The 57671-nt window shown below is 26.2% G+C and carries 51 protein-coding genes, 1 tRNA gene and 2 riboswitches (1 of these 54 running past the window's edge); of the genes, 38 read left to right on the top strand and 14 right to left on the bottom strand.

Features of this window, described 5'->3' with window-relative positions; all coding sequences use genetic code 11:
• From RGC78_RS10065 to RGC78_RS10045, 5 genes are all read left to right on the top strand, one after another.
• A protein-coding gene (locus tag RGC78_RS10065; RefSeq protein WP_012425812.1) for a metal-sensitive transcriptional regulator crosses the window boundary here: on the top strand, positions 1-144 show its 3' portion. 129 nt of this gene lie to the left of the window's left edge; the window shows 144 of its 273 coding nt (coding positions 130-273); the start codon falls outside the window, past its left edge; the stop codon is at positions 142-144.
• A gap of 544 nt (positions 145-688) precedes the next feature.
• Positions 689-1396, top strand: coding sequence for a response regulator transcription factor (locus tag RGC78_RS10060; RefSeq protein WP_252212315.1), 708 nt, complete (start codon positions 689-691; stop codon positions 1394-1396).
• Positions 1380-3566 carry a sensor histidine kinase gene (locus RGC78_RS10055; protein ID WP_309556563.1) on the top strand — a complete coding sequence of 729 codons (2187 nt, stop codon included), beginning with the start codon at positions 1380-1382 and terminating at the stop codon, positions 3564-3566. The genes RGC78_RS10060 and RGC78_RS10055 overlap by 17 nt, the downstream gene beginning before the upstream one ends.
• A 500-nt stretch (positions 3567-4066) precedes the next feature.
• Positions 4067-4218: riboswitch (SAM riboswitch) on the top strand.
• A 176-nt stretch (positions 4219-4394) separates the two neighbouring features.
• A complete protein-coding gene (locus RGC78_RS10050) occupies positions 4395-5702 on the top strand; it encodes a Na+/H+ antiporter NhaC family protein (protein ID WP_252212313.1) in 1308 nt (435 codons plus the stop codon).
• Between the two features lie 187 nt (positions 5703-5889).
• Positions 5890-7335, top strand: coding sequence for a lipase family alpha/beta hydrolase (locus RGC78_RS10045; RefSeq protein ID WP_309556562.1), 1446 nt, complete (start codon positions 5890-5892; stop codon positions 7333-7335).
• A 52-nt stretch (positions 7336-7387) separates the two neighbouring features.
• Here RGC78_RS10045 and RGC78_RS10040 read toward each other — a convergent pair whose 3' ends face one another.
• Entirely contained in the window at positions 7388-7984 is a 597-nt protein-coding gene (locus RGC78_RS10040) for a CHAP domain-containing protein (protein ID WP_252212311.1), read from the bottom strand.
• Between the two features lie 558 nt (positions 7985-8542).
• Positions 8543-8617 (bottom strand) — tRNA-Cys (locus RGC78_RS10035).
• A 302-nt stretch (positions 8618-8919) separates the two neighbouring features.
• On the opposite strand from RGC78_RS10035, the gene RGC78_RS10030 reads away from it, so the two are divergent.
• Together RGC78_RS10030 and RGC78_RS10025 are read left to right on the top strand one after the other, a co-directional pair.
• Positions 8920-9432 (top strand): AAA family ATPase, encoded by a 513-nt coding sequence (locus RGC78_RS10030; protein ID WP_309556561.1) that lies wholly within the window; start codon positions 8920-8922, stop codon positions 9430-9432.
• A gap of 252 nt (positions 9433-9684) precedes the next feature.
• Complete coding sequence (locus RGC78_RS10025) at positions 9685-10446, top strand: YdcF family protein (protein WP_252212308.1); 762 nt, start codon at positions 9685-9687, stop codon at positions 10444-10446.
• A gap of 88 nt (positions 10447-10534) precedes the next feature.
• Here RGC78_RS10025 and RGC78_RS10020 read toward each other — a convergent pair whose 3' ends face one another.
• From RGC78_RS10020 to RGC78_RS09995, 6 genes are all read right to left on the bottom strand, one after another.
• Positions 10535-10897 carry a YccF domain-containing protein gene (locus tag RGC78_RS10020; RefSeq protein ID WP_252212307.1) on the bottom strand — a complete coding sequence of 121 codons (363 nt, stop codon included), beginning with the start codon at positions 10895-10897 and terminating at the stop codon, positions 10535-10537.
• Positions 10898-11059: 162 nt separating this feature from the next.
• Positions 11060-12040: an ABC transporter ATP-binding protein gene (locus RGC78_RS10015; protein WP_252212306.1), complete on the bottom strand. Its 981-nt coding sequence runs from the start codon at positions 12038-12040 to the stop codon at positions 11060-11062.
• On the bottom strand, positions 12041-13015 hold the full coding sequence (locus RGC78_RS10010) for an ABC transporter ATP-binding protein (RefSeq protein ID WP_309556560.1): 975 nt from the start codon (positions 13013-13015) through the stop codon (positions 12041-12043).
• A gap of 15 nt (positions 13016-13030) precedes the next feature.
• Positions 13031-13939, bottom strand: coding sequence for a nickel transporter permease (gene nikC, locus RGC78_RS10005; protein ID WP_309556559.1), 909 nt, complete (start codon positions 13937-13939; stop codon positions 13031-13033).
• A 21-nt stretch (positions 13940-13960) separates the two neighbouring features.
• Positions 13961-14965, bottom strand: coding sequence for an ABC transporter permease (locus RGC78_RS10000; protein WP_252224315.1), 1005 nt, complete (start codon positions 14963-14965; stop codon positions 13961-13963).
• Positions 14966-15042: 77 nt separating this feature from the next.
• Complete coding sequence (locus tag RGC78_RS09995) at positions 15043-16611, bottom strand: ABC transporter substrate-binding protein (RefSeq protein WP_252231114.1); 1569 nt, start codon at positions 16609-16611, stop codon at positions 15043-15045.
• Between the two features lie 522 nt (positions 16612-17133).
• Here RGC78_RS09995 and RGC78_RS09990 point away from each other — a divergent pair.
• From RGC78_RS09990 to RGC78_RS09950, 9 genes are all read left to right on the top strand, one after another.
• Positions 17134-17316: a hypothetical protein gene (locus RGC78_RS09990; protein WP_252212301.1), complete on the top strand. Its 183-nt coding sequence runs from the start codon at positions 17134-17136 to the stop codon at positions 17314-17316.
• 179 nt (positions 17317-17495) lie between these two features.
• Entirely contained in the window at positions 17496-18056 is a 561-nt protein-coding gene (locus RGC78_RS09985) for a hypothetical protein (RefSeq protein ID WP_252212300.1), read from the top strand.
• 291 nt (positions 18057-18347) lie between these two features.
• Positions 18348-18962 carry a superoxide dismutase gene (locus RGC78_RS09980; protein ID WP_252212299.1) on the top strand — a complete coding sequence of 205 codons (615 nt, stop codon included), beginning with the start codon at positions 18348-18350 and terminating at the stop codon, positions 18960-18962.
• Positions 18963-19163: 201 nt separating this feature from the next.
• Entirely contained in the window at positions 19164-20189 is a 1026-nt protein-coding gene (locus tag RGC78_RS09975) for a hypothetical protein (protein ID WP_252224318.1), read from the top strand.
• A 15-nt stretch (positions 20190-20204) separates the two neighbouring features.
• Entirely contained in the window at positions 20205-21092 is an 888-nt protein-coding gene (locus RGC78_RS09970) for an ABC transporter ATP-binding protein (protein WP_252212297.1), read from the top strand.
• Between the two features lie 5 nt (positions 21093-21097).
• A complete protein-coding gene (locus tag RGC78_RS09965) occupies positions 21098-21871 on the top strand; it encodes an ABC transporter permease (RefSeq protein ID WP_252212296.1) in 774 nt (257 codons plus the stop codon).
• A 95-nt stretch (positions 21872-21966) separates the two neighbouring features.
• Positions 21967-22680 (top strand): response regulator transcription factor, encoded by a 714-nt coding sequence (locus RGC78_RS09960; RefSeq protein WP_252212295.1) that lies wholly within the window; start codon positions 21967-21969, stop codon positions 22678-22680.
• Position 22681: 1 nt separating this feature from the next.
• Complete coding sequence (locus RGC78_RS09955; RefSeq protein WP_252212294.1) at positions 22682-24085, top strand: sensor histidine kinase; 1404 nt, start codon at positions 22682-22684, stop codon at positions 24083-24085.
• 103 nt (positions 24086-24188) lie between these two features.
• Positions 24189-25007 (top strand): TraX family protein, encoded by an 819-nt coding sequence (locus tag RGC78_RS09950; protein WP_252212293.1) that lies wholly within the window; start codon positions 24189-24191, stop codon positions 25005-25007.
• Positions 25008-25069: 62 nt separating this feature from the next.
• Here the strand turns inward: RGC78_RS09950 and RGC78_RS09945 are convergent, their stop codons facing one another.
• From RGC78_RS09945 to RGC78_RS09935, 3 genes are all read right to left on the bottom strand, one after another.
• On the bottom strand, positions 25070-26767 hold the full coding sequence (locus RGC78_RS09945; RefSeq protein WP_309556558.1) for a methyl-accepting chemotaxis protein: 1698 nt from the start codon (positions 26765-26767) through the stop codon (positions 25070-25072).
• Between the two features lie 283 nt (positions 26768-27050).
• Entirely contained in the window at positions 27051-29201 is a 2151-nt protein-coding gene (feoB, locus tag RGC78_RS09940) for a ferrous iron transport protein B (protein WP_309556557.1), read from the bottom strand.
• 73 nt (positions 29202-29274) lie between these two features.
• Positions 29275-29526, bottom strand: a complete 252-nt coding sequence (locus tag RGC78_RS09935; protein WP_252212290.1) for a FeoA family protein — start codon at positions 29524-29526, stop codon at positions 29275-29277.
• A 152-nt stretch (positions 29527-29678) separates the two neighbouring features.
• On the opposite strand from RGC78_RS09935, the gene RGC78_RS09930 reads away from it, so the two are divergent.
• The 3 genes from RGC78_RS09930 (at position 29679) to RGC78_RS09920 (ending at position 31238) form a co-directional block, all read left to right on the top strand.
• On the top strand, positions 29679-30158 hold the full coding sequence (locus RGC78_RS09930) for a metal-dependent transcriptional regulator (protein ID WP_252212289.1): 480 nt from the start codon (positions 29679-29681) through the stop codon (positions 30156-30158).
• A gap of 291 nt (positions 30159-30449) precedes the next feature.
• Positions 30450-30716 (top strand): hypothetical protein, encoded by a 267-nt coding sequence (locus RGC78_RS09925; protein ID WP_309556556.1) that lies wholly within the window; start codon positions 30450-30452, stop codon positions 30714-30716.
• A gap of 132 nt (positions 30717-30848) precedes the next feature.
• Positions 30849-31238 (top strand): zinc-ribbon domain-containing protein, encoded by a 390-nt coding sequence (locus tag RGC78_RS09920; RefSeq protein ID WP_309556555.1) that lies wholly within the window; start codon positions 30849-30851, stop codon positions 31236-31238.
• A gap of 222 nt (positions 31239-31460) precedes the next feature.
• On the opposite strand, the gene RGC78_RS09915 is transcribed toward RGC78_RS09920, so the two are convergent.
• Together RGC78_RS09915 and RGC78_RS09910 are read right to left on the bottom strand one after the other, a co-directional pair.
• The gene (locus RGC78_RS09915; RefSeq protein ID WP_252212286.1) at positions 31461-33173 is read right to left on the bottom strand and encodes a S8 family peptidase; all 1713 of its coding nucleotides are present in this window, start codon (positions 33171-33173) and stop codon (positions 31461-31463) included.
• Entirely contained in the window at positions 33170-35026 is a 1857-nt protein-coding gene (locus tag RGC78_RS09910) for a S8 family peptidase (RefSeq protein WP_286673933.1), read from the bottom strand. Before RGC78_RS09910 ends, RGC78_RS09915 begins: the two co-directional genes overlap by 4 nt.
• A gap of 232 nt (positions 35027-35258) precedes the next feature.
• On the opposite strand from RGC78_RS09910, the gene fliB reads away from it, so the two are divergent.
• Both fliB and RGC78_RS09900 read left to right on the top strand, forming a co-directional pair.
• The gene (gene fliB, locus RGC78_RS09905; protein ID WP_252212285.1) at positions 35259-36413 is read left to right on the top strand and encodes a flagellin lysine-N-methylase; all 1155 of its coding nucleotides are present in this window, start codon (positions 35259-35261) and stop codon (positions 36411-36413) included.
• Positions 36414-37089: 676 nt separating this feature from the next.
• Positions 37090-38736, top strand: a complete 1647-nt coding sequence (locus RGC78_RS09900; protein WP_252212284.1) for a family 14 glycosylhydrolase — start codon at positions 37090-37092, stop codon at positions 38734-38736.
• An 81-nt stretch (positions 38737-38817) separates the two neighbouring features.
• Here RGC78_RS09900 and RGC78_RS09895 read toward each other — a convergent pair whose 3' ends face one another.
• Positions 38818-39474, bottom strand: coding sequence for a DUF5105 domain-containing protein (locus tag RGC78_RS09895; RefSeq protein WP_252212283.1), 657 nt, complete (start codon positions 39472-39474; stop codon positions 38818-38820).
• A 318-nt stretch (positions 39475-39792) separates the two neighbouring features.
• On the opposite strand from RGC78_RS09895, the gene RGC78_RS09890 reads away from it, so the two are divergent.
• The 17 genes from RGC78_RS09890 to miaB form a co-directional block, all read left to right on the top strand.
• Positions 39793-40413, top strand: coding sequence for a DUF488 domain-containing protein (locus RGC78_RS09890; protein WP_252212282.1), 621 nt, complete (start codon positions 39793-39795; stop codon positions 40411-40413).
• A 114-nt stretch (positions 40414-40527) separates the two neighbouring features.
• Positions 40528-41301 (top strand): PHP-associated domain-containing protein, encoded by a 774-nt coding sequence (locus RGC78_RS09885; RefSeq protein ID WP_309556554.1) that lies wholly within the window; start codon positions 40528-40530, stop codon positions 41299-41301.
• An 83-nt stretch (positions 41302-41384) separates the two neighbouring features.
• Complete coding sequence (locus RGC78_RS09880; RefSeq protein WP_252224344.1) at positions 41385-41876, top strand: L,D-transpeptidase; 492 nt, start codon at positions 41385-41387, stop codon at positions 41874-41876.
• A 254-nt stretch (positions 41877-42130) separates the two neighbouring features.
• Positions 42131-42736: an NUDIX hydrolase gene (locus RGC78_RS09875; protein WP_252212279.1), complete on the top strand. Its 606-nt coding sequence runs from the start codon at positions 42131-42133 to the stop codon at positions 42734-42736.
• A 265-nt stretch (positions 42737-43001) separates the two neighbouring features.
• Positions 43002-43205 carry a heavy-metal-associated domain-containing protein gene (locus tag RGC78_RS09870; protein WP_252212278.1) on the top strand — a complete coding sequence of 68 codons (204 nt, stop codon included), beginning with the start codon at positions 43002-43004 and terminating at the stop codon, positions 43203-43205.
• A gap of 546 nt (positions 43206-43751) precedes the next feature.
• Positions 43752-45650, top strand: coding sequence for a sigma-54-dependent Fis family transcriptional regulator (locus tag RGC78_RS09865; protein WP_309556553.1), 1899 nt, complete (start codon positions 43752-43754; stop codon positions 45648-45650).
• A gap of 378 nt (positions 45651-46028) precedes the next feature.
• Positions 46029-47084, top strand: coding sequence for an NAD(P)-dependent alcohol dehydrogenase (locus RGC78_RS09860; protein ID WP_309556552.1), 1056 nt, complete (start codon positions 46029-46031; stop codon positions 47082-47084).
• 162 nt (positions 47085-47246) lie between these two features.
• Entirely contained in the window at positions 47247-48446 is a 1200-nt protein-coding gene (locus RGC78_RS09855; RefSeq protein WP_309556551.1) for an Mbeg1-like protein, read from the top strand.
• 110 nt (positions 48447-48556) lie between these two features.
• Positions 48557-48667: riboswitch (TPP riboswitch) on the top strand.
• Positions 48668-48724: 57 nt separating this feature from the next.
• Positions 48725-49918 carry a putative hydroxymethylpyrimidine transporter CytX gene (gene cytX / locus RGC78_RS09850; protein WP_252231078.1) on the top strand — a complete coding sequence of 398 codons (1194 nt, stop codon included), beginning with the start codon at positions 48725-48727 and terminating at the stop codon, positions 49916-49918.
• Positions 49919-50079: 161 nt separating this feature from the next.
• The gene (locus RGC78_RS09845) at positions 50080-50724 is read left to right on the top strand and encodes a pentapeptide repeat-containing protein (protein ID WP_309556550.1); all 645 of its coding nucleotides are present in this window, start codon (positions 50080-50082) and stop codon (positions 50722-50724) included.
• A gap of 66 nt (positions 50725-50790) precedes the next feature.
• On the top strand, positions 50791-51018 hold the full coding sequence (locus tag RGC78_RS09840) for a DUF1653 domain-containing protein (protein ID WP_252212273.1): 228 nt from the start codon (positions 50791-50793) through the stop codon (positions 51016-51018).
• Positions 51019-51159: 141 nt separating this feature from the next.
• A complete protein-coding gene (locus tag RGC78_RS09835) occupies positions 51160-52380 on the top strand; it encodes a BaiN/RdsA family NAD(P)/FAD-dependent oxidoreductase (protein ID WP_252224359.1) in 1221 nt (406 codons plus the stop codon).
• Positions 52381-52477: 97 nt separating this feature from the next.
• A complete protein-coding gene (gene cmk, locus RGC78_RS09830; RefSeq protein WP_252212271.1) occupies positions 52478-53131 on the top strand; it encodes a (d)CMP kinase in 654 nt (217 codons plus the stop codon).
• A 29-nt stretch (positions 53132-53160) separates the two neighbouring features.
• Complete coding sequence (locus RGC78_RS09825; protein ID WP_252212270.1) at positions 53161-55068, top strand: bifunctional 4-hydroxy-3-methylbut-2-enyl diphosphate reductase/30S ribosomal protein S1; 1908 nt, start codon at positions 53161-53163, stop codon at positions 55066-55068.
• A 163-nt stretch (positions 55069-55231) separates the two neighbouring features.
• Positions 55232-56089, top strand: a complete 858-nt coding sequence (locus tag RGC78_RS09820) for a GNAT family N-acetyltransferase (protein WP_252212269.1) — start codon at positions 55232-55234, stop codon at positions 56087-56089.
• 35 nt (positions 56090-56124) lie between these two features.
• A complete protein-coding gene (locus tag RGC78_RS09815) occupies positions 56125-56412 on the top strand; it encodes a hypothetical protein (protein ID WP_252212268.1) in 288 nt (95 codons plus the stop codon).
• Between the two features lie 105 nt (positions 56413-56517).
• On the top strand, positions 56518-57671 hold a 1154-nt coding region (miaB, locus tag RGC78_RS09810; protein WP_309556549.1), incomplete at its 3' end, for a tRNA (N6-isopentenyl adenosine(37)-C2)-methylthiotransferase MiaB.

Raw genomic sequence — 57671 nt, 5'->3', positions numbered from 1 at the left:
ACGGTTTTTAAAATAGCTTTAAATAATGCTAGCAAAATAACAGTACAATATTATATAAAGTATTGTATTGATGAAATAATAAAGGAATATGACAAAGTGGAGCTTTTAAAGTTCAATAATTTAATAGATAAAGTTTTAAAGTGATTTTTAATATTACTTTTTAATATAGTGTAAATGCATAGTGTGTTATTTTTTACATACTATGCATTTTATTTTTATGCTATGTTCTAAATAAATGTTGATATTTTAGTGTCAGTTAACAAGAATTATATTATGAGATGAACTATTTTATTTTTAAAAACATTTTTTATGTTTCTTTAGAAAATCTTTAGTTTTTATAGAAGCTTATCTTTATTTATTAAATATATAATTTAGTTATAATTTGAAAGAGGGGTGTGCTCATGAATGATTAAAAGTAAAAAGATAAAAGCTAATTCTATATCTTATGTTATTATATAATTGCAATGATTTTTATTCTTTACACCAATTATAAAAATCTTAAATTTTAAAATAAATCCTAGAACACTATATTTTAAAATTATAATTAGTATTCATAAAGAATAAAAATTAATCATATTGCCGCACCATTATTCCTGCACTGCGTTTGGAAAGGGTGCATGGCTAAAAAAAATCGACAGTTCTAAAGTCGCCTTGGCGATTTTGGTATGTAAAGGTGAGGGTTAATATTATGAAATTATATAATGTTTTAATAGTTGAAGATGAAAAAGAAATATGTGATGCAATTGCAATATATTTAAATAACCAAGGATACAATGTTTTTAAAGCTCATAATGGAATTGAAGGTCTAGATGTAATAAAAAATGAAATTATACATTTAGCTATAGTAGATATAATGATGCCTAAAATGGATGGAATTCAAATGACCATGAAACTTAGAGGTGAATTTGATTTTCCTGTCATAATGTTATCTGCTAAATCAGAAGAAATGGATAAAATAATGGGTCTTAATATTGGAGCTGATGATTATATTACTAAACCATTTAATCCTATGGAACTTCTAGCAAGAGTTAATTCTCAACTTAGAAGATATTCTAAGTATTTAAATGTTATAAATAATTTAGAAGAGAAAAATAATAATTTTATAATAGATGGTTTAGAATTAAATGCAGAAACTAAAGAGGTATTTGTAGATGAGGAGCCAGTAAAATTAACACCTATAGAATTTAAAATATTACACTTATTAATTAAAAATCCTGGTAGAGTGTTTTCAGCAGATGAAATATATGAAAAAGTATGGAATGAAAATGCAGTAAACACAGACACTGTAATGGTACACGTAAGGAATATAAGAGAGAAAATAGAAATTGACCCGAAAAATCCTAAGTATTTGAAGGTTGTGTGGGGAGTTGGATATAAAATTGAAAAGTATAAATAAGAGTCCGTATATTATAAATATAATAGCAATATTAATAGTAATAATGACGTCAATTGGAATAATAAGCTTTTATCCTACAATAGAAAAGGTATCTCAAAAAGCAGAACCTTCATCACCATATGAAGAGTATAATATGTTAAAAGAAATTTATGATAGTAGTTATGTTTTATATAAAGATCTTTTAGAAAAGGAACAAGATAAGAGTTTGAATTTTTCAGAAGTTTATATACAAGAGATAAACAACAATATAGATGAATATGGGGATGATGTATCTCAAAAGAACCATATAGACAATAAAGAAAAACTAGTTAATTCTCAACTTAGAAGCTTAGAAAGAAATTTATCAAGAAATTTAAAAAATCTTGAATATTTAGTTATCAATAAAAATGGAGATGTGACAAAAACTAATAGTGAAAACTCATTACAAGTATTTTTTTTAGAAAACAATACAGAAGAACTAGAAAAATTACAAGATACTTATGGATTTTATATAGTCTTGCAATTTGATGAAGAAGGAAATATTAAAGTGAATACTGTTTATGGTGCAGATGAATTTAATGTACGAAATAATCTTATAAATTTCGAATTTGAAAATTCACTTCATGTTTATGATGATAACGTTAAATTAAATAAAATAAAAGATACTACATTTGTTTATGCTATTCCTAAAGAATTAAAATACAATGATAGTATAAGCGAAATGATAGAAAGATCTAGCGTAAATATAAATAATGATGTAGTAGTATCAACAGTACTAATAATATTATCAACTATCTTAATAGTATCATTATTGATTCCTTATAAAATTGGAAAAGAAGTACTTGGAATTAAGTATATATTTAAAGTTCCATTTGAAGTTCTTGTATTTATATTTGGATGTGCAGCCATGATGTGTGGTATATCATCATGTGCAGCAATATTAAAAACTTTACAAGGAACGTTCGGAAATGGATTTGTTGGATTTGGAATAACACAAGAAACGGATTGGATGCTAAGGATAATTATAAATACGGTTTTATGGAGTGTAATAACTTTTGCAATATTAAGTGGAGCTATGTTCTTAAAGCATATATTTAAGACTGGATTTATTAAATACTTTAAAGAAAATTTACTTATTGCTAAAATATTCAGATTATCAAAAAAATGGGTAAACAATCTAGTCGATTATATGTCAAATATTGATTTAACGGATAAATCTAATAAATTTATTATTAAAATATTAGCTATAAATTTTGTTGCTCTTGTGATTATTTGCAGTATATGGTTTTTCGGAATCATGGCAGCACTTTTATATACAATAGTCTTGTTTATAATTTTAAGAAAATATTCGGATGATATTAAAGGTAAATATCAAATTCTACTTAATGCTACAAATAAGATTGCAGAGGGAAACTTAGATGTTGAAATAAACGAAGACTTAGGTCTTTTTAATAGCTTTAAGGATGAAATTAAAAAGATACAACAAGGCTTTAAAAAAGCAGTTGATGAAGAAGTAAAGAGCCAAAAGATGAAGACAGAACTTATTTCAAATGTATCACATGATTTAAAAACTCCACTTACATCTATAATAACTTATATTGACTTATTAAAAGATGAGAATATTAGTGAAGAGGATCGTAAATCATATATAGATACAATAGATAAAAAGTCACAAAGATTAAAATTTTTAATTGAAGATTTATTTGAAGTAAGTAAAGCAACAAGTGGGAATGTTCAATTAAATTTAGTTAAAGTTGATATAGTTGAACTTATGAGGCAAACACAAATAGAATTAAGTGATAAAATTAATAATTCTGGTTTAATATTAAAAAATAATTTTCCTGAAAATAAAATTATTTTAAATCTAGATAGTCAAAAAACATTTAGAATATTTGAAAATTTAATAAATAATATAGCTAAATATGCAATGAAAAATTCAAGAGTATATATAGATATTTTAGAAGAGGATGAATATATAGAAATACTATTGAAGAATATGTCAGAAGTAGAAATTGATTTTAATCCAAATGAGATAGTTGAAAGATTTGCTAGAGGAGATTCATCACGTAACACTGAAGGATCAGGTTTAGGTCTTGCAATTTCTAAAAGTTTTGTAGAGCTTCAAGGTGGAAGCTTCAGTATTGAAGTTGATGGAGATCTTTTTAAAGTAATAATTAAATTTAAAAGATAACTATTAATTAAAGAAATAATAAGTTGAGTAACAAAAAAGAATCTATTTTTATAGGTTCTTTTTTGTTACTCAAATATACTATAGAATTATTAGAGTTAAAAAATATATAGATAGATAAGCGAATAGAAAAAAGTTAATTAATAATTGAGGGCGGAGATGGTGAAGCTAATAAAAAGTTAAGTGATGTGATTTTATGGAATTTAATAAAATAACCTTAATATTATTATATAAAACGTTAGTGAAACATACCTTTAAAAAATACAACACAATAAAAATAACACAAAAAATAAAATAATAAAAACATAAAATAAAATAAGGAAATATAAAAAACATTCTTTGTATTAAAATTAGAAATTGTTACAAATAGACAATATTTTTTGAAAGAAAGCTTATTAAATATAAAGATAATATATAAAATTGCAAAATAAATAATGTTTTTATTGATATTTAGTATTGACATGGGTTCGTTTTATTGTTAAAATTACATTTGAAAAAGAGAATACTTATCAAGAGTGGTGGAGGGACTGGCCCTATGAAGCCCAGCAACCTACTTTTAAGGTTTAATAAATGATATTGAAATCAATATGTAAAATTTACTTTAAAGGTGTGGTGCCAAATCCCGTTAGATAAGAAGTCTAATATAGTATGAGAATATTTAAAGCTTCACTATTGGGTGAAGCTTTTATTTTTTAATTCTTTAATAAATTATAAAATAAACTTAAAATATTTGTAAAAAATTAATTAAAGAATAAAAAGAATATATTTCCATCAATTGCCTAAGTATTTCTTTGACAAAAAGTTTGAAATGACAAAAGGAGGAAACATTTTATGAAGAAAAAAACAAGTATAGCATCATTATTACCACTATTAGTATTTCTAATAGTATATGTGGGGGTATCAGTACTTGCAGGTGATATGTATGCAGTATCTGTAATTATTCCATTTTCAGCAGCAGCAGTAACAGCTCTAGCTATGAATAAAGATAAAAACTTAAATGAAAAATTAGAAATATTTTGTAAAGGATCAGGAGATAATAATGTCATTCTAATGATATTAATATTTATATTAGCTGGAGCATTTGCTCAAGTAGCTAAAGATATGGGTGCAGTAGATTCAACTGTAAATTTAGGATTATCAATTTTACCAAGTAGCTTGTTAACTGTAGGCTTATTTTTAATAGCATGCTTTATAGCTCTTTCTGTAGGTACTTCAATGGGAACAATAGTAGCATTAGTACCAATAGCTGTTGGAATAGCAGATAAAACAGGAGTATTAGTTGCAATATCAGTTGGGGCAGTTGTTAGTGGTGCTATGTTTGGAGATAACTTATCAATAATTTCAGATACAACTATAGCAGCAACAAGAACACAAGGTTGTGAAATGAGAGATAAATTTAAAATGAACTTTAAGATAGTTCTTCCAGCGGCAATAATAACTACAATTGTATTTGGAATATTAACAAGAAATGCAGCTACAACAGGTATAGAAGAATTACAATACAGCTTAGTTAAAATAATTCCATACATTGCAGTAATAGCATCATCATTAATGGGATTAAATGTTGTGGTAGTTTTATTTGCAGGAATAATCATTGCTGCAGGAATTGGGTTTATTTATGGCAGCTTTGATGTTATTGGTTTATGTAGTTCAATATCTACTGGAATATCAGGAATGAGCGAGTTAATAATTATATCATTATTAATAGCAGGAACAATTGCATTAATTAAAGAAAACGGTGGAATAGAGTACATATTAAATAAAGGATTAAAGAAGTTTAAGAATAAGAGAAATGCTGAACTTGGAATAGCCACTTTAGTAAGCTTAGTAGATGTATGTACTGCTAACAATACTATAGCAATAGTTACAGTAGGTCCAATAGCTAAAAATATTTCAGATGAATTTGATTTAGAACCTAAAAGAGTTGCAGGAATAATGGATATGTTTTCTTGTGTTTTTCAAGGAATAATCCCATATGGAGCTCAATTAATTTCAGCAGCTGGTTTAGCTGCAATATCACCTTTTGCTATAATGAAATATTTGTTTTATCCTTATTTAATGGGAATATGCGCATTAATATCAATATTTATATACCATAGTAATAAGATGCAAAAATTAAGAGATAAGAAAGTAGCTTAGATTATTTAAATAATTAAAACAAGTAGATGATAAAAGAATCATTTACTTGTTTTATTTTTTAGTTGAAAGTTATTTTGATAATAATAATATGCTATAATTGACTTATAATGTATTTTATTTGAATAAAACTAAAAATTATAATGAATATGTATATTAAAAAAATATAAATTAAGGATGGATTTTGATAATGACAGGATTAACAATAACTTTTATTATAACAATAATATTAATTAGTGTTATATATTTACATATAAGGCGAAAAAATTCATTGTTAAGTAAAAGCTTTATTAGTATATATTTAATTTTTGCTCCACATATTGTTTTGATGGAGTATTTTTTTAGTACTCAAAGTAAAATTGGACAAGACAGTGGTATATATAAATGGATAATTTTAATTGAAATAGGTATTATCATTTTTTATATTTGGATTAAATTAAATACAGTAGTGAATATAAAAAAGGAAATAGTAAGTGTTAGATTAAAAATAATGATAGGTGGACGAAGTCTTATACTTTATGGATTATATCTTATATTCGTCCAAAGTATAATATACATAACTGTATTTAAAATAATATTTAAAGAACATATACCTAATAATATTTTTATAATAGATAGTATTATTACTGGACTAAGTATTATTTTACTAATTGCAAATGGGATTCTACGAATTTTATGTACTTCAAGAAGATTAAACATTATAAAAAGATTTATAATTGCTTTTTGGATTTGGATTCCAATTATAAATATTTTCATAATGCTTTATGCTTGTCATATTGCGAGAATTGAGTATGACCATGAATGTTATAAAGTAATTAGAGATGATGCACGTATTGATTCCAATATATGTAAAACTAAATATCCACTTGTATTAGTTCATGGAGTTGGATTTAGAGATTTAAAGTATATTAATTATTGGGGAAGAATACCCAAAGAATTAATTCGTAATGGGGCTACAGTTTATTATGGAAATCAAGAAGCCTGGGGAACAATTATATATAATGCACAAGATATTAAAGATAAAATTCTCCAAATTATAATGGAAACAGGAGTTGAAAAAGTAAATATTATTGCCCACTCAAAAGGTGGACTAGATGCACGCTATATGGTTAGTAAATTAGATATGAAAGATTTTGTTGCATCATTAACAATGATTTCATCACCACATGGAGGATGTAAGTTTGTTGATATAGCTTGCAAAATACCAAATAGAATTTATAAATTCATTGCGAAATTATTTGATAAATATTATAGAATATTAGGTGATAAAAATCCAGATTTTTATACAGCAAGTAGACAATTTTCAACGTATCATAGTAAAAAATTTAATGAAGAAGTAAAAGATGTAGATAAAGTTTATTATCAAAGTTATGCAAGTGTAGTAAAAAATGTATTTAGTGATTATGTAGTGGCTATTCCATATATTTTAGTAAAGTTAACTGAAGGTGAAAATGATGGATTAGTGGCAATAGATTCTGCTAAATGGGGTGAATTTAAAGGTGTATTGAAAAGTAAGTATAGACGTGGAATTTCTCATGGAGATATTATAGATTTAAGACGAGATGACTACAAAGGATTCGATGTAATAGAAAAATATGTAGAGATAGTATCAGATCTTAAAAATAAAGGGTTTTAATTAAAAAAAGACAGTATATAATTTTGTTTTCACACAAAACTATATACTGTCTCTATTCTTTTCTTAACCATCCTGCTGGTTCTCTTTTGCCACCAACATAATATTTATTGCCTATGAAAGTTAGTTCAAATTTATCACGAGATTCTTGTCCCATATTTTGTTGAACCACTTCTATGTAATCATCACCTACTTCTGAAATTATTACTACATGTCCATAATTTGTATCTGTAAAAACTAAAAGATCATCTTTCATAGGTTTTTCATTATCACCATTTTTATATTGATATAATCCTCTTTTTTCATTTAATGCACCTTGTTCCAATTCCTGATCAAAAAAATCTTTTGCATTTCCATATACATCTGGCATTTTGTGGGCTTTTGCTTCATAAAAAAATCTCTTTATATATTCTACACATTGCCATTTATAGCCATAATAGTATCCATCATTACTATAGCTTTTACCATGATTTTTACCATAGTCACTACCATTATAATAGACATCAACACCTTCATATGTGTCTAAAATAAGCCCTATTCCATTTTTCTTATCTTCAATTTCTCTATAAATTTTAAGTGATGCAAAGAGGCCAATACTAACTATGATTAGTAGGGTAAAAATTATAATTAGATTACGATATAACTTTTTCATAATAAACTCCTTCTATGATAATATTTTAATTCTAATTTTATCTATTCATAAATTGTAAGTTTAAATTATTTATCAATCTAATTATTTTACCCTAAAACAGTAAATATAACAATATTATGGTTATATTTATATTGTATAATAATAGATACTATTTATATAAATTATATTTTACATCAAAAAAGCTATAAAGTTGAAGATGCAGTTATTACAAATATAGATTATTATACTAATGGAAAATCTGGATCATATCAAAGTAGTGTGGAATACAAGATAAAAAATCAATCATTAACAAGCAATATGAGAACTTCAATTGGAGATTATGTGGGAAAAGAAATTACTATTGGAGTAAATAAAGATAATTCATATAAAATACTTCCTGATAAATTTACTTTTCAAAGAAAGACAATTGTACATTCTATTTTTATAATAAGTATTATTATATATTCAATATACTTAATTGTTAATTTGTTTAGAAAAAGAAATAGTCGTATTAAGAGGTGAAAAATTAAAAAGCCAGTAAGCAAGGGCAGAAACCCCAAGTTTACTGGCTTTCTTTAGTGGAGGCACCACCCAGATTTGAACTGGGGAATAAAGGTTTTGCAGACCTCTGCCTTACCGCTTGGCTATAGTGCCATAGATTTTTATTTATCCATCTAATAATATATATGCAATATTTATTATTTTTGTGCTTTAAAATTCATACTTTTTAAATTATTTAGGTAGTAATGGTATTCTACTGCTTTCTTAATATAATGTATGATAAAAGTTATATAAAAAGAACAGAATTCATAATTAAGAATAAATGATGTAATAATATTTGTTATAAATTGATAGTTTGAGTAGAATTTCTATTTATATCAAAGTTATAAAGTTGAATTAATGTTAATTAGAGTATAAAATTATATTCACTAGAACATGTATTAATGAGGTAATAAATGATTAAAAAACTTATAATTGTTAACGGAACAATGGGAGTAGGGAAGAGTACTATATGTGAAAATCTTAATAAAGCTTTGCTTAATTCAGCGTGGCTTGATGGAGATTGGTGTGCTATGATTAATCCTTTTATCCCTAGTAATGAAAATAAAAAAATTGTTATAAATAATATTACTCATATATTAAACAACTTTTTAGAAAGTTCATCAATTGAGTATGTAATATTTAATTGGCTTATTGAAAGTGATGAGATTATGGATTCAATACTAGATAATATAAATTTGAAGAGTTTTAAACTCTATAAAATAACATTGACTTGTGGAAAAGAAGAACTTTTAAAAAGAGTTGGTAGGGATATTTTATCTGGAAAAAGGGATAGAAATTCATTAAATAGGAGTTTAGAACGCTTGGCGTTGTATGATAAAATGGATACTTTAAAAATAGATACTACAAATAAAGAAACAAAAGCAATAATATATGAAATAATAAGTGAAATTTTAAATATTAGATAAACATCTATACTAATTCTGTTATAACTTAAATTAACACTAGTTTTTAATGCTTAAATTTAAATATTTCTTGTATGCGAGAGTTTAATTTTTTTAATATACAACACATATTTATAATATTAAAAATAAAAACTTACATCAATTAATTAGATTATAAATATTCATAAACATAAGTTTAATATATTTGTAACTGTTAATATGTATTGAAATGATATAATAATACTATTATTTGTAAATTGGTGGAGGTGGTGTTGTATGAGGAATATTTATGACATTTTATTAGGTTGCATATTAATTATATATGTATGTATAGTTAATATTCTCAGTAGTTCAAAAATTGCATTTAGTTTACCTATTTTTATTTTAGGTATCATACTTGTTTTATATCATTTTATAAAACAAAAATTGGCTTTTAATAGATATTTCATGAAAATTAATAAAGTAATGAAATTTTTTATATGTATAGGGCTTGTATTGTTTCTTGCTGTAGAGATAGTAATAATCTCATGTCCAAAAAGCAATAAAGAAAACACTGATTATATAGTAGTATTAGGTGCAGGTTTAAATAATGGGAATCAACTTAGCTATATTTTAAAATCTAGACTAGATAGTGCTTTACAATGTATAAATGAATTTAATAATAATAGTTATATTGTTGTTTCTGGTGGTAAAGGGAATGATGAAAGAATTTCTGAAGCAGAAGCTATGAAAAGATATTTAGTAGAGCAAGGTATTTCTGAAGATAAAATATTAATGGAAGATCAGTCAAAAAATACATTCGAAAACTTTAAATATTCTAAAAAGCTAATTGAAGATCACAGCAAAAAAAGTATTGATAATTTAAGTGTTAAGATAGTTACAACTGATTTTCATGGATTTAGAAGTAAAATGCTAGCAAAGAGAAATGGATATAATGAAGTGAAATTATATACAAATAAAACCATATATTATCTTATACCAATATGCTATACTAGAGAAGCTTTTGCAGTAGTAAAGAGTTTTATATTTGATATATAATTACAATAAATTAAAAGAAGTTAGAAGTAAATAATGAAAATAGGACATGCATAAACGATATTACATTCGTTTATGCATGTCCTATTTCTTATACAATTTCTTTACCAAAAGGCATTAAAGATAATTTTGCTAGTTTTAATGATTGAACTGCAAAAGGTATTCCGACTATAGTAATACATAATAATAATGCACTTAAAAGGTTAGAAATACAAAGTCCTAATCCACCAAATATAATCCATAATATATTTAAAAGAAAGCTTATGCCACTAGAATCAGTTTCTACAACTTCTTTTCCAAAAGGCGCAAGTTGCAATCCTGCCATTTTAAAACATTGAAGACCAATAGGAATACCGATTATAGTTATGCACCAAAAGATTCCTGTGAAAAACCAACCAATTGCATTAACAAATCCTCCAAAAATAAACCAAATAATATTTCCTAAACAACTCATTAATAATACCTCAAATCTACTAATATTTTTTACTAATATATTATACTAGGATTTTAAAATTAAAGTGTAATAAATCATACTATTTAAGCTTAAATTAAGGTTTTAGTTATTTTAGAATAGTTTGCACTTAATATTTGTGTCAATATATGAACAAGTTAAAAATCAGAGAGAGTAATTCTTATCATATAAATGACATGCAACAGTATGTCCATTTTTTAATTCCACAAGCTTAGGCTGGATTTCTTTACATATATTTGTGCAATTTGGACATCTAGTATGAAATCTGCATCCTTTTGGAGGATTTATAGGGCTAGGAACATCTCCAGATAATATAATTCTTTCTTTTTTTATTTCAGGGTTAGGAACAGGTATTGCAGAAAGCAAAGCTTTGGTATAAGGATGAAGTGGAGAAGAATATAATGAATTTACATCTCCAATTTCAACGATTTTACCAAGATACATAACTCCAACTCTATTACTAATGTGTTTAACAACATTTAAACCATGAGCTATAAACAAATAAGTAAATCCTAATTCTTTTTGAAGATCAGATAAAAGATTTAAGATTTGAGCTTGAATTGAAACATCTAGTGCAGACACAGCTTCATCACATACAATAAGTTTTGGACTAACTGAAATTGCTCTAGCAATTCCAACTCTTTGTCTTTGCCCACCACTAAATTCATGTGGAAATCTATCTTTGTGATAAGATGACAATCCAACATAATTTAAAAGTTTATCAACTTTTTTCTCAAGTTCGACTCCACTTGCTATATTATTAACTTTCATAGGTTCTTTTATAATATCACCAATTTTCATTCGTGGATTTAATGAAGCATAAGGATCTTGAAAGATAATTTGAATGTTTTTGCTTATGTCTTTTCTATTATTTTTTCTAATAGCATTAATATCTTTTCCTTCAAATAGTATTTCTCCATAAGTAGAGTGCAGTAAATTAACTAATAGTCTTCCCATAGTAGACTTTCCACAGCCAGACTCACCAACAATTCCTAAAGTTTCACCCTTGTATATATCAAATGAAACATCATCTACTGCTTGAACGTATTGAGGTTTTTGAAAAAATCCTGAGGAACCAACAGGAAAATATTTTTTTAAGTTTTTAATTTCCATTAACTTTTCCATCTATTTTTCCTCCTTTTTTTCATCATATAAAAAACATCTAATTTCTCTATCACCTAAAGAAATTAAAGGCGGCTGAGAAGTAGCACATTTTTCTATACATTTTTCACATCTATCTCTAAATGCACATCCAGTTGGTAATTCTAATGGATTAGGAACCGTTCCAGGAATTATAAATAATTCTTCAACCTCTTCATCTATTTTAGGAATAGAACTAAGAAGTCCTTTTGTATATGGATGCTTAGGATCACTGAAAATATCTTTTACCGAAGCTTTTTCAACGACTTTACCGCAATACATAACCACAACTCTATCTGCAACCTCAGCTACTACTCCTAAATCATGAGTTATAAGTAAAATAGAAGTATTTAATTTTTCCTTTAATTTTAGCATAAGTTCTAATATTTGAGCTTGTATGGTAACATCCAGTGCAGTAGTAGGCTCATCAGCTATTAAAAGTTCAGGGTTACAGCTAAGTGCCATAGCGATCATAACTCTTTGTCTCATTCCACCGCTTAATTGATGAGGATAACAGTCTATTCTTTTTTCTGGAGAAGGAATACCAACTAAATTTAACATTTCAATTGATTTTTTACGAGCTTCTTTTTTATTACATCCTGTATGTTTCATAACAGCTTCACTAATTTGTTTTCCGATAGTAAAAACAGGATTTAAAGAGGTCATTGGTTCTTGAAAAATCATGGATATATTTTTACCACGCAAATTTTGCATATCTTTTTCTGACTTTTCTAGCAAATTTTCTGATTTAAATAATATCTCTCCAGATATTTTGGTTTTACTTGTTTTAGAATGAAGTCTCATTATAGATAGGGAAGTAACACTTTTACCACTACCAGATTCACCAACTAATGCAACGACTTCACCTTTCTTTATATTAAAATCTACACCATTTACAGCAGATATTGTACCTTTTTTAGTTATAAATTCTGTCTTTAAATTTTTTACATCAAGTAGCATTAAATTGTACCCCCTTTATGAATTGAGCTTAGGATCTAAAGCATCTCTAAGACCATCTCCAAATAAATTAAAAGCTAGTACTGTAAGCGTTATTGCAAGGCCAGGAAATAAAATTATATGAGGAGCATTATAAAAATAGCTTCTTCCAGCTCCAAGCATAGTACCCCATTCTGCAAAGGGTGGCTGTACTCCAAGTCCAAGGAATCCAAGAGCAGAAGTTTCTAATATTGCCGTTGAAATACCTAAAGTGGCACGAACTATTATTGGAGATAAAATATTGGGAAGTACATGCTTAAAGATTATAACAAAGTCATTGTTTCCAATAGCTTTTGCGGCTTGTACATATTCACTTTCACGAACAGAAAGCACACAACCACGTACTATTCGAGCATACTCAGGTATTGTAACTATGCTGATTGCTATAACTGCTTTATCAATACCTTTTCCTAAAGCGCTCATAAAAGCAATTGCTAAAAGCAAAGAAGGAAAAGCTAAAATTATATCCATTATTCTCATTAAAAACATATCAATCTTACCACCGAAGTAACCACAAATAGAACCTATTATTGTTCCAATTGATAGAGCTATGGAAACAGATATAATACCAACTCTTAATGAAATTTTTGTTCCATCAATAACTCTACTAAATATATCTCTACCTTGTTCATCTGTACCTAAAAAATGCTGTGCAGATGGTTTTTGAAGTGAATTTGATAATTCTCCAGTATAAGGATCATAAGGCATTATATATTTGCCTAATATAGCAACTAATAGAATTAATAAAATAAATATTAAACCTACTAATGCAGCGCGATTTGATACTGTTAGTTTGAAGAATTTTTTAAATCTATTCCATTTTGTGTTTTCATATAAATTTACTTCATCTATAGAAGCTGAATTTTCTTGTATTAAATTAGTATCCATAATAATATATACACCCCTTTTTTAAGAGTACTTTATACGAGGATCTATATAAGCATAAAGTAAATCAACAAATAGATTTACTAATACAAATATTATTGCCATTATAATTACAGCACCTTGAACAACAGGATAATCAGCTTTTAATATAGCGTCTATAGTATAACTGCCTATTCCAGGCCAAGAGAAAACTGTTTCTGTTAATACAGCACCACCAAGTAAGGAACCAAGTTGTAATCCAATAACGGTAGAAATAGGAATTAATGCATTTCTTAGACCATGTCTTATAATAACTATATTTTCAATAAGACCTTTTGATCTTGCAGTTCTAACATAGTCTTGTCCTAAAACTTCAAGCATTGTTGAACGAGTCATTCTAGCTATGATAGCAGTTGAATATGATGCAAGTGCTATTACTGGAAGAGCCATATGCTTTAAAGAATCCCAAAATGCTGTTAAGTTTCCTGAAATTAAACTGTCTAACAAATACAATCCTGTAATTTTAATAGGTTCCATACCTATTGTTGCACGGCCTGAAACAGGAAGTATATGTAGATTAACAGAAAATATAACTATTAGAATTAAGCCAAGCCAAAATATAGGCATTGAAACGCCAAGTAAAGAGCCACCCATACAAAGATAATCTATAATTGAATTTTGTTTTACTGCAGAAATAACTCCTAAAGTAACACCTATTATTGAAGCAATAATTATTGCAACTATAGCAAGTTCAATAGTTGCTGGGAATCTTGAAAAAATTTCTTTTGAAACTGAAGTTTTAGTTATAAGTGAGTTGCCGAAATTTCCATGCATCAAACCTTTCATAAAGTCAAAATATTGAATATATAAAGGATCATTTAATCCTAATTGTTCTCTTAAAGCTGATATTTGCTCTTGACTTGCATGCTGTCCTAAAATTATTGATGTAGGATCTGAACTAAAAACATGCATTACTAAAAACACTAATACAGAAACACCAAAAAGTACTGGTATAAGAAGAAGTATTCTTTTTATTATATACTTGACCATAAATTCACCTCTTTTTTTATAATATTAAATTATAAGGTCCCGATAAAATCGGAACCCTTAAAGTTTTGCTTTAGATTTTATTCTTTATCTACGTTTTTAAAGAAAATAGAACCCGTTGGATGAACACTAAAGTTTTTAACATTAGGTTTGGAAGCAGCCATTTGTTTAGCATAAGATATTGGAACCCAAGGCGCTTGTTTAGCAAGTAAATCTTGAAGTTCACCATAAACAGCATTTCTTGCATCACCATTTGGTGTTTGTTTACCTTTCAATAAAAGAGCATCTACCTCAGGATTATTAAACCTGGCAACATTTAAACTACCAGCAATCTCTTTACTATCAAGTAAAGAGAAGAAATTATCAGCATCACCGTTATCGCCATTCCATCCATAGAATACGATATCGCCTTCACCTTGTTGAGTTTTATCTTTATATTCAGTCCATTGATATACATCTATAGTAGAAGTAACACCAATCTTATTAAAGTAATTTTGAATTGCTTCAGCAAGTTTTTGTCCTCCAACAGAATTATATGGTCTTGGATTTGAATAAGTAATCATGTGTATGTTTAAATCAGATAATCCAAGTTCAGCAATGATTTCTTTAGCTTTTTCAGGATTGTATTCATATGCAGCTACATTTTCTTTAAATCCAGGTATAAAACTAGGTATCTCTGTTTTTGCTGGATCTGCATATCCTTGATATAAATATTGAACTAATTCATTGCGATCAATAGCATATGATAAAGCTTCTCTTAATTTTACATTATTAAAAGGTGATCTTTCACAATTGAATGCCATATAATTGATATTCATGCCAGGTTTGCTGAATATGGTCATATTCTTTTCTTTTAATTTATCAACATCATTTGGATCTAAACCATCCATAGCATCAATAGCACCTGTCATAAGTTCACTGGCTCTTACAGAGTTTTCTTTAGTAATTTTTAATACTACTTTATCCAATTTTGATTTTTCGCCCCAATAATCAGTATTTTTTTCTATGGTAATTTTTTCTCCTTTTTCCCAAGAAACAAACTTAAATGGACCAGTACCAACAGGCTTCTCATTCAAATTTCCATTACTTTCATCTAGAGCTTTAGGACTTACAATTGGAGCTGCAAGTGACATAGCTAAATTAGATATAAAAGGAGTGTTTGGTGATTCAAGAATAAATTTAACTGTATTTTCATCAATTGCTTCAACTGTTTTAACACCAGCAAAAGTGAATGATGCATAAGGCATATCATCAGTTCTATTTGGAGGTAATTGACGAACTACTGATTTAACAACAGCTTCTGAATTAAAATCAGTACCATCATGGAATTTAACTCCTTTTCTTAGATGAAAGGTATACTTAGTACCATCCTCACTAATATCCCAGCTTTCAGCTAAGCATGGCTGGATATTAGTATTATCATCACCATAAGCAACTAGACCTTCATAGATATTACACATTACTTTAGCAGATTCCCCATCATCAACAAAAGCAGGATCAAGACCCCTTGGATCAGCTCCTTGTGCAAAGATAAATGTTTTTTCTCCACTAGAATTTCCTGAGTTATTAGCAGTTTGTCCACCACAACCTACAAGAAAAGTAGTAGAAAGTATCGCTGTCAAAATAAGCGATAATGCTTTCTGTTTCATAAAATATCCCCCTTAATAATTGAAATCTTTTTTAATATATAAAAAGAAAAAATATAGTTTTATGTATAAACATACGAAATGATATTCTTTCTTTTTTTAATAACAAAATAATATTTATTTAAAAATATAATAATTTAGATAATATTTCCATTTATTAATTTAAATTATTATATCATAAATTTGTAATTAAATGCAACAAATAAAAATAAATTAATATTATTAAAGGTGTTTAATTAAAAAATACATAATTAAAAATTAATTTTATTAATAAAATATTAAAACATATAAAACGAAATATGATAGAAATTTATAAACTTAGAGAAGATTTTTATATTTATAATAAAAAATATAAGTTTTATTATAAAATGTAGAAGAAAGTTATTTTTTATAAAAATTCATTGTATAGTAATTATTATTCATTAAGATTTTTAATTTAAGTATTTAATACTATAAAATTTGAATTTACTATAAAATTTATATAAAATATAAGATATAAATTAAAAATAAGGGAGAAAGAGTAGTATGTTTACAAGGGATGAACTTTTAGTAATTGAAGATGCATTAAAGATAGCTGATGAGGAGTACATAAAATTACTTGATAAAAATAAAAATAATAAGAATATGATGGTATCTTATAATAGAAAACAGAAAAAACTATGGCTTGTTCAAAATAAGTTAAAAAAGCTTTTGCAAGATATTAAATAATATTAATTATTGATATTTTTAAATTGAAAAATATCTAATAAAAAAAATGTATAAAAAAGTAGATATATTTAAAATATATCTGCTTTTTTTTCTAAAATAATAAATTTTATATACAACTATATAAATAAGTATATTATGGTATATAATGAAATTAACAAGAGATTTAAGGGGTTGAAAATATGGGCGAAAAAATGAAAACGTATAAAGAAAATTTTAAAAAGGTAGATTTATCCGAAGAATTTTATGATGCAAGATTACAAGTAAAAGAACTATATGAAAATTCCTTGAAGTTACATGAATATATTGAAGAAGAATATATTTCTTCAGAAAATATGTTTACAGTAAATAATATTTCTAGTGGTATTGAAATAAGTGAATACGGAATTACAGGTTGGAGTGAAATAAGCTGGAGTAAAGATATAATGAATGAGATTAATAGTATTATTAAAAAGTTATTATCGATTAAGATGAAATTAAAGAGTGAAACTTCTTTTAATCAAAAAGAAAACGTTTTGATAAGGTTTAGTAATAATATTATAGATGAATTTTGCAACAATCAAAAGGCTTTCAAAGCATTGAATGAAAAATTAAAATTATGTTTTGAGTGTGATATAAGTAATTTAGATGGATTAATTTTTGATTTAAATAAAATGAGCAAGGTAGTATCCAAAGAGAGTTTAGAGATATTTGAAAAGTATAATTATATTGTTGATAAACTAAAATTATTATGTCTAATATAAGTAAATTTTTATGAATAAATATGTGTGGAGATGGGGAATGCTGGTATTTTATTTAAATGATTTTTGTGAATTTCAATATATTAGCAAGATATTAATAATTAATATTTAATGAAATCAATTATTTTATAATAGGCTATTTCAATTAAAACGTATTTGTGGTATAATTATGCAAAAGAATCGTAGCAATTTATCATACAAATATAAGCCGGTTTATTTTTATTATAAAAGTAACATTAATTAGAGATACTATTAATATAGAAATAAAATATTTTAATTTAAGGAGAGATACGTATGTTTAATAAAATTGAATTACCATATAATTATGATGCTTTAGAACCGTATATAGATAAGGAGACAGTAGATATACATTATAATAAACATCTTCAAACTTATGTAAATAATTTAAATAATATTTTAAAAGGTCATGAAGAATTTGCAAATGGAAAATCACTAGGGAAAATATTATCTGATGTAAATTCTATACCTGAAGAAATTAGACAAGGAGTTATAAATCAAGGTGGTGGAGTATTTAATCATAATTTATATTTTGCTATTCTTTCTCCAACACCTAAAAAAGCTCCAGAAGGAAAGTTATTAGATGAGATAAATAAGACCTTTGGAAATTTAGAAAATTTAAAAAATGAAATAAGTAATGCAGCAATAGGACAATTTGGATCTGGATATGGCTTTTTAGTTAAAGATGCAAATGGAAAATTATCTGTAACAAATGTACTAAATCAAAATAATCCTATTAGTAATGGTCTTATTCCTATATTGTGTATAGATGTCTGGGAACATGCATATTATTTAAAATACAAAAATCTAAGAGCTGATTATGTTAAAAATATTTGGAACATAATTGATTGGGCTAAAGTAGAAGGATTATATCTGAACTATTCAATCTAATAAATTTTGATGCCCGTTAAATACCTATATAAGGTGTTTAACGGGCATTTTTTATGCGTTCATTTTTAAGTCATACTTTAAAATACCAACATAATTTAAATTAATTAAGCTTTATTTAAGGTTAATAATATTTTTATATAAGATTCAGATACTAATATATAGACATAGCGAAAGAGAACAAATGAAATATGGAGGATAAAAATGATAGGATGGGAATTTAAAAAATTAATTAAATCTAAAGGTATGATAATTTCATTAGCAGTTTTAACTTTTACGTTGCTAATTGTATCCTTTATTGATCCAGCATTAGAAACTAAAAATTCTTATATAGATGCTGAAAAAGGATACATTGAAGATAGTAGAGAAAAGTCTGAAATAGCAAATGAAAAATTTAATATGAAAGTATCAGTTTTGGAAGAATTAAGTAAGCAAGAAAATAATGAAGATAAATTTTCTAAAACAATAGCTTCAATATCAAAACAAAAAATAAGTAATTTGAAAAGCTCAAAATATGAAGAGGTAGGATTTTGGCAAGTGTTTAACTACAGGGCAACTAATCCACTTATAAATATATCAATGCTTGTAATTATAATGATAATTATATCTAACCTTTATACCGATGAAATAATATCTTCAGTAAAAGATATTATACTTTCATCAAAGCAAAAGAAGAAAGCATTAAATTCTAAAATAATAATAGCACTTTTAATACCAATAGCAGTTTATAGTGTTTATTTATTAGGAATATTTGTTATAACTTATATTCAGCAAGGAGCACCTATTAATGGAGAATTAGAAGCATTTAGAATAGTTGATAATATAACAATACTAAATGGGAATCCAACTATAATTTCGTACATATTAAGCAACATTAAAATAGCATTTTTAATGTTTGAGGGCTGGGCTATGGCATCAATGTTATTTTCATTTATAAGCATGTCATCTATAAGTTCAATAAGCATGTTTGGAGTATTTATTGTATTAAGTAAAGTAGTATCAACTTTAAAGTTTATGCCAGCAATTATACTTTCAGTATTCTCATATGGTAATTACTATGATTTAATATTTAATTTTAACAGTTTGATTGGAAGTTATATGGGAAGTGTTAATTTATTAGGAAATGAAATTGGAGTTATAAGTTTAGTAAAAATTATTTTAGTAGTACTTTTTATAATTTCAACTATATTGTGCTTTGTAATAAGCAGAACAAAATATATCAATAGATAATTGGAGGAATTAATAATGAATAAATTAGAAATAAAAGATTTAACAAAAATATATGGTAGAAAAAGAGCAAATGATGGTATTACAATTACATTAGAAAATGGTGTTTATGGATTATTGGGACCAAATGGAGCAGGAAAAACAACTTTAATGAAACAAATAACTACACTTATAAGACCAGACAAAGGTGAAATCTTATATAATGGTGAAGATATATTTAAGATAGATGATAAATATAGAGATGTTATAGGATATCTTCCACAAGAATTTGGAGTATATAAGAATTTTACTGCAAAACAATTTTTACAATATGTTGGTGCATTAAAAGGAATGAGTGGTAGACGTTTGAATTCTAAAGTTGATGAATTATTAGAATTAGTTGGTCTTTATGATGTTAGAAATAAAGCAATAGGAAAGTTTTCAGGTGGAATGAAAAGAAGAGTTGGTATAGCACAAGTTTTACTAAATGATCCTAAGATAATAGTTTTAGATGAACCAACAGCAGGACTTGATCCGCAAGAAAGAACAAGATTTAGAAATCTAATAGCTAAAATATCAAGAGATAAGATAATAATACTTTCAACTCATATAATATCAGATATAGAATCAGTAGCAAAAGAAACTATAATGATAAAAAAAGGAAAGCTTCTTATGAAAGGAACTCATAAAGAAATATTATCTGATATGACTAACAGGGTTTACAACATAAGTGTTAATGATGAAAGTGAAATTAATAGAATTCAAGATAAATACAAGGTTGTAAGTATTCAAAGTGATATTAATTCAACTATATTAAGAGTAGTTTCAGATACAATGCCAAAGGAAATAAACGTAGAGCCCACATCAGCAAGATTTGAAGATGTATATATGTTTTACTTTGATTTAGAAAATGCAAAAGAGGTGTAATTAATATGATGAATTTAATAAAAGCAGAATTAAGAAAAATATTAAGTAAGAAGAGTCTTCTAGTGCTTTGGGCGTTACTTTTAGGGTTTGGATTTATTTTAATTAGAGATTTTGGAATGTCAGAAACTTATGCAGATATATTTTATAAAATAGAAGGTTCAATCCCACTTATAGGCTTAGTTATGTTTATAGCAATCTCAGGAAATTATACTAAAGAGTATGAATCTAATATGGTAGGATTAATAAACACCACCAAAAATGGAAAAAAATACATAACAGTAGCAAAAGCAATATCAGCTGGAATAGCACTATCATTAATTAATGTTTCATTTACCTTACTTGTTGGATTAAGAGGATTTGCGCTTGAAGGATTTAAAAGTTTAAATGATCCTATTAAAAATCTATGGTATTTTGGAAATAGTGAATCAGAAATTACAGTATTACAAATGTATATAATTGTTGTGTTATCTGTTACTTTAGGTTCATTTTTATTTGCACAAATAGGATTAACTTTATCATCAGCATTTAAGTCAGCAGCAATACCATTTATATTAGGTGGCGCAGTTATGGGAATTCCATTTTTCACTCAAGGACTTGTTTCAAAATCACTACTTAACTTTATAGCATTAACACCAAATTGGGTTATGATGAGTCAATTAATGGTTAGACATCAAATACCAGTTATGTATAGAGGTTTAGCAGTAGTAATATCAATAGTATTAATATTTGTACTACCTTTAATTGCATATAAGAATTTTACAAATAGTAAACGACTTTAATTATAAATTCCTTTTATTATATCTACTATTAATGTAAAATTAAATTATGAAAATTTTGTCGAAGAATAAAAACAAATGAAAGAGAGGACAATGTTATGAATAATAGGGTATTAATAGTAGATGATGAGATTGAAATTTTGAAATTGTTAGAAACAGTGTTGAAGAAAGAAGGATTTAATAATATATATACAGCGAAAACTTTAAAGGAAGGTTTAGCAGAGTTTAAAAGAGTAAAACCAGAATTAGTTATATTAGATATAATGTTGCCTGATGGTGATGGATATGAAATATGCAAAGATATAAGAAGTACATCTAATGTTCCCATATTATTCTTATCCGCTAAAACAGAAGAATTAGATAAAATATTAGGTTTTGCAATAGGCGGAGATGATTATATAACTAAACCATTTAGTCCTAAGGAAGTTGCTTTTAGAGTAAAAGCTCATTTAAGAAGAGCCAGTTATGTTAATGAAAATTCAAATGAGCTTAATAATGAAGAAAAAATAATAAAATTTGGACCGTATGTTTTAAATGAGAGCAGAGCAGAACTAATGAAAAATGATAAAGTAATAGAATTAACAGCTAAGGAGCTTAAAATATTATCTTTATTAGCACACAATCAAAATCAAATAATAAGTAAAGAAAAACTATGGGATAAGGTATGGGGAGAAGACTACTTTGGATTTGATAATACAATAATGGTTCATATACGAAAATTAAGAGAAAAAATAGAAGATGACTCATCTAATCCTAAATATATTCTTACAGTTAGGGGACTTGGGTATAAATTATCTGTAAAGGAAGATTAGAATGAAGACAAAATGGAAAATAACGGGGAACTTCATAGCTACTATTGTTGCAGTTGTCATATTAGTAGTTATAATGAATATCTTAACTATATTTAGCTGGTATACTTTAGATGTTAATATTAACTATAAAAACAATGATTCAAAAGATCCTGAGAGTTTTGCAAGAGACTTTTCAGAGTATATGTATGAAGATAATGGAGAATTAAAGATAACAGAAGAAGGAATTATATTATTAGAAAAGTCTGGGGCTTGGATACAGGTTTTAAATGATTATGGAGAAGAGATATCTAATATAAATAGGCCACAGGATGTTCCTAAAAATTATACGCCTTTTGATATGGTTCATAATTATAAGTATAAAATAGGTCCATTTGTAAATTTTTTATTAGAAAAGGATTTAAGTAATGCTCATGTAAATATAATTCTTGCATTACCAACTACATATGCAGATAGAATAACACTAAATTATTCTATGGATACAGCAATAAATCAAGTAAAGATAATAATAATTTTAACACTTATTGTAGATGCAATAATAGCTTTAATATTTGGATATTTATTTAGTAGAAAATTAACTAAACCTATGGGAGAAATAATAAATAATGTAGATGTGTTAGCAAAAGGTAACTATGAAATATGTACTAAAGAAAAAGGAATTTATAAAGATGTTTTTGCAAATATAAATGATTTAGCAAGTGCATTAAGGCAAAATGAAATAGAAAGAAAAGAATTAGATTCAATGAGAGAAGAGTGGCTGGCTAACATTACGCATGATATAAAGACTCCATTAGCTTCTATTCAAGGATATGCTGAAATTATTAGTGATAAAGAATATGAATTTTCAAGAGAAGAAATTCAAGATTATACAGAAATAATATATAGTAAATCTAAGTATATAAAAGAGCTTGTGGATGAACTTAATTTATCTACAAGGTTAAAGAATAATGCTTTAACTTTAAATAAGCAAAATACTAATTTGGTGTCTTTAGTTAGAAACATAATAATTGATATATTAAATGACAGTAGATATGAAAATAGAGACATAGAATTTAATAGTAATATAGATGTTATTGAAAAGGAAGTAGATATTATACTTTTAAAAAGGGCATTAACTAATTTGATTTTCAATGCAATAGTTCATAATAAAGAAGATGTTTCAATAAAGATAGAACTAAAAAAAGTAGATAGAATAACAATCTTAATAAAAGATAATGGCAATGGAATAAGCACAAAAGATTTAAATCATATTTTTGATAGATATTATAGAGGAACTAATACAGGAGAACATCATAAGGGGTCAGGACTCGGAATGGCTATATCAAAAGAAATAATAAATAATCATGGTGGAGACATTAAAATTAATAGCAAATTAGGATATGGAACTGAAATTACAATAGTGTTATAAATTTATAATTATAAAAACAAGTGATAAATTAACATTTTAAATAGTAAATTGCAAGAATATCTTGTATTATACTGTAAATTAAAAAAGATTAGGAGAATTATTTATGGAAGATATAAAAAAAGGAATTGATGGATTTACTATCAAAATATTGGCACTTATATTAATGACATTTGATCATATAGGAGAATTTATGCCTTATTCAATGAATATTCCTGTATGGTTTCATTGGCTAGGTAGAATAGTAGCACCACTATTTATATTTATGGTTGTAGAAGGATTTTATCATACTCATGATAGAAAAAAATATATTGGAAGATTATATATTTGGTCTGTCATTATGATACTAGGAAATACTCTTATTCAAAAGATTATGCCACATCCCAGTGAAATTGCTATAATGAATAACATATTTGCAACAATGTTTTTAATTACAATATTTTTGCAAGGAATAGAATTTATAAAAAGATATAGAGTGGAAAAAGAATCTAAATTTATGTTTTATGGTTTAGCATTAATTATTGGGCCACTACTAATAGGCATAATAATTTTATTGACTTTTGATTTTTTACCTATGATTTTAATGCGAATAGCTATGATTTTTGTACCTACACCATTTTTAGTAGAAGGTGGAATTGCTTGGATAGTTTTAGGAATAATATTATATTCATGTAGAGGCAAAAAGGTGGCTTTAAGTATCTTATATACAGTATTCACTGCATTTATATTTGTATCCGGAGCTAATGGAGATTATAGTTTAAGCAATAGCTTTTTAATTAATTATCAATGGATCATGATAGGAGCATTACCACTTATGTTATTATATAATGGTCAAAAGGGTAAAGGAATGAAATACTTATTTTATGTATATTATCCCGTACATGTTTATCTATTATATATATTAGGAATTTTATTAATAAAATAAAGTATAAAAAAGATATATCAAATTTGTTATTAATAACATTTTAATATATCTTTTTTATATATTTAGATTTTAAAATTACTAACAGTTTCAATTAATCTATTAGTATTAGTGGTAACATCTTTAACTGTTTTAACTACAGTGTCTGAATTATCAGAAATGATATGCATATTTTCAGTAATACTATTTGTACCACTAGCTAATTCTGTACTAGACGCACTTATATCATCCATTGATTTAACTACCTCATTCATAGAAATAGTTATTTTATTAGATATATTACTAAAATCCGTTGTAATATTATTAATTTTTATTGCATCTTCACTGTATTGTTCACCAGTTTTAACAATCATCTCATAATCGTTTATAACATTGGTGTTTATAAATTTTAGTATTTCTTTTGAAGTATTAGCTAAGTTTTCTACTGCATTTATAATTACATCATTAATATTTTTAATTTCTGATGCTGTACTTTTTGAGTCTTCAGCAAGTTTCCGTATTTCTTCAGCTACTACTGAAAAACCTTTTCCAGCTTCTCCAGCACGTGCAGCTTCAATGGCTGCATTTAAGGCTAAAAGATTAGTTTGAGAAGTTATTTGTAGAATAGATTCTGATAATACATTAATCTTTTCGACTTCTTTAGATTTTTCAATAGCATCTAAGACCTTTTGCTGAGTTTGTATATTAATCTTTTCAGCTATTTCTTTAGACGATATAGCTATCATTTTTAGTTTATTTGCTCTTTCTTTGATTAATAATGAATCACTAGCTTCATCTTTAGCTTTTATCGCAATTGATTCAATATTTGAATTAATTTCAGTAACAACAGCATTAATTTCTTCTGTAGAAGCTGAAGTTTCTTCAATGCCACTAGCTAGTTGTTCTGTAGTTGCATAAACATCTTCTATTAAAGTAGATAAAGTGTTAATATCTGAATTGGTTTCTTTTACTTTAATTTCAACGTTATTAGATTCTTCCATAATGATCTTTATTATATTCCTAAAAGAATTTTGCATTAAATTAAAATTTTTAGCTAATTCACCAATTTCATCATTACTAACAAAATCAATGTTTTGAGTTAAATCTCCACTGTTATTAGCCATTAATTTTAATTTAGCTAATATCTTATTTATTGGATTAACAATATTTTTAGTTATATATATAGATGAAAATACTATTATAACTATTAAAATAATAACTGCAACTGCTATCAATATTAATGTTTGTTGAATTGACTTTTGTATATTTTTAATTGATACTTGTACATTGTTATATGAAGTGTCTTTAAATTTATCAACTTTATTATTTATAGATTCAGCAGTTGTATCAAAACTTTCCATATAGTTATTTCCTTCATTAGGACCACCAGTAATATATGCACTAGCCATTACCTTGCCTACTTCATAATATGGTTTAAAGTCTTTCTTTATCTCTTCAATTTCTTGTATATTATTAGAATTTAGTTTTTTAAGATCATCTATAAGTAACTCAATATTTTTAGCATACTTCTCAGCTTCGTCAAATCCATCATCAAAACCTTCAGCAGCTCTTGTAGCACTTATATCAGTAAGCCATTGCTGAACTTGTACTACATTAAGTTTTAATTCATCTGCTTTTAATGCTGTAGTAAAATAAGTAGATTCCATTTCATTAACTAAACTTAAGTTACTTTTTATTTGAGTAAATTCAATAAACATAAAACTTAAGAAAAATATTGAAATTAAAAAAATTGGTATTAATATTTTTGTTTTTATACTTTTCATTGAAAATCCTTCCTCTCTTTTGTTTTTTGTAGTTTTATTTACCAAATTATAAAATACATACTATTATATCATATTTATAATTAATCAAATAAAATATTTGTATGAAAATGTTAACATGTGTAAGAAAATGATTATATATGTTATCAAGACACATAGTAATATAAAATATTTAGTAAAGTTTAAAGTATATTTTTATATTAAACCTTAAACAAAAAGAAAGTGATATTATAAGGATTATCACTTTCTTTTTGTTTATAGAATTAATAGTTTATATTTGTTTATTCTAAGCAAGCCCGAGAATTCTAACTATTGATGTAACTATAAAACATATAGTAATTCCAGTAATAGTTGGAACTAAAAATGAAATAGCTGTCCATTTTAAACTTTGAGTTTCTTTCTTTATTGTTAAACATGTGGTACTACAAGGCCAATGCATTAAAGAAAAAAGCATTACACATACGGCAGTAAGCCAAGTCCACCCATTTTCAACAAGCAAGCTATGAAGCTGTGCTGTACTACTTAATTCTAACATGCTTCCTGCAGCCATATAACTCATAATGATTATTGGAATTACAATTTCATTGGCAGGAAATCCTAATATAAAAGCCATAAGTATATATCCATCCAATCCTATAAGATGAGCAAATGGATTAAGAAAATTAGCACAGTGAGTTAATATACTAAGTCCATTAACATTTAAGTTCGCCATTAACCATATAACCAAACCAGCTGGCGCTGCAACAACTATAGCTCTTCCAAGAACGAATAAGGTTCTATCAAAAATTGATCTAACTATGATCTTACCAACTTGTGGTTTACGATAAGGAGGTAATTCTAAAGTAAATGAAGAAGGAATTCCCTTCAAAATAGTTTTTGATAATATTTTAGAAATTGTAAGTGTCATAAATACCCCTAAAAGTATTACACAAGTTAAGATTAGAGTAGATGCTATTGATTGAAATGGTCCTACAAACATACCAGCAAAAAACATTGTAATAATAGCAATTAAAGTAGGAAATCGTCCATTGCAAGGTACAAAGTTATTTGTAATAATAGCAATTAATCGTTCTCTTGGAGAATCTATTATTCTACAACCAATTATGCCTGCTGCATTACAACCAAATCCCATACACATTGTAAGAGCTTGTTTTCCACAAGCACATGATTTTTTAAAGAAATTATCTAAATTATAAGCAATCCTAGGTAAGTAGCCTAAGTCTTCAAGCAAAGTAAAGAGTGGAAAAAATATTGCCATAGGAGGTAACATTACAGAAACAACCCAAGCAAGAGTTCTGTATACGCCTTGAATTAATACACCCTCTAACCACACAGGAGCCCCTAAAGAAAATAGGAATGCTGAAAGTTTATCTTGAATCCAAAATAATCCAGTAGCTAGAATTTCAGATGGAACATTAGCTCCAGTTATGGTTATCCAAAATATTACTGCTAAAAGTAATATCATTATAGGAATACCAAATTTTTTAGAAGTTAAAACTTTATCTATTTTCCTATCAAAATCATTATATTTTTCAAGGCTAAAAGCTACTACATCTTTACTTACTTTTTCAGCAATACATACTAATGTTGTTACAATTTCATCTCTAAGCATATTTTCATCTAATCCATTAATTTTTAAATATTCTTTAGCATTATAAATAGCCTTCGCAATACTAGTATCATCTAGTAATTTAAATCCAATATAATTATCTATTGAAGACAATAATGTTAAATCACCCTCTAATAGCTTTAAAGAAAGCCACCTAGTATTTAGTTTAGATTTTAATTTATCTGGAAATACTTTTTCAATTAATAATATAGCATCTTCTATAAATGAACTATATTTAATACTTATAATGTTTTTCTCTACACTATTAAAAGATAAATTATAAATTTCATCTTTTAATTCTTGCAGTCCTTTGCCAATGTTTGCACTTGTGCCTACTACTGGAACACCTAATAAAGACGAAAGCTTTTCTAAATTTATCACTATACCTTTTCGTTTAGCTTCATTCATTAAATTAACACAAACTAAAACATTTTCAGTTATCTCAAGTGTTTGCAATACTAGATTTAAGTTTCTTTCAAGGCATGTAGCATCAACAATAATCACAGTAGCATCAGGATTTCCAAAGCATATAAAATCTCTAGCAACTTCTTCTTCAACTGAATTAGCCATAAGAGAATATGTGCCTGGAATATCAACTAAGGTGAATTCTTTTTTCTTATGAGTGTATTTGCCTGTAGCATTAGTTACTGTTTTACCAGGCCAGTTACCTGTATGCTGATTTAATCCAGTTAAATTATTAAAAACTGTACTCTTTCCAACATTAGGATTACCAGCAAGTGCAATTACTTTATCATCTTTAGAGGTTCTAATAATGTTTAAATCTTTATCTAAAGCATTAGTGCCAGTAGACTGGTTAGTTAATCCCATTAAAAAGCTCCTTTATACATTACTTAAAATTTTATTTATAAAATTAATGGATTAGACATAAATAAGCTTAATATTAAAGTGTTTCCACTAAAATTTTAGAAGCATCTTCAGATCTAATAGCTATAACAGCTCCTCTTATTAAATATGCAATAGGATCTCCAGATGGACTTTGTCCTAAAGATTCAACTTCTGTACCCGTTATTAATCCAAGATCTAAAAATCTTCGTCTAATTACTCCATCAGCATCCAATTTGCTTACTTTACATTTATTCCCTAAGGGTAGTTTGTTAAGTGAAATTGTATTACTTAAAGAATTATCATTCATAATTTGTATATCTCCTTTTATATAATGTTTTTAGTTTAGAGAAAGAGTGTTTCTTAAGGCTAAAAATCTTTCTCTAAACTAAGATATGAGAAATAATTCTAAAGTGACACACATAAAGTAAAAATATATAAATAAATATTGGTGGTGATAAAATGAAAGAAAATTTTCATACAGTAAGGGGATATGAAAATATAAATTCAACTAGAAAATTACTTACACCTGCTATGGAAGATTACTTAGAAATGATATATAGATGCAGTCTTGAAGAAAGTTCAATTAGATTAAATAAGATTGCACAAATGTTAAATGTAAGGGATTCATCAGCATCTAAAATGATGAAAAAACTAGGAGATTTAGCACTTATAAATTATGAAAAGTATGGAGTAATTGAACTTACTGAAAATGGTATAACTTTGGGCAAATATCTTTTAGATAGACATATAATAATAGAAAAATTTTTAAAATATCTAGGTGGAAAAGATGAAGTACTTATAGAAACTGAATTAATAGAACACGTGATAAGCAGCGAAACTGTAGAAAATATAAAGATGCTGAATATGTTTTTTGAGGATAATAAAGATGTACTAGACAAATATAATAAATTTAAAAAGTGTAATAAAAATTATAAATAATTAATTAATAATTCAAATAATGAATATAATAAAAAATGTATTTAATATTAAATCAATAGTTTCTAAAAGTAGTAACTCAAATAAACCTAATATTGTGTATATTCCATAATTATTTGTAAACTATTCTATTTTTAATATAAATCAATGAAAATATATACACTAAGTTCTTGATTTTGATATTATATAAATAGGGTTATTTATATAATACTTAGGAAGAGATGATAATGAAAGTTGATAAACCATCTATTATAGGTGGGGGTATTAGTTATTTGTATATCATTTTTTGGTGCTATGATTTTATTTAAAGTACAATATAAATTTGTAAATTCTAAAAACTTTAATTTAAAAAATATTTTTGTTAATGGTTGGAAAGAAAAAAGTGGCTATATGTATTATTATGAAAATGGTCAAAACATACTAGGATGGTTTGAATATAATGATGAATGGTATTATTTGGGGGATGATGGGAAAATGAGAACTGGCTGGGTTAAAGATCAAGCTAATTGGTATTACCTAAATGAAGACGGAACAATGGCTTCAAATATTACTATTGATTGATATTATTTAAATGAAAGTGGAATGTTAATTGATTCACCTAATAATACAAAATAGATAAAAAATTATAATAAATTTGTTAAATAAGTTTTAAAGAAATAACTAGTATACATTCAAATGAAGGGTGTGAAAAACATGTTTTTTATAGGTGTGTTCGGTATAGAAAATAAAGATAAGGAAATAAAAAAACTAGAAAATATAAGTTGTGAAAAGTGTAACAAAAATGTTACTGCAACATTAATTAAGAACTTTGAATTTTTTCATTTTTTCTTTATTCCTCTTTTTAAATGGAATGAAAGTTATTATTTAGTATGCGATAATTGCAATACTATTTATGATATTTCAAAAGAAAAAGGTAAGGCTATTGAAAGAAATGAAGATATATCAATAACTTATTGGGATTTGCAAAAGAGTAGAAATCAAGGCACTAAAAACAACTATGAAACAGAGAAATGCCCGTATTGCAATGGATATTTAGAAAAAAAATTTAAATATTGTCCTTATTGCGGAAGAAAAATTGAGTAACGCTATAAAATTAATATCATATTATATTACTCCTAGCTTATATTAAAAAAAATATAAAATAAATAAGATTTTATAGAAACGTATAATGATATAGTAGCAGAAAGTACCTAGAAATAATTTAAATCTATTTCTAGGTACTTCTTACTATGAATTAGTTAATAATTTAAAAGACCTTAATTAATAATACCATTTATTGTTAATTACACAATCTTAAGTTATATATTATGTCATATTTTGAAACATAGTTACTATGTTTAAAATTCCATATCCCCACTGAGGGTTAGGATAAATATCACCAATTCTTTTAGTAGTACCTCTTGCAAGAAAAGTTTTTATACTTTGAGAATACATATAAGGATAATTACCATTAATAATTCCCCATTCAAACAGCATAGCGCAAGTTCCAGCTAATATAGCAGCTGATACACTTGTCCCGTTAACAATTGCAGTTTGATTATTTGGTGCTACAGTTAAAGCATTTACTCCACCAGCAACAACATCTATTTTATTTTGAAAATTTTCCATAAATGCTACACCGGAATAATCTACCATATTATTATTATTTTGATTGTAAGCAGCAGCAGTAATTAAATATTCAGAAGTTCCTGGATTGGTAATGGTTCCATAAGGATCAGCCCAACTAAATCCTGTATCTTTATGTTTAATACCTTCTTGAGGCATCCACGCATTAACTTTTCCATCTAAAATATAGTTTCCAATTAATCTAAGTTTCCATAGTCCTGGTTGTATGTTATAAAATCTAATACGTATTAATTCATCACCAGTGAATTCTTCTGGCAAATAGTAATTAACTTTTATTGACGTTTTTTCAAATATAAATGTATAAAGTTCAGTAGAATTAATCAAAGGAGGCATTGTACCTGTATTTTCTCCAGATGGGGAAACTATATCTAAAGAAACTACATTTGGAGACTCTGTCCAAATCTCAACCCAAAGATTTTTTTCTTCAGGGGATACATCCATTTCAATTGCTTTTATATAGTTAGTATAAGACAATACATTACTAGTATGATTTTTTTTGTTTCTCTCGTTTCCAGTTCCCGTAACAACTGCAATCCCACTATTGGATGATAGTGTTTCTAAATATTTTTCTAAAATATCATTTCCAGTATGACTTCCTAAGTTACTTCCAAGAGGAAGATATATAACTATTGGTTTAGAAACACGTAAAGAATATTTATATAAAAATTCTAAGGCTGCAAAGATAGAAGTTATATTAAATACAGGTATATTTACATTAAATTGTTCTTTAAATGAATAATCCTCTACTAATTTTACCACTACAAAATCAGACGATGGTACTACACCTTTTAGATTTGGATTTTTACCAGTTCCTCCAATTAGTCCAGCCATATTTGTACCATGACCTATATCATCTTTTGTTGGTACTATTTCATATGGTGATTTTCCATTTATAGATGCTTTAATAGCTTCATCTATTTTATCTTTTAAATAAATGCTACCAAAAGGTATACGGTCACTATCAGTATCATTATTTATTGTTTGATCCCATATACACTCAATTCTTGTTTTTCCATTTGAATCCATAAATTCTTCACATAAATAATCAATTCCTGTATCTATAATACCGATATTAACACCTTTTCCTGTTAAATTTAAAGGTAAATCTATCTGTAAAAAATTAGCTTGAGAGGCTTCAAGTGGAGAAATAGATTGAAGTGTATACATTTCAGCAGGTTTTACATATACAATGGAAGGAAATTTTGACAGTATATCAGTTAGCTCTGTGTCTTTGGGTACAGATATTATTGCATATTTATCATTAATTAATAATACATAATAATTAGGTTCTTTAGAAATTTCGCCCATAATATCACCTTGATATTGAATAATATAATTATCATTATTTGTATCATTAAAAATATTTCTAGGAATATTAAATTGCCTTTTCATAGTTTACCTCCTATAATATCTTTTGGAATTCGTATAAACAAATCATCTACATAATATTCGATGAATTCATCATATGTATTAATAGAGTCCCTATATGATCTACGAACAAATGTATTAATAGAGTTTCTATATGATCCACCAATAAAATTAAAAATTCCTAATAAATCTAAATCACCATAACCAGTTTCTTCATTTGGAAATGTAAATATCTTATTTCTATATGCTCCATGCATTAAATAACTTCTAACTTTTTTTGAATATATAGCTGGATCATTTTTATTTATAATTGCCCATTCTAATAAAAGTGCACAAACACCAGCTACTATTGCAGTAGCTGCAGAACTTCCAGATAGCAAGGAAGTGCCACCAGAAACTTGAGTTGTTAAAATATTTATTCCTATAGTAGCAACATCAGGATTAATTGCATTATTTGTATTAAATCCTTTTCCTGAAGCAGCAATTAAAGCATTATCATTGCCGTAGTAAGATGTAGTAACAGTATTAAAAGCTGTACTTGGTATTGTTAATGTATTAAGAGGATTTGGTTCGAGAAATATTGTATTTTCTGGCAAAGTAATTTTAGGTTGAAGCCAAATATCAAATCTTCCATTAGTAATATACTCTCCTAATAATTCGAATTTCCATATTCCGGGTTTTATAGCATTAAAACTGATATCGATAACCTCATGACCTGTATAATATTCAGGAGTATAGTAGTCAATATTTACAGTAGTATTTACAAAAACAAAATTAAATTTTTGAGATTTACCTATTTTTGATTTAATTAATTTAGAGGATTCTCCAGTTGGAGAAATTATAGTTAAAGAAGCTCTATTAGGTTTTTGTACCCATATTTTAAATGAAAAATATTTAAGTTCTTTAGATATCTTTAATTCAACTGTTTTCACATCATTTACATTTTTAATATAACCAGATGTATGGCATTGAGAGTCGCCTTCATTTCCTACACCAGTCACTATAACTATACCTCTTATACTTGAAATAGACGATACATATCTAGAAATTAAATTCATACCATCATGGCTACCTTCAGTACTTCCAACACCTAAGTATATTACCATTGGCTTTTTTACTCGTAGAGCAAAATTTTTTAGATATTCTATTGCATATAAAACTTCTGATGCATTATAAACGGGAATAGGACTAATTCTATTTTCAACTAATGTTTTTTTAAAATTTGTTGATTCAAATAATTTTACAACAACAAAGTCACTATTTTCAGCTATTCCTTTAAATTTAGAATTATATCCTTTAGCACCAATAATTCCAGCAACTTTTGTTCCATGCCCAATTTCATCTTTTGAAGGAACAATTTTATATGGATCTTCATTATTTTTATAAGCATTAATTGCATTATTTATTTGCTCATTTGAATAACTTTCACCAATATATAAAGAATTATCAATATTGGACTTTTCTCTAATGCTTTGATCCCAAATATTAATAATTCTTGAAGTACCATCTTCTCTAATAAATTCTTCATTTAAATAATCTATACCTGTGTCAACTATTCCAACTAATACGTTTTTTCCAGTTAAATTTAAATACGGATTAATTTTAATAACATTTATATTATCAACAGAATTTGGAGAAATATCTTGCAATACAAACATAGCTCTAAAATCTACAAATATAATTTCAGATACATCTTTTAAAAGTCGAGGTAAATCAGAAGAATTTACTGCTATAACTCCAAGAGTTTCATTAATTATATCTCCACAGGCATATGAGATTTTATCTATTTTTTCTTTAAAATTGCCTCTATATTCGATTAAGTAGTTTTCTGGATTTGGATCAAAGTATAAATTACATTGACGTTTATCATTTATCATTCATATTTAACTCCTAAGAATTATTATTTATATTATTATATTGTAATAATAAGTGCTTAATGATATTAGATTTATAATTATAGCAAATAAAAAAGCTAAATTGCCTAAATGAAAGTATTGAGATTACCTTAAATAAAATATAAAATAATTATTTGTAAAACAACATATATGAATTTGATATATGCTATAATATAAATCGCTTAAAATTTCACGTAAAAGATTGGAGTTAATTATGAAAGTAAATACTTTTATACCTAAATATATATATGATTTTAAATGTATAGGTCCAAAGTGTACAGATACATGTTGTGCAGGATGGGATATAAATATAGATTTAGATACATATAATAAATACATTAACAGTGAAGGGAAACTTAAAGATTTAGTACAAGGAAAGTTTATTAAAGATAAAAATGAACATGATACTTTTAATCATGGATTTATGATACTTAAAGATAAAAGTACATGTCCTTTTTTAAATTCTAATATGCTTTGCGATATACATGGAGAAATTGGAGAAGAGAATCTTTGTATAACTTGCAAAAGATATCCTAGAGTGTTTAATATTGTAGATGGTGTATATGAAAAGAGTGGATTACCTTCATGTGAAGAAATATGTTTTAAAGCATTTTTAAATAAAGATAAAATGGAGTTTATTGAATCAGAAGAGGAGCTTGATGAAGATACCATAGAAATAAGACGAATTATTGATAGTGAATCATTCGATGGAACAGAAAGTCTTCTTCAATATTTTTGGGATATAAGAGTAATTTCTATAAATATTATGCAATTAAGAGATTTTTCTATAAATGAACGATTAAATATTCTTACTGAGTTTTATGAAAAAATACAAAAACTATACAATTCTAATAATTATGATGCTTTGGAAGAACTTTTAGAAGAGTTTAATGAAGAATCAATGAATTACTATTGTTTAAATGGAGTAGAACTGAGAGAAAACAATATATTTTTTACTATGTTAGCGGATGAAACACTTATAAATAATATAAGAAGTTTTAAACTTAAAAAGTGTGTAAATGAATATAAAAATGGTATTTTGAAAGTGAAGGATGTATCTGAATATTTAGAAGATCACAATAACATTTTTAATTTTATAAAAGAGTATAGTTATATTTTTGAAAATTATATGGTAAACCAGATTTTCAAAGATCTAATACCTTTTAATAAAGGACAGAATTTACTACAAAGCATTAATATATTAAAAAATAGTTATAGAATAATTAAAGCATACATAATTGGAATTTCTATAAATTCTAATAATAAAATAACAGAAAATGATATTATAAGAGTTATTCAAGCTTTGAGTAAAGATATAGAACATAACATGGTTTTTAAAGAACTGCTAGAAGGTAAAAACATCAATTAGCATTAAGGCGAACACTTTTTTTGTTCGCTATATTATCGGGTATCACAATTTCATATTTAGAATTTATATAATAAATGTCTTAGTATCTATAAATAATATTATTAGTACCTAGATATATAATATAAGCAAAAATGTTACTTTATATGAAGAGAGGGAAACTACTAGATACTTTTGCTTGAAAAACTTGTTAAAGATAGAGAATAAGGTATTAATCTATAAAATGAACATTAAATATAATTATCTCTTGAATTTTATTACATTTTTAGGTATCATTATATTATTCAATAAATTACCATAATAGGTATTAATTATATTTGTAATTAATTTATCTTTACATATTATAATGTCTTAAAATTAAAATAATCATTATAGTATATTTTTTTAATTATCAAAGCAAACGTTTGCATAAAGCTTAAACTTAATATTCTTAATTAATGCAAAATAATGTTAATATTTTATAATAAATAACATATTAATTAGCGTATTCTTTTAATAAAATAACCATTTAAATAAAGAAAATACTAATGATCTTGTTTTAATTATGAAACCAGTATATTTTTTAAAATTTACTCAATATAGCTTGTATCAATAGATAACTAGGGAAGGGGGTATAAATAATAAATAGTTTAAATACTGATTTTAAAGAGTTAAATAAAAATAAAGGGGGAAATAAAAAATGAAATTTATGAATAAAAAATTAAAAAAAATTTTAGGATTTGTATTAGTTTTAATGATAACGGTTACGTTAAATTTATCTTCTAATACTTGTATTTATGCATCATCTATTAACACAAATTACAAAGCTTATGTAATGGCTCCATTAGATAAGATAAATGATTGGGACAAGTTTAAAGAACAACTAATAACTCTTAAAAATAAGGGGATATACGCTCTTACCACAGATGTATGGTGGGGTGATGTTGAATGTCAAGGTGATAATCAATTTGACTGGAATTATTATAAAACATATGCAAATGTTGTTCGTGAATCAGGATTAAAATGGGTTCCTATTATATCTACGCATGAATGTGGTAGCAATGTAAATGATTCAGCATATAGACCGCTACCTTCATGGTTATGGACACAAGATACAGTTGATAATATGCAATTTAAAGATGAAATAGGACGTTGGGATAAAGAATCTCTTAGTCCTTGGTGGTCTGGAATTGAAAAGCAATATGATGAACTTTATGCTTCATTTGCATCAAACTTTAGTGACTATAAAGATATTATAACTAAAGTTTACCTTTCTGGTGGTCCTTCAGGTGAATTAAGATTTCCATCTTATAATATAGCATTAAACTGGAAGTATCCAGAACGTGGATATTTGCAATGCTATAGTGATGCAGCTGTATCAGATTTTCAAAATTCAATAAAAAATAAGTATACAACTATTTCTTCTGTTAATGATGCTTGGAATACAAATTTAACAAGTTTTGAAGAAATAACTCCTCCTACTGATGGAGATAACTTTTTTGAGAATGGTTATAAGACAACTTACGGAAAAGACTTTTTAAAATGGTATCAAGGAGTTCTTGAAAAACATTTGGATAAAATAGCTTCAATTGCACATGAAAACTTTGACCCAATTTTTAATGTTAGAATAGGAGCAAAAGTATCTGGTGTACATTGGCTTATTAATAGTCCAAGCATGCCACGTTCTACAGAGTATTGTGCAGGTTATTATAATTATAGCTCTTTGCTCGATGAATTTAAAGAATCAAATCTTGATTTAACTTTTACATGCCTTGAGATGAATGATTCAGATGCATATAAAGATCCATTTTATTCAGAACCAAAAAGCCTGATTATAAATGTTGCAAATTTAGCTAAAGAAAAAGGTATGAAAATCTTTGGAGAAAATGCATTAGATATTAAAGATAATAATCAATCATATGAAAATTGCGCTGAAATGTTATATAATTATAATTTTTCAGGATTTACTCTTTTAAGATTTGGAAATCTTTTTAATAATGATGGTACAGTAAAAGCTGAACTTGATTCTTTTGCAAATATTGTTGTAAAAAAACCTGTTCCTGTAACATTTACAGTAGATAATGTTAACTTAAGAAATGGAGAAAGTTTATATTTAACAGGAGATGGATGGGAAATGGCTGATTGGACTACTGGATTATATCCATCACAATTTGATTATAAAGATGGAAAAGCAGTAGTAACTGTAAATCTTGCTGAAGGTAATAATTATGAATTTAAAGCTATAAAGAAGGATAGCAATGGAAAAGTAATTTGGGAAAATGGAAGTAATCATTCTTATACTGTTCCAATAGGTGGAGGATCATATAATTTTAGTTGGAATAATTAAAAAAATAATAATTATTTAATGTTAAGGGGCTGTTGCAAAAATGCAGCAGCCCCAATTCATCCACTTAAATATTTTTTTATATTATCGAGTTACCATAGTTGCTAATTTATTTCCAAATGTAACAGGGTTATCAGGAACCCATACTTTTCTATTTTTATCATCAGTTACTTTTTTAAACGCAAATGTATTTTCTACAGTGTCTGATGATGGTTCTGCACCAGTACAGTTTTCTATTAACTTTGAAATATAAAGTTCAGATAATTTATTTAATGCTGTTTTTCTATCTGTAATATTCATATTTTGTACTTCAGTCATTGCATCATTAGCAGCTTTTTCATCAAGACCTACTATATCAACATGAGTTGTTTTTATTTTTACAACTGCAGTTTCAGCATCACTTGATACTGGTTCTATAGTACAAGTTGTTCTTTTTTGAGCATTTAATTGAGCTTCAAAAATATTATTTATGTTATCATCTGTAAATGATAAGCCAGCAGAATTTAGATTATTTTTAATTGCATCCTTAAATGTTTGTTCAAGTTGTGTGTTTAATGTGTTTGCTTCCTCATCATTAAGGCCTAGAGATGTTAGAGCACTTGTATCTCCATAAATTGTTAAGTGGTGAAATGCTTCAGCAAATTTTTCTGGTGTTTCAGTCTTTTTACCACATCCTGCTATCATAGTCACTAACATTAAAGTAGATAAAAGTACTGTAATAAGTTTTTTAAAATTTTTCATTATTAATCCCCCTATGTAATTAAATGATCTGTTAAGTTATATAAAAAATAAAGAGATCCTTTTATAATAGCTTAACAAATTCTACTTACTTATTATCGTACGCATATAACATAACTTTACTTTTTATATATATTTAATATATTTTAGTATAAAATGTTATGAGATATTAGTAATTAATATGAGTTATTGAGTAAAAAATAAGTGATGAATTTAATAAAAGCATTATAGAAAAAAGTATGTTGATAAGTTGAAAATGGTTATCGAGAAAAACTAAAAAATCATAAAAGTCAAATTGTTCAAAAATAAAGGAGGAATAATATGAAAATATACACAATAGGACATTCTAACTACTCTTTAGAAAGATTAATTTATATGCTAAAGCATTATGATATTGATACTGTTGTTGATATAAGAGGGATTCCATACTCTAAGTATAATGTTCAATTTAACAAAGAGACAATACAAAAAGCTTTAACACAAGCAGGATTTATATATATTTATATGGCAGAAGAATTCGCTGCTAATCGAAGTTTAAAAATATCTTATACTGGGGAAGGATATGCAGATTTCGAAAGAGTAGTTAATGAATCTTCTTTTCTCAAAGGTATAGATAGACTAAAGAATGGAATAAATAAAGGTTATAGAATAGTATTACTTGGAGCTATGCAAGACCCAATAAGATGCCACAGGAGTATACTTGTTGGAAGAGCTTTAAGAGATAAAGGATTTAATGTTAAACATATATTGGATGATCATTCTATAGGAACACAAGAAGATATAGAAAAAAATCTTTTGGATAAATACTTTAGCAATAGAGCTCAACTTACAATAGATAGTTTATTAGGAAATGAAGCTAGTGAGGAAGAAATAATAAGAGAGAGCTATAGGCTAGCTAATAAAGAAATTGGATTTAGAGTTGAGGGTATAAACCTTCTATAGTCACTTTATGTTTTCATAAAATATGGTGTGACAATAATTAATTTAATACATATTCATGTATTATAGTATTAATTTAAATAACTGTATTTAAGTACTAAATTAAGGAGATAAATCATGAATATAGATTTCCATGTACATGGTATTCTTAGTAAAAAACTTAATTTTGATCCTGAATTATTTTTGTTAGGAATAGAATATGCAAAAGAAAATGGCTTGGATGGATTTATTTTATGTGAACATTTTAATGCAGTTGATCTAATGTCTTCATACTCTTATTTAGAAAATAACTATGAATATGATGGAGATAGATATATTGTTAATGGGTTTTCAGTTTTTATTGGTATGGAAGTAGATATAAGATATGGCGGTCATGTCATAGTATCAGGAAACAGAGATTCTATATTAAAAATTAGAACTGCTCTTGAACCTCATGTTAAAAAAAATAATTTTATTCCTTTTGGAAAACTACTAGATTTAGGTGAAAAATATGAATGCTTAATTATAGGCAGCCATCCTTATAGAGAAAATCACAAATTATACTTACAGCCTAAAAAGTATTTAGAGAGATTGGATGCACTAGATTTAAATACAAAAGATATTTATAAAAGAGGTATTGAGATTGTAGAGAATGAAGTAGCAAATTTATCAAAAATTTTAAATATACCCTATGTAACAGGAAGTGATAGTCATTATCCAGTACAACTTGGTACTGTAAAGACATGCTTTGAAACTGAATGTCATACAATAAAAGAATTAAAGGAATATATAAAAAATAAAAAATATAAAATAGAGATATCTAAAGCTTTAAAATTAAAAGTATACACTTCTAAAATAACAAAAAATTATTTAAAAAAACAGATAAAACTATCAAAACAAAGCTGTAAATAAAAATAATTAAGATTAATTAGGCTTTATACATTTTTTAAATCATTCATATACTATTTTAAGAATAATTGTTAAGGATAATCGTAATGAAGGATTTTTTTAATAAACTTTTAATATACAATAGGAAGAATTTTATTGATGGTGCAGGAGCAAATTATGAAACTATTGTTACTAACTATGTTAATCTAAATAACTTTTCAAGTAAAACTCAATATATTATATGGGTAGATTTAAAAAATTTCAAAGTAAATATATTTAATGGAAGTAAAGGAAAATGGAAAATAGTTCATAGTTATTTATGTACAATTGGTAAAAAAGAAACACCTACTCCTACCGGAACTTTTACAATTGGAGTGAAAGGCTTATATTTTGGAGTGAATAAGGGGTATAAGTGTTGGTATTATACACAATTTAAGGGAAACTATTTATTTCACTCTATAATATATAATTTAGATGGATCAATTAGAGATGGAAGATTAGGAAAGGCTTTATCTGATGGTTGTATTAGGCTAAATAAAATAAATGCAAAATGGATCTGGGATAATATTCCCGAAGCAACTAAAGTTGTAATAAGTTAAATATAATTTTATCCAACTTATTTCAAAAGCATGGATCTTAATAAATTGAGTTTTGTCCATGCTTTTATTTTGTTATTGATAAGAAAAAATTATAGATATAAAATAGATATAAATATATTACTTTTATACTATAGTTTAAAATAAATCTTAGCATAAAATTATTTTTGTTTTAAATTTATGTAATTAGAATTAATTGCATATAATTAAAATATAATTGTTTTTCTTAAAACTAATATTAAAAATGGAGAATAAATATGAATATAAATAAAATAATAAATAGAATTGAAAAATTAAGCCCTTATATAAATGGATGGGAAAAAGACAAGAGAGCTTCTGTAATAATACCTTTAGTAGAAATAGATGGAGAAGTACATATATTATTTGAATTAAGATCAAAAAAATTAAATGCTCAACCAGGAGACATATGTTTTCCAGGTGGCAGAATAGATAATAATGAAACACCAAAAGAAGCAGGTATTAGAGAATTTTATGAGGAACTAGGAATTAAAGACATTAAAATAATAAATGAATTAGATCTTACTATAAGGCATGATGGAATGATAATTCATACTTTTCTAGGAATAGTAAATAATATTAATAAATTGTCTATAAATGAAAGTGAAGTAGATCATGTATTTTATATACCTCTTCAATATTTACTTTCATATAATCCATTAAAATCAATGGGTAAATTAACTGTGACTAGATCTGATGATTTCCCATACGATTTAATTTTTAATGGAAAAGATTATAGATTTAAAGAAGGTAAATATATTTCACTTTTTTATAAATATAAAGACTATGTTATATGGGGAATTACAGCAAATATTTTAAAAAATTTTTTAGATAAACTGTCTTAATGACCCAAACCTAGAAAAATTCTATTAAACAACTCAAAGTTTAATAAAGTTTGCTTAAAATGAAGGATTAAGGAAGACTACTTAGTCCTTTTATTTTATAGAATTATAGAATAAAACAGTAAAATAAGATAAATATATAATGAAAATGATTAGATATAAATTTATTTAGCATTGAATTAGAATTAAATTATATACAAGTAAATATAATTAATATTTTATGTACATACTATTTTTATAAGTACTTTTATAGTAAGGAGAGATTAGTATGGAAAGAGAACATTATATTATTCAAGGTTTATCAAATTCTAACATGAAAACGCAAGTTAAGAATGCATTAATAAAAATAGAAGGTGTAAATCAAGTGTGTATTGATGCCGCAAGAGAAAGTGTTGAAATAATATACAATAGTCCTGCAACACCATCAAAAATTAGAAATTGTATTTATCATACAGGACATAATATAGAATAATAAAAATTTAATTTAAATTTTTAAAAAAAGTATTGTAATCAATTACAAGCTGCTGTATAATGAACTCAAGATAAAGGTTAAACAATTTATCTTAAGTGAACTGACACTTAAATCCGGCAGAGGAGCATATCAGAAATAGGTATGCAGTTGTGATGGGCAACGTAAAAATCCCTGAAGCAATGTACGACGTACGGCGTACCCAGTTGGCGGACAACTTAAAAATCAGTTACTGGGAAAGAGCAAACATTGGTAAAATGTTTGCTCTTTTTGCAGTTTAGAAAATTAGTATTTATCAACTTATAAGATTTTTTAGATATATCTTAATCATTTGGGTTAATTAACACATCTGAAGAGTTCTTGCCTTAAAACAACTTTTATTTATATATCTAGTTAAAATAAGTTTTACTAAGATTAAATTTAATTTTAAAAAGTGGATATGCTATTTATTGGATGAAATATTATTATTGAGTTACAATATTGTATGTAAGCTAAAATTTATAAAAATAGATAATATATTATAAATCAATAGTGTGGAGGTAAGATTAAATGTTTGAAGAAAATACATACCAAGAAATATTAAATAGATCACATGAAAGGTGTATTAAATATGGCGTGGGAAACAATATTCATAATCCTTCAAGAATACTTAAAAATAAAGAACTTAATATATTGATAAGAAAAAACTGTGAGTTAATAAATATAGCTAGACCATTTATGGAAATACTTTATGACTTTTTAAGAGGATCAGGATTTTCATTATATCTTACAGATAAAAATGGAGTTGTTCTTACTATTATAGGTGATGAAGATATAATAATAGATCAGATTAAAGTTGGAATTGTAGAAGGAACAGATATGAGTGAAAGAAGTGCCGGAACTAATGGTATAGGAACTGCCCTTTATGAAAATTCCTCAATTCAGATTCTGGGCGAAGAACATTTTATAAAAGCTTTTCACATTTGGACATGCTCTTCTGCCGTTATTCATAATGAAAAAAAAGATATAATTGGCTGTTTAAATTTAACTGGTCGACGTCAATTAGCCCACCCTCATACTTTAGGACTTGTAGTGGCAGCTGTAAAATCAATTGAAAATCAATTGAAGGTTGAAAAGACTCAAAAAGAGTTATTTAAAGCACATCAATATTTAAATAAAGTTATGAATTCGTTAAATTTAGGGATTTTTGCTGTAGACATAGAAGGTATAGTGAAAGCTATAAACAACAGTGCATGTGATATGTTAAATATAAAAGAAAAAGATGTTATAAATAAGAATGTAGATTCTATTTTAGATAATTGGGAAGAAATATTTGATCATCTTAAAAGTGGAAGAGCATATGAAAATATAGAAATTACATATTCGAATAAAAAGAAAAGGTTTAATTTGAATGTATATCCAATAAAAGATAAAGAAAGAAATATAAGTGGTATTGTATGTATATTTAAAGATATGAAAAATGTATATAATTTAGTTAATAAGTATACAGGTAGAACAGCCCAATACACGTTTAATGATATAATTGGCAAAAGTGAGCAAATCCTAAAGTTAAAAGAACAAGCGAAAAATATAGCTAATAGTCCTTCTACAGTACTCATTCAAGGAGAAAGCGGAACAGGAAAAGAACTTATAGCTCAATCTATTCACAATAATAGTAATAGAAGAGACTGTAGTTTTGTTGCAATAAATTGTGGAGCAATACCTAAAAGCTTAATAGAGAGTGAGTTATTTGGATATGAAGAAGGAGCTTTTACTGGAGCTAAAAGAGGAGGATGCGCAGGGAAATTTGAACTTGCAAATGGAGGAACACTATTTTTAGATGAAATAGGAGAAATGCCATTAGATATGCAGATAAATCTTTTACGGGTCTTGCAAGAAGGATGTATTACTAGAATAGGTGGAAATAAATGTATTAATGTAAATGTGAGAATTATTGCTGCAACTAACAAAAACTTAAAAAATGAAGTAGAAAAAGGAACTTTTAGAGAAGATTTATATTATAGATTACGTGTAATTCCAATATATGTTCCCTCATTAAGAGAACGAGTTGGTGATATAAAAATTCTTATAGAACATTTTTTGGAAATAAAATCTATTAAATTAGAAAAATGTATTCCAACAATTGACAAAAATCTATATAATAATCTATTAAATTATGATTGGCCAGGAAATATTAGAGAATTAGAAAATTGTATTGAGAATATTATAAATATGGATGGAAATACTTCTTTTAGTTTTGAAAATAAAAAACCAGTTAAAGAAGAGTCTAATTGTAGCAATATAGATTTACAATATGATATGTTCTCATTAGAAGAATTAGAAGAAAGAGCAATAAGAGTTTGCTTAAATAATTGTAAGGGGAATATTACTAAATCCTGCAAAATTTTAGGTATAAATAGAAGCACATTATATGCAAAAATCAAAAAATATAATATTAAGTTTAGATAAAATTAATGTATATATTAAAATTACTGAAAAGCAAATTATAATATATATTTTTATATTGTATAAAAAAACAACAGTGTTGCAAAATACAACAGTATTTATTTAAAAAATGTTGTATTTTACAACACTTTTTTTACTTTGAATTTTATAGAATACAGCATAAACTTTAAGTTTAAAAGATATTTATTAGAATAATGGCATGATACATAAGTTTTTACAGAAAACTTATGATTAAGGAAATTTTAAAATTAAAATTGGCATGATCATTGCTGATAATATATTATGATAAAACCTAAAATGAATTATAAATATATTTTTGCAGTTATAAATGGTATTTTTAAACCGCATTTTAGTGAAAATTAAACTAGGAGGGATTTAGTTATGAAAGGTTTTGCAATGTTGGGCATTAATAAAGTTGGATGGATTGAAAAGGAAAGGCCAGTTGCAGGTCCATATGATGCAATTGTACGTCCATTAGCTGTGTCACCATGTACATCAGATATTCATACTGTTTTTGAAGGTGCACTCGGAAATAGACATAATATGATTTTAGGTCATGAAGCTGTGGGCGAAATTGTTGAAATTGGAAGTGAAGTTAAGGAATTCAAAGTTGGAGATAGGGTTATAGTACCTTGTACAACTCCAGACTGGAGATCTTTAGAAGTTCAGGCTGGTTTTCAACAACATTCAAATGGTATGCTTGCTGGATGGAAATTTTCAAACTTTAAAGATGGAGTTTTTGCAGAATATTTTCATGTGAATGATGCAGATATGAATTTAGCACTTTTACCATCAGAAATATCTTTAGAAAGTGCTGTTATGATAACAGATATGATGACTACTGGTTTTCATGGTGCAGAATTAGCTGATATAAAAATGGGCTCTAGTGTTGTAGTAATAGGAATTGGAGCAGTTGGATTAATGAGTATAGCAGGTTCTAAATTACGTGGAGCAGGTAGAATTATTGGTGTAGGAAGTAGACCAATTTGCGTTGAAACTGCTAAATTTTATGGAGCAACAGATATTGTAAACTATAAAAATGGTGATATAGTTAAACAAATCATGAATTTAACTAATGGAAAAGGTGTTGATCGTGTCATTATGGCAGGCGGTGGCCCTGAAACATTAGGACAAGCTATATCTATGCTTAAACCTGGTGGAGTAGTTTCAAATGTTAACTATCATGGAAGTGGAGATACTTTACCAATACCACGTGTTGATTGTGGATGTGGAATGGCTCATAAGACTATAAGAGGAGGTCTTTGCCCAGGCGGACGTCTTAGAGCAGAAATGTTAAGAGATCTAGTAATATATAATCGTGTTGATTTAAGTAAATTAGTTACACATGTATATAATGGTTTTGAACATATAGAAGATGCTCTTTTATTAATGAAGGACAAGCCAAAAGACTTTATTAAAGCAGTAGTTATATTATAAATAGATTACTATTAAAATATTACTGGAGATTTTAATTTTCGGTAATATTTTTTTATTTAGAAAATTAGTATTATTACTTAAATTAAGTGTGTTATTTATACTAGTAATTAATATATTAAAATTATGATAATATTTTTTAATGACTTTTTATGGAGGATAAACATGTCTGATTTAAATAATAGTGAATTATTACTATTATCTAATTTAATATATCTTAAATTAAATGTATTTAATGAAAATACTGTTGGTAAACTTGTTAAATCTATGTTATATAAGAATAACTTAAATAAAGCAATTTTAACTAGACGTGAATGCAAAGAAGTTGTAAAGAAGAGTGAATGGTTAGTAGTTTTAAAGCAAATACAAGAAAATGATAAACTAAATAACTTAAAGATCGAAAATATAGAAGTTGATAATACTGGAGTGAAAGCTGCTTGCTTTGTTGATAAGCATGATAATCATGTTTTTGTTGTATTTAGGGGCACTAAGACTATAGAAGAGTGGAGTGATAATGGTGAAGGAGCTTATATGTCTGATACACCCGAACAAATAAGAGCATTAAATTATATAAATAATCTTAAATATAAAAACATTACAGTAACAGGTCATTCAAAAGGTGGTAATAAAGCTAAATATGTTGCACTTTTATCGGATAAAGTAAATAGATGCATATCTTTTGATGGACAAGGTTTTTCAAATGAATTTATCAACAGATATTATAATGAAATAAATGCCAATAAAGATAAAGTGTTATCTATTAGCGCTAAGTATGATTATGTAAATTGTCTTCTTAATTCTGTAAATGAAGAGAAAATATATATAAATACATCCTTTCAAAAAAATCCATTATATTATCATAAAGCTAATATAATGTTGGATGGTAATGGTCATCTTAGAAAAAAGACTAATGAATGCTCATTTGTAAAAATAATATATAACTTTTCCACATCACTAATATCTGAATTGCCAGAACCACATAAAAGTTTTGCTATAAATAGTTTAACTGACATTATTGAACTTATTTTATGTGATAAAGATTTAGACAGTAGTATATTACAAATTGCAAAAGGAATGTTGGTATTATTAGGATATACTAAACACTATAATTTAAAAGCAGAGATAAATTTAGCATACAATTTACTTCAGAGCTTAAGTATACCTCTTGTATTTTGGAATGATTTTATCAGAAGTGAAGAAAGTAAGTCTACATTAATATTAAATGATACATTATCAAAATTTAAAGCTTCTCAAGAAAATATAATCTTTAAACTTAAAAGTTTAGGAACAGAGGGTGAACAAATAGCAGTTGTTATTGATAATGCTACTGATAATTTAATATATGATTTTAAAAATTCTCATTAATGAGAAAAAACCATATTGTTCAATTATTAATATGGTTTTTGTTATTAAAGAAGACATTATTCATTATATGTTATATAATGATATAGATATTACAAAATATTATTAGATAAACTTAATATTAGGGGAGCTTACGCAAGTAGGCTGAGAGGAAGTTAAATGCAACTTCGACCCTTAACCTGATTTGGATAATGCCAACGTAGGGAATACACATTAAATGTTTTTAATGGGATATATCTTTATTGGTATATCCCATATTTTATTTTTAGGAGGAATTTGTTATGAACAAGAAAAAAACTTTATTAAACAATGGCTTATTATGGTTTGGAGCCTCTGTATCCATTGCAGAAATACTAACAGGTGGTTTAATAGCCCCACTTGGCCTAAAAAAAGGTATTTTAGCAATACTTTTAGGACATCTTATAGGATGTACACTTTTATATTTTGCAGGACTTATAGGAACTAATAGTGGTTTATCTTCAATGGAATCATCTAGAATATCTTTTGGGAAACATGGTTCTTATATTTTTTCTTCATTAAATATTTTACAGTTAGTTGGATGGACAGCTATAATGATTATTGGTGCAGCAAATGTATTAAATGCAGTATCTAATAGTTTATTTGGATTTGAAAATAAAGCATTATGGTGTATTTTAATAGGAATATTAATTATTATATGGATATTAATAGGCTTTGAAAATCTTGGCAATCTAAATGTTATTGCTGTTGGTGGACTTTTTATTTTAACACTTATTCTTGGAATAGTTATTTTTAAAGGAACAAGTATTGAATTATATGATAATAGTTTAAGTTTTGGAATGGCAGTTGAATTATCAGTTGCAATGCCACTTTCATGGTTACCACTTATAGCTGATTACACTAGAAATACAAAAGATAGTAAATTAATAACACCTATAAGTGTTTTAAGCTATTTTTTTGGTAGTGTGTGGATGTATATAATAGGTCTAGGTGGAAGCTTATATGCAGGAACTTCAGATATTGCACAAATTCTTATGCAAGCGGGACTTGGAATTATAGCTATGATAATCGTTCTAATGTCAACTGTGACAACAACCTTTTTAGATGTTTATTCAGCAGGTGTTAGTTGTACAAACATAAGTGAAAAAATCAGCACAAAGCATATATCTGTTATTGTTTGTATAATTGGAATATTAATTGCTATGTTTACTCCAATAGAGCAGTTTGAAAACTTTTTATATTTAATAGGTTCTGTATTTGCACCAATGATAGCAATAGTTATAACAGATTACTTTATACTAAAAAACAGAGAATTAAATTCAAAACTTAATGTGTTAAATTTAATTATATGGATAATTGGTTTTATTATTTATAGAATGTTTATGCAAATAAATATAGTAGTAGGAAATACCTTACCAGTTATGATAATAATAAGTTTTATATGTATAGTTGTAAATATATTAAAAGAAAAGTTACATAGATTTAACGTTAAATAATTATATAATACGAAAACAAATAGGGTAGGGTAAAAAATACTTTACCTTATTTGTTTTTTATGTAAAATTATAATAAATAATATACAAAGTTTTATACTTATATTAGAAATATGATAATATAAGTATAAAAATAAAACTTTATAGAAAAATGAGGAAACAACATGTCTATTTTAAATAAGTTATTAGAACCTAAGTTATTAAGCTGCCTAGAGAATGATATAAATATTGAAGATGAACTAATTAATAAGAAAGATCTTTCAAATAATCTGATTCAGGATTGTAAATTAGATTATACAAATGAAGAAAGAGTAGAAATAAACGGATGTAGGTTTGTAAATGTTATATTTAATGAATGTTCTTTTAGAAATATAAGTTTGCTAGACGTTATATTTGAAAATTGTGATCTATCTAATATAGATTTTTCTGATGGAAGCATACACAGAGTGGAATTTAAAAATTGCAAATTAACAGGAAGTAATTTTGGTGGATCTAATATGCAAAATGTACTTTTTAAAGAATGTTTATGTAAGTATTCGAATTTTTCATATTCAAAGATGAAATTAATAAATTTTGATGAATGTAATATGGAAAGTGGAATTTTCTTAGAATGTAATTTTAACAAAGTAGCTTTTAATAGTTCTAATTTAATATTCGGTGAATTTACCAATACCCTTCTAAAAGGAATAGATTTTACTAATAGTGATATATCATCAATTATATTGACGGGAAAAGAGCTAAAGAATGTTATAGTATCACCTCTTCAAGCTTTAGAATTATCTACAATACTTGGAATTATCATTAAGTAGAACTAAAAAATATATGTATATTAGAAAGTATTTCTATTATATTCAATATTTGTAAGGAGAATTATAATGAGAGAATTTAAAATTGGAATATACAGACACTTTAAAGGAAAAGAATATGAAGTTATTGATATGGCAATTCATAGTGAGACAAGGGAAAAGTTCGTAGTATATAAAGCGCTATATGGAGATTTTAAAACTTTTATTAGGCCTTATGATATGTTTATGAGCAAAGTTGATAAAGAAAAATATCCAGATATAAAACAAAAATATAGATTTGAATATATACATGACTAAAACAGTGGTTAATTATAGCTATATATTAAATTCATGATATATTGTATAATTGAAGTTAGACAAATTTTGAATTAAATTAACAATATTAATACTATAATAAGATATTTATAAATATTATTTAATTAAGGAGCTGATTTTTTAATGAGCAAAGTTATTGTTATTGGAGCAGGCCCAGCAGGAATGATGGCTGCAATAACAGCTGCAAAAGAACATAAAGTAACGTTATTAGATGGTAATGAAAGACTAGGAAAAAAGCTGTTTATTACTGGTAAGGGTAGATGTAATGTTACAAATGCTAAGGATATTTCTGAATTTTTTGATTACATACCTGGTAACCCGCATTTTTTATATAGTGCATTATATACATTTACTAATGAAGATACTATGAATTTCTTTTCTAATGAAGGAATTAAATTAAAAGTAGAACGTGGAGATAGAGTATTTCCTGAATCTGATAAATCTTCTGATATAATTAGGGGTTTATCAAATGCATTAAGTAGAACAGATGTTAAAATAAAATTAAATTCAAAGGTTACTGATATAAAATATAAGGATAACAACATAACTGGTATTGAAATAAATAATGACGAGATTTTAAAAGCAGATCATTATATTATAGCAACTGGTGGAGCTTCTTATCCTCTTACTGGTTCAAGAGGTGAAGGACAAGAATTTTCTAAAAAATTAGGACATAAAGTAATTCCATTAAAGCCAGCACTTGTACCTATGGTTGTAAAAGATGCAAAAACTAAAGAGCTTATGGGATTATCATTAAAAAATGTAGAAGTTACAATAAAAGAAAATGATAAGAAAGTTGTATATAAAAATTTTGGTGAAATGTTATTTACACATTTTGGTGTATCAGGTCCACTTATTTTAAGTGGAAGTAGATTTATAGAGAATAACAAAAACTATAAATTACATATAGATCTTAAACCATCATTAAACTTAGGTGAATTAGATAAAAGAATACAAAGAGATTTTAATAAATACTTAAATAAAGATTTTAAAAATTCATTAAATGAATTATTACCACAAAAACTAATTCCAATGATAATAGAAATGTCTAATATACCTGAAGAAAAGAAAGTTAATGAAATCACCAAAGAAGAAAGAAGAAATTTAGTTAACCTTCTTAAAGATTTTTCATTCGATCTAAATGGGCTAAGACCACTTGCTGAAGGAATTGTAACAAAAGGCGGAATAGATGTTAAAGAAATTGATCCATCTACTATGAGATCTAAGATTATAGATAATCTTTCTTTTTGTGGTGAAGTTATGGATGTAGATGCTTTTACTGGTGGTTATAATGTACAAATTGCATTTGCAACTGGAGTAATTGCTGGAAGTCATATTGAATAAGAACTAAATATCTTCTTGTTTGAAGTAATAAAAAATTATATAATCTTATTAAAGGTTTTTAAACTAATTTAAGATTTTTAGAAAAGAGGAGTAAGTTTTGAAAATAGCAGTAGCAATAGATGGTCCAGCAGGTGCTGGAAAAAGTACAATAGCAAAATTAGTAGGTAAAGAGTTTAATCTTATGTATATAAATACTGGTGCTATGTATAGAGCTGTAGCATTAAAATGTAAAGAAAATAATATATCTGAAAATAATATAGAAAAGATATGTTCATTAATAGATACTATGGAAATGCATTTTGAAGATGATGATTTAATTTTGAATAATGAAAATATTCAAGATAAAATAACTCTACCAGAAATAAGTAGTATAGTATCATCTTATGCATCTATATCTGAAGTAAGAAGTAAATTGGTTAAACTTCAAAGATACATGTCAAGTAAATTTGATGTTATAATGGACGGAAGGGATATTGGCACAGTTGTACTTAAAGATGCTAATTTTAAATTTTTCTTAACTGCTACACCTGAAGAAAGAGCAAATAGAAGATTTAAAGAACTTAAGAATAGAAATATTGAATGTTCATATGATAATATCTTAAAGGATATTATAGATAGAGATTACAAAGATACTCATAGAGAAATAGACCCATTAAGAAAAGCTGATGATGCTATTGAAATAGACACTACTGGTTTAAATATATCTGAGGTCACAGAAAAAATTAATTCTTATATCAGAAAGTCAATTTAAAATATTTAAAGCTTTAGGAGAATACACTAATGAGAGAAGTAATTTTAGCACAAAATGCTGGTTTTTGTTTTGGAGTAAAAAGAGCAGTTGATGAAGCTATAAAAATACAAAAACAAGAGGGCAGAAGAATATATACTTTAGGTCCATTGATACATAATAATGATGTTGTAAAATTTTTAGAAAAGAATAATATCTATTCTATAAACTTAGAAAATATAGATACTTTAAATAAAGATGATGTTATTGTTATAAGATCTCATGGAGTATCAGAAGAAATACTAAAACTTTTGCAAGAAAATAAGTTAAACGTTAAGGATGCTACTTGTCCGTTTGTAACTAAGATACAAAAAAAGGTAAATAAATATTATAAATTAGGATATAATATAGTAATACTTGGTGACGCTAACCATCCAGAAGTAATAGGAATTAATGGTTGGTGCAATAATAAAGCTATAATTTCTAAAAATGGTAAAATTGAAGGGGATGTACCTGCTAAGGTATGTGTAGTATCACAAACAACAGAAAAAGCAGCTAATTGGGAAACTTTAATCAAAAATATTTCTGCACAGGCTAAAGAAGTTTTAGCTTTTAACACCATATGTGCAGCTACAGATGTGAGACAAAGAAGTACTAATAAATTATCAAAAGAAGTAGAAACTATGGTCGTAATCGGTGGGAAAAATAGCTCTAATACAACTAAGCTATATCAAATTGCTAAACAAAATTGTGATAATACTATACACATAGAAAATGTTAATGAGTTACCTAAAGATTTTATAAATAATAATATAAATAAAGTAGGAATTACAGCTGGTGCGTCTACACCAGATTGGATTATTAAGGAGGTAATTGGAATTATGAGTAATACAGAAAATATTAAAAACGATGATCAATTATCATTAATGAATCAACTTGATAGAAAGTTTGTGATTGGTGATGAGGTAGAAGGAGAAATACTTTTAAAAACAAGAGACACTATTATAGTTTCACTTGTAGGATATAAAATAGATGGGGTTATTCCTTTCAATGAATTAACTTCAAATGAAGATATTGAGAGTATGGTAGAAAGTCTTAATATAGGTGATAGTATAAAATCTAAAGTTATAAAATTACAAAATTCTGATGGATATGTTGTTTTATCAAGACTTGAATATGAAAAAGAAGAGGCCTATAAAGAACTTGATATATTATTTAATGAAAGCAAAACTTTTGAAGTTAAAATTAAAGAGGCTTCAGAAAATGGACTAGTTGCTTATTATAAAGGAATAAGAATATTTATTCCAGCTTCTCAAATAGATGTTAGATTTACTAAAGATAAATCTAAATATATTAATCAAGTATTAGAAGTTAAATTAATTGATTATTCTGCTGAAGAACATAAAAAAGTTATTGCATCTAGAAGAGTTTTATTAGAAGTTCTTAAGGAAACAGAAGAAGAGAAAATTTGGGAAAGTTTAAATGTTGGGGATGTAATTAAAGCTGAAGTTAAGAGATTTACTAATTTTGGTGCATTTTTAGATGTTAATGGAATAGATGGGTTATTACATTTATCTCAAATTTCATGGAATCATGTTAAAAATATAGAAGATATATTGAAAAAAGGTGAAATGCTTGAAGTTAAGATTATAGCTATAGATAAAGAAAATAAGAAATTATCTTTAAGTAGAAAAGAGTTACTTCCAAAACCATGGGAAAATGTAAAAGAAAAGTATCCAGAAGGTTCAATAGTTTTAGGTAAAGTTGTAAGAATAAATGATTTTGGTGCTTTTGTAGAATTAGAACCTGGAGTTGATGGATTAGTTCATATTTCGAAAATTTCATTTAATAGAATATCACATCCATCAGAAGTACTTAGTGTTGGCGAAGAAGTCAAGGCAAAGATATTAGAAGTTGATGAAGAAAATAAAAGAGTAAGCTTAAGCATAAAAGATATTTAACAAAATATGTATAAATAAAAAGAACCTCAATATAATTTATATAGGGGTTCTTTTTACTTTGAAAAAATTAACTTAAAAAAATTAACTTCTGTTAACTAACGGTACTTAATTGACTAAGTATTTTTTTAATACTATACTTTATTTATTAGAAGTGAGGAGTTTTATGTTTATAATAGAAAAGTTATCATTAAAAAATCTAAAATACTTTAAAATACTACAAGAAGAAGCTAATGATAAGTATATTAATAATAAAGATTTTTTTGAATTATATAATGAGCAATCATTTATTGCTAAGTATATGAAAAGAAGAGAAATTAGGTTATTTAAATATGACAACAAATATATAGGTTATTTATGGATTCAATATCCAATAACAGAAGTTATAAAAATTTTATCTTTATATGCAAGTGAAGCTTATATTAATCTTATTTCAAAAGAATTAATTAATATGTTTAAAAATAAAACTTTAAATTTTGACGTAGCAGATAGCAACATAACTTATGATATAATGACTAAATTAAAATTCAGTCCAATAAGAGCTACATCTTTAATGAAAATAAGGACATCCAATTGTAAATTTGATTTTAAGAAAAATATAAACTTTAAAATTTTCACTAAAAGAGAAGATGAAGGTTTAAGATGTTTTATTCAGAATTCTGTGTTTAAAGATAATGATAGAATTCCCTTAGTTCCTTACGATATAAAGCTAGAAGAAGAGGAGGATTATTATATAAATGATTTATGCGTTTTTATAATGATTGGAAATGTAACGATAGGCTATGGACAAGTTATTTCAAAAAAAGACCTTTATACAATAGTTAATGTTGGTATACTAGATGAATATAGAAATAAAGGGTATGGCGAAATGCTTATAAAATATTTAATATATTTATGCTACAAAAAACATATTTCACAGGTTACAATAAATGTTGATGTGAATAATTATAAAGCTTTTAATTTGTATAAAAAAATGGGGTTCGAAGAATACGGAAAAATAACAACATGGAGCAATAGGTTATAAATAAAAAATGCAAACAATTTTTAAATTTATGGGGGATGATTTTAGTGGATAACAAATTAATTTGGAAAAACCATGAGAAAATAGTTTATGGAAGAAAAAGTGATTTTAAAAGTCAATTAGATTTTCTTAATACAGTTAAATATGAACATAAGAAAATGACTAGATATGACTGCTACGTAGATAATATAACATTGAAAGTTTATATTATTACTGAAGAAGGACTAGAAAAAAATACTTTTATTCCAATTTCAAATACAGATATAAATATAGAAACAATGTATTGTGGAAATTTTTATACTATGGAAGGATTAAGTGGTAATTAATTAAGTATTTGATTAAAGAATCATATATTAGATCATGGTCTTTTAATTAATATAATTATTTGTTATAATACAGAGGTATAATTTTTTAAACTTGGAGGAATACTAATGAATTTTGATATAGACGCTTTAAAAGAAAATAAAATAGATAAAAAAGAATTCTTCTTTATTGAAACTTGGGGGTGCCAAATGAATGAAGAAGATTCTGAGAAACTTTCAGGAATGCTTAAATCTCAAGGATATGAAGAAACAGAAAATAGAGATGAAGCTTCAATTGTAATTTTCAATACTTGTTGTGTAAGAGAAAATGCAGAAAATAAAGTTTTTGGAAATCTTGGCAGACTAAAAAATCAAAAAGAGAAAAATCCTAATTTAATAATAGCTTTATGTGGTTGTATGATGCAACAAAAGGGGATGGCAGATGAAATTTTAAGTAGATTCCCTTATGTTGATATCATATTTGGAACTCATAATGCATACAAGTTCCCAGAATATTTGCATAGAGTTCAAGTTGAAGGAGTTCAAGTTAAAGAGATTTTTGATAAAGAAACTGAAATTGTAGAAGGTGTTCCAATAGACAGAAAAAGTGACGTAAAAGCTTTTGTTACTATAATGTATGGATGTAATAATTTTTGTACATATTGTGTAGTTCCTTATGTTAGGGGAAGAGAAAGAAGTAGAAAGCCAGAAGATATAGAAAAGGAAATAAAAGAATTAGTGTCTAATGGATATAAAGAAATTACTCTACTTGGACAAAATGTAAACTCTTATGGTAAAGGTCTTGAAGAAGAAATTACTTTTGCACAGCTTTTAAGAAGAATTAATGAAATAGATGGACTTGAGAGATTAAGATTTATGACATCTCACCCTAAAGATTTAACTTTAGATGTAGTTTATGCCATAAGAGATTGTGATAAACTTTGTGAGCAAATACATTTACCTGTACAAAGTGGTAGTAATGAAATATTACAAAAAATGAATAGACATTATAATAAAGAACAGTATTTAGAATTAGCTAAAAAAATAAGAAAAGAAATTCCAGATGTAACATTCTCAACAGATATAATAGTTGGATTTCCTGGAGAAACTGAAGAAGATTTTCAAGAAACACTTAATTTAGTAAAAGAAGTTAAATATGATGCTGCATTTACATTCATATACTCAAGAAGAAATCATACACCAGCGGATAAGATGGAAAATCAAATTCCTGATGATATTAAACATGATAGATTCAATAGACTTGTGGCAACTGTTAATGAAGG

It is taken from the genome of Clostridium aquiflavi, from assembly GCF_031344075.1.
Classification (GTDB): Bacteria; Bacillota; Clostridia; order Clostridiales; family Clostridiaceae; genus Clostridium; species Clostridium aquiflavi.
Note: the sequence above shows the minus strand (reverse complement) of the source record. Positions and strands in the feature narration are given on the sequence as shown.

Bases quoted from the DNA above. Each gene is read 5' to 3' on its own strand.
- RGC78_RS10040 (WP_252212311.1), bottom strand. From the start codon at position 7,984: ATGAAAAAGTTATATCGTAATCTAATTATAATTTTTACCCTACTAATC.
- RGC78_RS09920 (WP_309556555.1), top strand. From the start codon at position 30,849: ATGTTTTTTATAGGTGTGTTCGGTATAGAAAATAAAGATAAGGAAATA.
- RGC78_RS10050 (WP_252212313.1), top strand. From the start codon at position 4,395: ATGAAGAAAAAAACAAGTATAGCATCATTATTACCACTATTAGTATTT.
- RGC78_RS09945 (WP_309556558.1), bottom strand. From the start codon at position 26,767: ATGAAAAGTATAAAAACAAAAATATTAATACCAATTTTTTTAATTTCA.
- feoB (WP_309556557.1), bottom strand. From the start codon at position 29,201: ATGGGATTAACTAACCAGTCTACTGGCACTAATGCTTTAGATAAAGAT.
- RGC78_RS09895 (WP_252212283.1), bottom strand. From the start codon at position 39,474: ATGAAAAATTTTAAAAAACTTATTACAGTACTTTTATCTACTTTAATG.
- RGC78_RS10045 (WP_309556562.1), top strand. From the start codon at position 5,890: ATGACAGGATTAACAATAACTTTTATTATAACAATAATATTAATTAGT.
- RGC78_RS09845 (WP_309556550.1), top strand. From the start codon at position 50,080: ATGTCTATTTTAAATAAGTTATTAGAACCTAAGTTATTAAGCTGCCTA.
- RGC78_RS09935 (WP_252212290.1), bottom strand. From the start codon at position 29,526: ATGAATGATAATTCTTTAAGTAATACAATTTCACTTAACAAACTACCC.
- RGC78_RS09925 (WP_309556556.1), top strand. From the start codon at position 30,450: ATGATTTTATTTAAAGTACAATATAAATTTGTAAATTCTAAAAACTTT.
- RGC78_RS10015 (WP_252212306.1), bottom strand. From the start codon at position 12,040: ATGGAAAAGTTAATGGAAATTAAAAACTTAAAAAAATATTTTCCTGTT.
- RGC78_RS09955 (WP_252212294.1), top strand. From the start codon at position 22,682: ATGAAGACAAAATGGAAAATAACGGGGAACTTCATAGCTACTATTGTT.
- RGC78_RS09840 (WP_252212273.1), top strand. From the start codon at position 50,791: ATGAGAGAATTTAAAATTGGAATATACAGACACTTTAAAGGAAAAGAA.
- RGC78_RS09890 (WP_252212282.1), top strand. From the start codon at position 39,793: ATGAAAATATACACAATAGGACATTCTAACTACTCTTTAGAAAGATTA.
- RGC78_RS09815 (WP_252212268.1), top strand. From the start codon at position 56,125: ATGATTTTAGTGGATAACAAATTAATTTGGAAAAACCATGAGAAAATA.
- RGC78_RS09865 (WP_309556553.1), top strand. From the start codon at position 43,752: ATGTTTGAAGAAAATACATACCAAGAAATATTAAATAGATCACATGAA.
- RGC78_RS09900 (WP_252212284.1), top strand. From the start codon at position 37,090: ATGAAATTTATGAATAAAAAATTAAAAAAAATTTTAGGATTTGTATTA.
- RGC78_RS09965 (WP_252212296.1), top strand. From the start codon at position 21,098: ATGATGAATTTAATAAAAGCAGAATTAAGAAAAATATTAAGTAAGAAG.
- RGC78_RS09970 (WP_252212297.1), top strand. From the start codon at position 20,205: ATGAATAAATTAGAAATAAAAGATTTAACAAAAATATATGGTAGAAAA.
- RGC78_RS09990 (WP_252212301.1), top strand. From the start codon at position 17,134: ATGTTTACAAGGGATGAACTTTTAGTAATTGAAGATGCATTAAAGATA.
- nikC (WP_309556559.1), bottom strand. From the start codon at position 13,939: ATGGATACTAATTTAATACAAGAAAATTCAGCTTCTATAGATGAAGTA.
- RGC78_RS09855 (WP_309556551.1), top strand. From the start codon at position 47,247: ATGTCTGATTTAAATAATAGTGAATTATTACTATTATCTAATTTAATA.
- RGC78_RS10020 (WP_252212307.1), bottom strand. From the start codon at position 10,897: ATGAGTTGTTTAGGAAATATTATTTGGTTTATTTTTGGAGGATTTGTT.
- RGC78_RS09880 (WP_252224344.1), top strand. From the start codon at position 41,385: ATGAAGGATTTTTTTAATAAACTTTTAATATACAATAGGAAGAATTTT.
- fliB (WP_252212285.1), top strand. From the start codon at position 35,259: ATGAAAGTAAATACTTTTATACCTAAATATATATATGATTTTAAATGT.
- RGC78_RS09980 (WP_252212299.1), top strand. From the start codon at position 18,348: ATGTTTAATAAAATTGAATTACCATATAATTATGATGCTTTAGAACCG.
- RGC78_RS09875 (WP_252212279.1), top strand. From the start codon at position 42,131: ATGAATATAAATAAAATAATAAATAGAATTGAAAAATTAAGCCCTTAT.
- RGC78_RS10010 (WP_309556560.1), bottom strand. From the start codon at position 13,015: ATGCTACTTGATGTAAAAAATTTAAAGACAGAATTTATAACTAAAAAA.
- RGC78_RS09910 (WP_286673933.1), bottom strand. From the start codon at position 35,026: ATGATAAATGATAAACGTCAATGTAATTTATACTTTGATCCAAATCCA.
- RGC78_RS10030 (WP_309556561.1), top strand. From the start codon at position 8,920: ATGATTAAAAAACTTATAATTGTTAACGGAACAATGGGAGTAGGGAAG.
- RGC78_RS09995 (WP_252231114.1), bottom strand. From the start codon at position 16,611: ATGAAACAGAAAGCATTATCGCTTATTTTGACAGCGATACTTTCTACT.
- cytX (WP_252231078.1), top strand. From the start codon at position 48,725: ATGAACAAGAAAAAAACTTTATTAAACAATGGCTTATTATGGTTTGGA.
- RGC78_RS10000 (WP_252224315.1), bottom strand. From the start codon at position 14,965: ATGGTCAAGTATATAATAAAAAGAATACTTCTTCTTATACCAGTACTT.
- RGC78_RS09885 (WP_309556554.1), top strand. From the start codon at position 40,528: ATGAATATAGATTTCCATGTACATGGTATTCTTAGTAAAAAACTTAAT.
- RGC78_RS09860 (WP_309556552.1), top strand. From the start codon at position 46,029: ATGAAAGGTTTTGCAATGTTGGGCATTAATAAAGTTGGATGGATTGAA.
- RGC78_RS10025 (WP_252212308.1), top strand. From the start codon at position 9,685: ATGAGGAATATTTATGACATTTTATTAGGTTGCATATTAATTATATAT.
- RGC78_RS09870 (WP_252212278.1), top strand. From the start codon at position 43,002: ATGGAAAGAGAACATTATATTATTCAAGGTTTATCAAATTCTAACATG.
- RGC78_RS09835 (WP_252224359.1), top strand. From the start codon at position 51,160: ATGAGCAAAGTTATTGTTATTGGAGCAGGCCCAGCAGGAATGATGGCT.
- RGC78_RS10060 (WP_252212315.1), top strand. From the start codon at position 689: ATGAAATTATATAATGTTTTAATAGTTGAAGATGAAAAAGAAATATGT.
- RGC78_RS09985 (WP_252212300.1), top strand. From the start codon at position 17,496: ATGGGCGAAAAAATGAAAACGTATAAAGAAAATTTTAAAAAGGTAGAT.
- RGC78_RS09820 (WP_252212269.1), top strand. From the start codon at position 55,232: ATGTTTATAATAGAAAAGTTATCATTAAAAAATCTAAAATACTTTAAA.
- RGC78_RS09960 (WP_252212295.1), top strand. From the start codon at position 21,967: ATGAATAATAGGGTATTAATAGTAGATGATGAGATTGAAATTTTGAAA.
- RGC78_RS09975 (WP_252224318.1), top strand. From the start codon at position 19,164: ATGATAGGATGGGAATTTAAAAAATTAATTAAATCTAAAGGTATGATA.
- RGC78_RS09825 (WP_252212270.1), top strand. From the start codon at position 53,161: ATGAGAGAAGTAATTTTAGCACAAAATGCTGGTTTTTGTTTTGGAGTA.
- RGC78_RS09915 (WP_252212286.1), bottom strand. From the start codon at position 33,173: ATGAAAAGGCAATTTAATATTCCTAGAAATATTTTTAATGATACAAAT.
- RGC78_RS09950 (WP_252212293.1), top strand. From the start codon at position 24,189: ATGGAAGATATAAAAAAAGGAATTGATGGATTTACTATCAAAATATTG.
- RGC78_RS09930 (WP_252212289.1), top strand. From the start codon at position 29,679: ATGAAAGAAAATTTTCATACAGTAAGGGGATATGAAAATATAAATTCA.